Here is a 57,671-nt window from a genome sequence, read left to right on the forward strand (position 1 = left end):
ACCACCATGTTTCGTCTTACCGCAGCGATACCCTTGGCGAGGCTTGCGGCGAAATTGATCGGCTCGCTGCGCTTGTGAAAGCCGCTATGGCTTCCGCCACCGCCGCCGCCGCCACCTCCACCGTGATCCTCCGGCTCCTTTCCGCCGCCACCGCCGCCGGGGACTGGTCGGCGCTCGTTTTCGCGGATCGGCCCGCCATTATTCTCAATGGTTTTGACAAAAGGCAGATCGGGGGCGTTTTTCAGCTCCGCATTGTCGATCTTGGCTTTTTGTTCCGGCACGACGGGGCTTTCCTGCGGTGCGCTCCGCAGTTGCGGCGGCTGGGTGGCGTTCGCAGAGGCTGAAGCGTCTTTTGCCGCCTGTTCCATGCCGGACAATTGGCGCAGGTTCTCAACGGCTTCGTTGATCGCGGAAATGCAGGCGTCCGTCAGTTTGCTGTCTTCTGCCTCCTGATCCAGTGGCAAGTCGAGCGAGCGTCCGTCGGCAATGATTTTTCTTGAAATATGATCCATTTATATCGGTCCCCTCGATGATCTTGCGGTATCGGCGGTTTTGCTGGCAGCATTGCCGCCGGCAAAATCTACGCGGTGACCGCTTGCATGACGTCGGATGAATGAGCGTTCGACCACGACATGTCGTGACCGGCATTGATGACGCCATTGGATTCGTTTTCGATGGTTGCGGGGTCGTCGTGCAGAAAAGCGATGACCTCATTGGCCAGTTGGCCTGGCTGTGCGGGCTGTGACGTATCGTTTTCGATGATGCCGCCTTGTATCAGTATCGCATCGGAATAAACGCCGCCGGCGACATAGGTGGTGGTGCCGAAACTGTCGTAGTCGATGATCTGGGCCAGATTGATCACGGCGTTGCTGCCGGTATCGATATGAACGGTGGCACCGTCGTTGTTTTCGAGAACCTTGGACGCAGCCTGGGTCACGTCATCGGAATCGCCGAGTACGCTGACCTGTTTGATGATGCTGACGTCATAAAGGTTGCCGGTGATGTAGAGAACGTTCAATCCCTGATAGCCGGCAAAGTTAGCGTCATGGGCCAGCGCATCCGGCATGTTCGGGTCGCGCTCGTTGATCGCGTTCACCGTCTGGTGCATGTAATCGGGCATCGTCTCGAACCGGTCGTTGCCGCCGACATTGTGAATGGTGGCGTCATTCCAGAGCAGGTTGTTACCGGATTGAACGGTGGCACCATCTGGCGCATTGGAATTGGCGCGTACCCAGTCATTGTCGTAAAGTACGGCGATCTGACTGATGAGGTTCATGTCCAGCACACTGCCGCCGACGATGATCAGGTCATACTGCATGCCGATGCCGAGGAAATTGGCGATATTGAGGGCGGCATTCCCCCCCGTCAGCAGGCTGACACTCGCGCCCGATGTGGTGACCGTCATCGTATCGTTGTCGCTGACGAACTGGTACTGCTCGATCCAGTGGACGAAGGAGACATCCCCCTCCAGCACGCTGACACGCCAGGCTGTGGGAAATATAGGCGGCTCACCCGTCTCGTGGCTGTCCGCTGCGGTATTTTCCGCACCCGGAAAGACGCTGCGCTGGAAGCTGGCGATGTTGTAGGCGGCTGTCTCGGCCTGACTGTCAGAGCGGGTGAAGACAGACGAGATCTCGTCCCGATCGCTATAGATATAGGATTGGGTGATGGCGTCGATCTGGTGATAGTCGCCCATGACCGCCGTCACGGAGGTCATGACGCCGGTGTTGACCAGCGTGGCGATGTTGGCGACCACATTGGCGCCTGCAGCCACATCGAGGCTGTTGCCGGCGGGGCTGTCTTCGTGCAGCGAAACATCGCTTTTTTCCAGCTCTTCCGGCGGCTTGGCAATACCGCGATCCGGCATGAAATCATCGAGCATCGGCTTGTCATAGGCAACCGCGCCATTGATATAGAGGCCGTTTATATCGTTGCCCGCGAGAACAAAATCCTGATCCGCACCGGTGCCGAGTGAAGTCACATCGTTTTCACGGGCATGATCGATATAGTCGTGCACGGTTTTGGCCAGCGCCTGCAATCCCTCGTAGCTATCCGTTCGCTGGAAGACCGAAAAGGGTGTGAAGACGGACGCTTCAGTGTAGAATTCGACGGTGCGTTCGGTCACGAAACTCGTGTCGCGGGCCACATTCGGGCCATCCGTCATGTTCAGATAGTCGTCATCCTGAAGAATATTGACCTGCGCAACATGCGCGGCAATGGAGCCGGGGCCGGTATGAACCACCAGTTCCCGCTCGTTTTCGAAGGAAAGACGACCTGGAAAACGGAAATTAGCGGCGGAAATATCGACGGGTATGGCATTCGCAAACTGCTGCATGTCGTATTCGACAGGGCGCACGAAATTTGAGCGGATATAGTCGAAATCGTAATAGCCGGCGCGGTATTTGACGTCGGGATCGTAATCCTGAAGCGGAACGTCGTAGTTTTTGTCGAGAAGCTTTGCGGCTTCATCGTCCGGCAGGCGGTCCGGATTGGAATGCGCCGGGCCTTCGCTATAGTTCGTTCTCAGGCGCGCTTCCTCGATCACCGTGTCGAACAGGCCGATGAAATGCGCGATCATGTCTGAAATTCTGTCGATCGGCATTGGAGTCCCTCCCTGATCATCGCGGCAGGACCCTGAAGTGGCGGGCACGCATCTCAGAGGTGGTGCTTCACGTCGCCAAGCCCGGTCTTTTAACCGCGAACTGCACCGGCGGGTGCCGGTGCAGCTCTTTTCGTAGAGAGGTGATTATCAGGAGTGATCTTCACCAACGTCCGAAACACTGGAGTTGCCGCCCGTGATCGTGACGTCAACAGCGTTGGAGAGCATGTTGGCGCCCTGTACGAGTTCCAGATGGAAGCCGGAGTTCGCAAGGATTGCCGATGCATCTGCCGTGCTGGCATTGGTGACATCGTCGCCGGCCTTGAGGTCCCAACCCTTGCCGTCCATACCTTCGGCACCATAGGCGTCACCGGCATTGGCGCTCAGGTGGTTTTCAGCGCCACCGTTCTGCATCTTGATGTCGTAGGCCTGATCCTGATCTGCCAGATGGTTGGCCTGCACCAGGCTGAAGCCGGTGTCATTGCCATCGCCATTCAGCGAGGAGTTGAGGATATTGTCGACGTCGAGAGTGAAGGAGAAGTCGTCGCCCAGGTTAAAGGTGAGATCTCCGCCTGCGATGCCGAGGTTGCCGACATCCTTGACGCCTGCGATGTTGCCGAAGTCGTCATCCGACTTGTAGTAACTGTCAGCGGAATTGAAGCTGTCGGTGGTCGTCGACACCTTGGTGGAGGTGTCGTTGTCGGAATAGGTGAAGGTCTTGTTGTCCGAATCCGTGACAGTCTTCACATTGGTGTCGTTGTCGCTGTACGACTTGCTGTCGTAGCTCCAGTCGTAATCGGACTTAATGTTGGTGTTGGTTTCCGTGCTCGTCTTGGTGGTCGTGTCGTTGTCGCTGTACGACTTGCTGTCATAGCTCCAGTCATAGTCGTTATCGCGATTGTCACCATTGCCGACAGCAACATCCACCTTCGCGTCGATATCGACATCCGTGTTGGTGCTGTTGTTGCTGTTGTCGTTGTTGCGGTTTTCGCCGTTTGCGGTGCCGACATTGCTGTCGTCTACCTTGGCGTCATTGGTCGAGGTATTGGCAAAACCCTCGGAAAGAGCGCCGATCTTGGTGATGTCGTCGCCAGCAGGCTGTGGATTGTAACCCATTTCGATTTCCTCCGAAAAAGCTCGGAGCAGCTTTCGAAATCCCTCTCATCTCAAATGGGATTTTATCGCGCTTGCTCCGGGTCGCATAGTGATTGATGTTTTGCAGATGCACTCGGTACGCATCATCTGCGGTTCGGTATCGGCCCGTGACCGGGCTCTCGTCGTTCAGCCCTTGTGCCCCACTCGGTAAAAAAGGCGCACAAATCCGTTCCTCGCTCCAATGGGGAGCGCGGTGGCTTCGTCTTTTTTTGCTTGCATGTTTCTTGAAAAGAGACCGGCGTTTTCAAACACACGTTAAAGCCGGCAAAGTCTTTTCATCGGTCGCCGTTGAGCGACGGTCAGACTGTGCCGCAGAAAATTTTGGCTTCCTAGATATCAATTCGGGTTAAACACATCGGTTCTTACTCCGAATATATATGTCGCCCCGGCCGTGATAGGAGTCTGTACGCCCGGTTGGAGGTGGAAAAAGTCCCGTTGGAGCAGGGCAGGCGGCCATTTCTGAAAACATGGTTTATTTCGGCGAGAAAGCGCCCGTATCCCGAAAAGAAACAGCTTCGGACTATGTTCGACGACCTGCTATGTAAAGGGATATCAACTAAAAGTTATGTTTTGCCGGATTGCAAAACCACAGGGAAAGCTTTTCCGATGTGTTTGTTTTCGCAGTGGTTCCGGGGTTAACGATTCTATCGGCTCGTAACCTATTTTGTATGTCAATTGTAAAAAATAACCCGTTTGGGCCATTTATTTACACAGCTTTTCGTATTAGCTTACGTTAATTAACGGGTGATTAATGATAGTTGACATGGCCTGAGGCGGGAAGCGCCCCTAAACTTTAAGGGGAGGCCTGGCGAACGACAGACTGCACAACCAAAAGAAAGTAATGCGTAAGCGCTTTAGGGAGGCGTCAATGTTCATGGGAACGTCAGATTATGCAGCCAAACAAAAAAATGCCGTTGCTCCTATAAATGGAACTTTATTGATCATAGCGGACCCGGATCTGTTTTCCGAGTGCCTCACGGAGGCGTTGGGCAAAAAGTTCCCCACGTTCGCGGTGGTGAGCATAAAGTCGTCGGCGGAGATCGACGATGATTACGGTAATAACGTTCGTCTCGTCTTGCCTTACCGGATGTCTGGAGAACGGCTTCACGCCGTTCTCTCGCAAGTCAGGGAAAAGCACCCCGATGCGCCGATTGCGCTTGTCGTAGAGACCATCGATAAATTCGAGGAGCCGCTGAAGCGGTTGGTGGGAATGCGCGTCATCGACGGCGTGCTGCCGCTTAATCTGCGGCTCGATGTCTTCATGGCCGCGGTCGATCTGCTTATGAAGGGGGGAGAGCATTTTCCCGCCGCTCTTCTCGGCAAACTCACGCCTTATTCGCCGCCCGTCAGCGGCAAGGGCCTTCAAAACAACGCGGTGATCGCCAACCGTGCCGACGCCCTTGCTGCGAGCAAGAGCGAAATGGCGGCGCTGACGACACGCGAGGTGCAGATCCTCGACCTTTTGTGCAAGGGCACGCAGAACAAGATCATTGCTGATCGGCTGCACCTGTCCGAGAACACGGTCAAGGTTCACGTTCGCAACATCTATAAGAAAATGAACGTGCGCAACCGCACGGAGGCGGCTTCACGCTTCTTCCATAAGGATGAAGACGCGACCTTCTCCGGCTGGAAGAACTGAGCGTCAGGCCGGCCTCGGCCGACCGGACGCCAGTTGCCTCCAGGATTTATGCCCGAGGCTCAAGGCCTCAGGAAACAGCGGGATTTCTGCCCGAATCCGCTCGGCGAGCAGATATAGGGAGAAGAACCGAAATAGGAATGTCGTGACACAGCAGGTGTATCCGAAGCATCGGCAACAAGCGTAACGGCGGCGTTGCCCGTTTTTTGATAACCGTAGGACGCCTTCGCCGGAGCAACCCGGCTCTTGATCGTTGTGGCATCGGCAGACGCGGTCTTGATAAGAACGGCGTCTTCGACAACGGAACATGAGGCCGTCGCGAAAGTGAATGTCGCAAGCGCTGCGGCAACAAGCGCGAAGCGACAATGGTGGGCTGCTTTGCCGCTATGGGAATAAGGCATGTCATTCATCGTGTGTGTCCCCTGAAATCGACTGTCTGTCGCATCTCGCCGGGCGGTTTTGTTCCCGGTGGACCGAGCCTTACAAAACCAGGATAGCCCCGACTGGTTGAGCGAAGCTTGCGCTCATGCTCGATAAGAAAGGCATAATGGAGGCATAGTTAAAAAGTATTAAAGCAAGGGGCTATTTTGAGTAATTTTGGGTAATCAATTGTAATATTTCGATAAAATGAAGTTGACCTGTTTTTTGCCGCGCCTATCATCAAAGTGGAAATTTATCGAATGTGAATATTAAAACCTCAGGAAGAAGAAAAAATCGAGGAATGATATTCGAATAGCATGAAATCGGGAGTTTAATTCAGCGTAGTTGAATCGGTTGTGCTGATTCAGCGTGGGGAGGTGTGTGTTATGCGTAATTTCGTTCCCAACGATCATGACAACGGTGTTACCATCTATTCAGAATGGAAACCTGGGCAACGCGTTCTTGTTAATGGTGGGGCTGGTTTCCTTGGATCCCATCTTTGCGAGCGTCTGCTGAGCAGCGGCCACGAGGTTATCTGTCTCGATGATCTTTCGACGGGCCGCACGGCGAATGTCGCCCATTTACGGGACAATAAGCGGTTTTTGCTGGTCGAGCACGACGTGCGCAAGCCCTATGACATCGATGTCTCGCTGATCTTCAACTTCGCCTCGCCGGCGTCGCCGCCCGATTACCAGCGCGACCCCGTCGGTACGCTTCTCACCAATGTGCTCGGCGCGGTCAATGTGCTGGAGGTGGCGCGCAGATGCGGTGCAACCGTCGTGCAGTCGTCGACATCGGAAGTCTATGGCGATCCCCATGTCAATCCGCAGCCGGAAACCTATTTCGGCAATGTAAATACAATCGGGCCGCGAGCTTGTTACGATGAGGGGAAACGCAGCGCCGAAACATTGTTTTTTGATTATCACCGCTGCTACGACGTCGATATCAAGGTGGGGCGCATCTTCAACACCTATGGGCCGCGCATGCGTCCCGATGATGGACGTGTGGTTTCGAACTTCATCGTCCAGGCGCTGAAGGGCGACGACATCACCATTTACGGCGATGGCAGCCAGACCCGCTCCTTCTGCTATGTCGACGACCTGATCGACGGTTTCCTGCGCTTCTCGGCCAAACCGAAAGATTGCACCGGGCCGATCAATCTCGGCAATCCCGCAGAAATTCCGGTGCGGCAGCTGGCCGATATCGTCATCCGCATGACGGGTTCGCGGTCGCGGATCATCCATCTGCCTGCCGCGATTGATGATCCGCAGCAGCGTCGCCCCGACATTTCGCGGGCAAACGAGCTGCTGAGATGGCAGCCGCGTGTACCGCTCGAAACCGGCCTGGAAAGAACCATCGCCTATTTCGATGCGCTGCTGGCCGGCAGGAAAGTGGCGGAGGCCGTATGATATGCCCCGCGCAATCCTCGTCACGGGCGGGGCCGGATTCATAGGCAGCCACATCTGCAAGGCACTGGCGCAATCCGGCTTCAAGCCCATCGCTTACGACAATCTCTCGACGGGTCACGCGGATTCCGTTCGCTGGGGGCCCTTTATCCAGGGTGACATTCTCGATGGTGCCCTGTTGAAAGCTACGCTTCGCGAATTCTCGCCGGCCTTCGTCATCCATTGTGCGGCCAACGCCTATGTCGGCGAATCCGTCGAGGATCCGCGCAAATATTATCGCAACAATGTCGGCGGCAGCCTTTCGCTGCTGGATGCCTGTCTCGACCAGAATATCGGGCTGGTGTTTTCCTCCAGCTGCGCCACCTATGGCGTGCCGCCGCAATTACCGATCCGCGAGGAAACGGCGCAAATGCCGGTCAATCCTTACGGGCGCACCAAGCTGATCTTCGAGATGGCGCTGGAGGATTATGCCGCCGCTTATGGCCTGCGTTTCGTGGCGCTGCGTTATTTCAATGCAGCGGGCGCCGATCCTGACGGCGAGCTTTACGAACGCCATGAACCGGAGACCCATCTTATCCCCCGGGCGCTGATGGCCGCCGCAGCACGGTTGCCCCAACTCGATGTTTTCGGCGCGGATTACGACACCGGCGACGGCACCTGCATTCGCGACTATATCCATGTGAGTGATCTCGCCGATGCTCATGTGGCCGCTGTCAATTATCTTGTCGATGGCGGCGAGACGCTGCGTGTCAATCTCGGCTCCGGTCACGGCACATCGGTTGGAGATATCATCAGGGCGATCCATCGGGTGACCGGGCAGGAAGTGCCGGTACATTTCGGCGCAAGGCGCGCCGGCGATCCGCCCGCGCTCTTTGCTGACATAAGACGCGCGGAAGAGACGCTGGGCTTCACCCCGAAGCGTTCGGATATCGACACCATCATCCGCACGGCCGGTCCCGGTTTCGGGCTGGAGGTGCGGTCATGAAGACGCGCTCGACGCCCTCCGTTCCATCGGCCCGCGCGATCTCGGCGACCGGCGACCTGCGCATGTTGCCTGTTTTCAGCGGCTGGAACCGTTTGGCCTATCGTCTTGGTATTGGCGGCTGGCTGGTGACACTCGCCTGGTTCTGGATCTGGTGGCTCGATCGTGATCGCGTCATCGACTGGCCCTATTACACGGTCGTCACGATAACGCTCGCGTGGATCACGATTCTGCCGTCCTATTTCATCTTCATTTTTTTGAATGCGAAGATAGTCGATCCGCATTCTCCGCTGCCGCAGGGCAGGGTGGCGATGGTGGTGACCAAGGCGCCGTCGGAACCATTTGCCGTGGTGGAAAAGACGCTGCTGGCCATGCTGGAGCAGAAGGGACTGGAATTCGACGTCTGGCTGGCCGATGAGGCCCCGGATGCACACACACTGAAATGGTGTGGGGCGCACGGCGTTTTCGTTTCGACCCGACAGGGCGTGGCGGACTATCACCGCAAGACCTGGCCGCGGCGCACACGCTGCAAGGAGGGCAATCTCGCCTATTTCTATGATCACTATGGTTACGAGCGTTATGATTTCGTCGCTCAGTTCGATGCCGATCATGTGCCCGAACCGGATTATCTGCGCGAGATCATGCGTCCGTTTGCCAATCCGGCAGTTGGATATGTCTCAGCCCCGAGTATTTGCGATGCCAATGCTGACCAGAGCTGGGCGGCGCGCGGCAGGCTCTATGCTGAAGCAAGCCTGCATGGTGCGCTGCAGCTCGGTTACAATAATGGCTGGGCGCCGCTTTGCATCGGCTCGCATTATGCCGTGCGCACGAAGGCCCTGCGCGAGGTCGGCGGCCTCGGGCCGGAGCTTGCCGAGGATCATTCCACCACGCTGCTGATGAATGCCGGGGGTTGGCGCGGCATCCACGCCGTCAACGCCATCGCCCACGGCGACGGGCCCGTGACCTTTGCCGATCTCATCGTGCAGGAATTCCAGTGGTCGCGCAGCCTGATGACCATTCTTCTGCAATATTCGCGGCAATACGTGCCGAAGCTAACCCCACGGCTGAAGTTCCAATTCCTGTTTTCGCAACTCTGGTATCCGTTGTTTTCCGGCTTTATGGCATTGATGTTTGTGCTTCCGGCCGTTGCGCTGGTGCGAGGCCATGTTCTGGTCAACGCGTCTTATCCAGCGTTCCTGACGCATTTCCTGCCGGTTTCGCTGATCATGATCGTGTTTGCCTTCTTCTGGCGGGCCACGGGCGCATTCCGCCCACACAATGCGAAGCTTTTCAGCTGGGAAGCCATGGTGTTCCTGTTCCTGCGCTGGCCCTGGTCGCTGATGGGTGTGCTGGCAGCGATACGGGACACGGTCCGTGGTGACTTCGTCGATTTCCGCATCACGCCCAAGGGCACGCAGGCAAAACCGCCGCTGCCGCTGCGGGTTGTCGCGCCATATATGGTCCTTGCGGCACTCAGCCTTCTTGCCATGGTTCTGGCACCGCGGGAAAACGGCGCGGAGGGGTTCTTCATCTTCGCCGCCATCAATGTGGCGATCTATGCGGGCCTGTCGGTGTTCCTGCTCATCCGCCATGCAATGGAAAACGGTTTGCCGAAGCTGCCGGCCCTGCGCGGTGGCGCAAGTGCCGCCGCCTGTTCCCTGCTGCTGGTGGCCGGGAGTGCTGCCGAACTTAGCTCCCATGCGATCGGTGGGCTGGAAGCCCTGTCGCACGGGCAGCCCTATGTCAGTTTTACCGAAACGCGGTTCACGGTCGCCGGTGCGGGCGTGGAAGGCGCAAGATCTGTACGGCTGAAACTACGCATCGCCCTGCCGGTATTGCGTGGACCGCAGGACATGCAGGCGGAACCTGTCGTTGCGCCGCCGCCGGCGGTGGCAACTGGAGAAATCATGCTGGCCGACAATAGGGTCGGACAATGAAGGAGGAGGCTGTGATGAAAACAACAATAAGCACATGCGGATTCTCCGCTTTCGTACTCTGTCTTGCGGTGGTCGCGCCAAGCGTCGTCCATGCTGCAGGCGGCACGAAGACGCCGAAGCCGCTCAGAACCAGCGAGGTCGTGGAGATGTATTTCGACAAGACCTGGAAATGGGATACGGGCGGCGGGCGCTTCATCGCCGACGGCCGTAAATTCATCGCTGCAACGGAAGAAAAGGGCAAGAAGTCCATCGGCGAAGGCCGCTGGACCGTCGATGCCAATGGCACATTGTGCATGCGCGCCACCTGGAAAGCTGAGGCGGGAAGCGGCAAGGCCGATACCTGCTTCGACCATGGCCGCATCGGCAATGTGCTCTACCAGCGCAAGCAGGGCGGGCAATGGTACGTGTTCCGGCACAACCCGCCACGTCCTGGCGATGAATTCCTCAAGCTCGTCCGCAAGGACGATGTCACGCCGCAGATCGCCGCCTACGACAAGGCGATGACGGCAACAAGGTAAGGAGTAAGGTGTCATGCAGATAACAAGACGAACACTTCTGTTCGCGAGTGGTGCCGCCGCAGCCTTTACCGCCGGAATGTATCCGGTGCTCAAGCTCGACGCCCAGGGGGTCGCCCCCATGACCTCGACGGGCATGAAGACCCTAGCAGACAAAAGACCGACATTGCATGCGGATGGCATTCGTTTCGGCGCCTACGATCCGCACGGCGATTTCACCGGACAGGCCGGGTTGGCGACGGAACATCTGTTCCTGCCCTGGGAAGACGTGGATCTCGACAGCCTGGCGCTTGCGGATGCCTATGCGCTGGAGCGCAAGCGCAACGTCATGATCACCGTCGAGCCATGGTCCTGGGACGTTAACTGGCGGCTTTCGTCCGACGAGTTGCGTCGCAAGGTGCTGAGCGGCGATTACGACAAGAACATGCAGGCGATCGTCGCACGCATGTCGGCGATGAAAAGCCCGCTGATCCTGCGCTGGGGACAGGAAATGGAAGACACGTCTGGCCGCTTCTCGTGGTCGGGCTGGAACCCTCGTGATTACATCACGGCCTATAAACGCGTGGTGGACATGACCCGAAAGGCAGTCCCCGGCGTCAAGGTAATGTGGTCACCCAAAGGTCTGGATGGCCTGCGGGCTTATTACCCCGGTGACAACTATGCGGATCTGGTCGGCCTCTCGGTCTTCGGTCTCGAGGATTACGACAAGATCGAATATGGCGGTCCGAAGACTTTCACGGATCTGCTGCGCAAGGGCTATGGACTTGTCGAAACCTTTAACAAACCGGTCTGGGTTGCCGAACTGGGTTATGAAGGCGGCGATTCCTATGTTCGTCCATGGATGAACGACGTGACGCTGAAACAGGCGGATTTTCCGAAGCTGGAAGAGGTCGTCTACTTCAATGACAAGGATGTGCATCCCTGGCCACACAATCTCGGCAAACCTGACTGGCGCGTCGTGCGCCCGGCCAAAGTTTGAGCGATATCCAGACTCGGCGGGCGGCCGATACCGCTCGCCCGGTGGGCGGGGCTTATTGCTCCGCAGCCAGCACCGACTCCGCCTCATAGATGGCGCAGACGATGTGATAGAAAGTACTTGCCGGCGCCGGCTCGTCGAGCATCGGCCTGTCGGCAGGCCATTTGTCGAACCAGAGGCCTTTGACCGGTGTGTCGAGGAATGGTTGCAGCGCGCCAATGGCGCGCAGGCCGGAGGCGAGGTAGCGCTGCCGTTCCTCGCCATCAGTGACGCTCGCCAGCCGCACCGCAGCCTTCAGCCATTCCGTTTGCGGCCACAGCCGCGCCAGCGCGTCATGCACCGAAAAATCGTCGTAGAGGCTCATGATCGCCACCTTGCGGCGCGGGCAGATGCCGTATTCTTCGCCGATCTCGAAGAGGCGTTTTGCCTTCCTGATCGCTTCATCATTCCCGCGCAGGCTGCCCCAGCGCACCAGAAGCCACGCCCATTCGAACTGGTGGCCCGGCTCCATGATGCGGCCTTTCTCGCCCTCATGGGGCGTCCAGTCATGGGCGAAGAACTCGCGCAGGCCGCCATTGCCACCATCGATGAAGCGGGTGAGCGCCAGACCGGCGATCTCGTCTGCTAATCCTCTCCACGGGCCATCCGGATCCTGCACTTCCCAGGCCAGCATCGCCTCGAACAGATGCATATGCGGATTGGAACAGAGCGGGGTGCGCGGCGGGTTCGCCTCCTCAAAGCCGGCGATGGGATGTCTGTAGTCGCGCTCGAGAATGGCGAGGATATCGAGGGCCCGGCCGCGCATCTCATCCCTGCGCTCGGGAAGGCTGGCTGCCGCCTGCGCCGCCGCGAAAAGCGCAAAGGCCTGATTGTAGAGATCGAAGGATGGATCGATCAGTTTTCCGGTTTGGTCGGCGAGGTTGCCGTATAGACCGTTTTCAAGCCGATAAACTTTCTCGAACCAGCTGAGGCCATGCAGCAGCGCGTCTTTCCATGGCCCCTGCCAGCCGTGCTGGCCAGCGGCGGCAAAACAATAGGCCTGGCGTGGCTGCACGCGGGCGCGGCGGTTGTCGGAAAAAACCGGCTTCGCATCCTGGCTGAGACGTTCGTAAAAACCGCCATCCGGATGCGCCGAGCCCGCCTTCCACCACACGGGCAGGGCGTTCTCGTCAAGCCATTTCCGTAATGTTCCGATCTCTTCAGCAAGCGTCTGCGAAATGCTCGGAAATTGCACTGTCATGCGATAACTCTCTGTTTTTACAGTTGAATTAAAAAATTTGCCAATAAAAATATGCGATAATAGACGCAAGTAGACCATGGGACATATTGCGCTGCAACCGTAAAATTATCAGCCTGGAGGGAAGCCAACCCCTGGGGGCGTCATTGGTTCCCCGCTTTATGGTGCAGAGACGGGTCGCAACTGTGATTCGCGATTCATAAAGTGTCAGAAATTACAACGCAAATTTGAGATTGCTTATTCGTAGTCCTCACGTATTTCGTAGAAATGGTCAGGTCATTAGTGATTCGGTCTCCTTTTAACCTGGGCGGTGTTGGGGAGATGAAGGGGCGCAAGGCAGTGAAATTTTCTGCCTATACTTCATTGCTGTTCTCCATTGCGGTTCTCTCGGGCTGCAATACTCCCGCGGGCGTTCGGTCGTTCGGGGGCGCGCAGATGGCGTCGCCTTCCGAGGCGTTGATTTTCCCGCCGCCCGGTGGCCCCGAAATCATCGCCGTGGTCAATCGCACCTATTCCAACGCCGTAGCACAGCAGGTCATTTTGCGTTCCGAGGCCGCGACGCCGGGGCAGAATTATCTCAAGGCGGAGTTTTTCGGCCCGCAGCAGGCGGGCGATACCGAGCGCGACGCTTTGACGTTCACGGGTTTCAGGGGGGGCTCCGTCGCCCGGGAAATCCGCGCCGAGTTTCCGGGTGAAAACATCGCCATGTCGGCAAATTACCTGCAGAACGGTTATGGTGCATTTTCCTATGCCGCCGGTAGCGGCCGTGGTGGTGATACCTGCCTATATGGTTGGCAGGATATACGCTCGCCGGAAGGCATGCGGCAGGATTTCCGTAATCTCGGACGCATAAAGGTGCGGTTGCGGCTTTGCCAGTCGGGCGCGAGCGTCGAGCGGCTGCTGGCGGTCATGTATAATTACACGATCACCGGTACTTACGCTTCGCCAAGCTGGAACCCCTATGGCACGCCGCAGGCGGTGGATCAGAATCTCGGGCGGCCCGGGCACCCAGTCTATCCCATGAAGACGGAGGATGTGCCGATGCGGCCAGGCGGCGACGTGACGGCCAGCGTGCCGCCCCGGCCGGCCCGCCGTGTGACGAACGCCGCGCCGGTGCAGCCGGAACCACAGCCGCTGCCACCTGTTGCTGCAGTCAATATCCCATCGCCGACATCAGCGGCTGCGCCCCTTCACCCGGCGCGACCTTCGGTGGCGACCAGACAGGTCGATGGCAGGCAGGTGAATAGCCGTGCAGTGGAAAACGGCCCGCAACCGTCGCAGGTTCCGCAGGTTTCCATTCCGTCGCCAGCCTGTCTGTCCGGTTCGGGGGCGGTGCAGGGATGCAGATGATCGGCGGAGCCCAAGGGGAAGGGAGCGCCGAGGCGCATATCGCAAAATTTCCGGGCCGAAATTCCGGATGGGGTAAAGAACGGAAAGTTTCTGGATGAACAAGGCCATTACAGTCATTGTCTGGTTGCTTGTGTCGCTTTGCGTTCTGGCCATCATCACGATGCCGGTCAGTCTGCAGACGCATCTGGTGGCGACCGCGATTTCCCTCATCCTTCTGGCGACGATCAAGGGCTTTAACGGGCAGGGGGCCTGGCGCCTGATCGCGCTCGGTTTCGGCACCGCCATCGTTCTGCGTTACGTCTACTGGCGCACCACGAGTACGTTGCCGCCCGTCAACCAGCTTGAGAACTTCATTCCCGGCTTTCTGCTTTACCTGGCGGAAATGTACAGTGTCTTGATGCTTGGTCTCAGCCTTGTCATCGTGTCGATGCCGCTGCCGTCACGCAAGACGCGGCCCGGTTTGCCCGACTATCGGCCGACGGTCGACGTCTTCGTGCCCAGCTATAATGAAGACGCGGAACTTCTCGCCAATACGCTGGCGGCGGCCAAGAATATGGATTATCCGGCGGACCGTTTCACCGTCTGGCTGCTGGATGACGGTGGCTCGGTGCAGAAGCGCAATGCCGCCAATATTGTTGAGGCACAGGCAGCGCAACGCCGCCACGAAGAGCTGAAGAAGCTCTGCGAAGACCTCGACGTTCGTTATCTGACACGCGAGCGCAACGTCCACGCCAAGGCCGGAAACCTCAATAACGGGCTTGCCCATTCGACTGGCGAGCTGGTGACCGTGTTCGACGCCGACCACGCACCTGCCCGCGACTTTTTGCTGGAGACGGTTGGCTATTTCCAGGAGGACCCGCGGCTCTTTCTGGTGCAGACGCCGCATTTCTTCGTCAATCCGGATCCGATCGAACGCAACCTGCGCACCTTCGAGACGATGCCAAGCGAAAACGAGATGTTCTACGGCATCATCCAGCGCGGTCTCGACAAATGGAATGGCGCGTTCTTCTGTGGGTCCGCCGCTGTGCTGCGGCGTGAGGCGCTGCTGGAGACGGACGGTTTCAGCGGTGTCAGCATCACGGAGGATTGCGAAACCGCACTGGCGCTGCATTCGCGCGGCTGGAACAGCATCTATGTCGACAAGCCGCTGATCGCCGGGTTGCAGCCAGCCACCTTCGCAAGCTTCATCGGCCAGCGCAGCCGCTGGGCACAGGGCATGATGCAGATCCTGATCTTTCGTCAGCCCCTGTTCAAGCGTGGTCTCTCGTTCACGCAGCGTCTCTGCTACATGTCGTCGACGCTGTTCTGGCTGTTTCCGTTCCCGCGGACCATCTTCCTGTTCGCGCCGCTGTTCTATCTGTTCTTCGACCTGCAGATTTTCGTGGCGTCGGGCGGAGAGTTTCTGGCCTATACGGCAGCCTATATGCTCGTGAACCTGATGATGCAGAACTATCTCTATGGTAGCTTCCGCTGGCCATGGATTTCGGAACTTTACGAATATGTGCAGACCGTCCACCTGCTGCCCGCCGTTGTTTCGGTGATCTTCAATCCGGGCAAGCCCACCTTCAAGGTGACGGCGAAGGATGAATCCATTGCCGAGGCAAGGCTTTCGGAAATCAGCCGGCCGTTCTTCGTCATTTTCGCGCTGCTATTGGTGGCGATGGCCTTTGCCGCATGGCGCATCTACAGCGAACCCTACAAGGCGGATGTAACGCTGGTCGTCGGCGGCTGGAACCTGCTCAATCTCATCTTCGCGGGCTGCGCGCTCGGTGTCGTTTCGGAGCGCGGTGACAAGTCGGCATCGCGACGCATCACTGTCAAGCGGCGTTGTGAAGTCCAGCTTCAGGGCAGCGACACCTGGGTTCCTGCTTCCATCGACAACGTGTCGGTGCACGGCCTGCTGATCAATATTTTCGACAGCGCTACAAATATCGAAAAAGGCGCGAGCGCCATCGTGAAGGTAAGGCCGCATAGCGAGGGCGTGCCGGAAACGATGCCTTTGAACGTGGTGCGAACGGTGAAAGGCGAAGGTTTCGTCTCAATCGGCTGCACTTTCTCGCCGCAGCGCGCCGTCGACCACCGCCTGATTGCCGACCTGATCTTCGCCAATTCCGAACAGTGGAGCGAATTCCAGCGCGTGCGCCGTAAGAACCCGGGGCTCATCCGTGGCACCGCAATCTTCCTGGCGATTGCGCTCTTCCAGACGCAGCGTGGCCTTTATTATCTCCTCCGCGCAGGTCGCCCAGCGCCCAAAAGCGCCAAACCTGTCGGAGCGGTGAAATGATCGGCCGCAAACCCATCCGGGATTCTCTGGCACTATTGATATGCGCGGTTGCCACGGGTGCTCTGGCGCAGTCCTCGCCGTTCGATATGACACCGGAGAGGCCATCGCAGACATCGCCGGCACCGGTGCCGCCCGCCATTCCTCCTGTCGCGCCGTCGCAGCCACCACCTGTCCAGCTGCCGACCCCGGTGCCAAGCAAGCCTTCCGCTTCGCCATCGCCACCCGCTGTGGCTCCTCCGCGCCAGGAAGGTGCAAGACCGGTTCCGGGACCGGCATCGTCGGTCAATTCAGACAGCCGGCGCCGATATATCCTGCCCTACGAAAAGCTCAGCCTTTCCGGAGAGATGGATCGCCGGCAATGGAGCATCTATCTGACGCCCGAACAGGTGAATGCCGCCGTCTCGCTCAATATCGGCTATCAAAATGCGATCGTTGTCGCGCCGGAAAGCTCGAATTTTCAGGTCAGCCTGAACAATGTCGCGCTGGATGCGGCGCGGATCGAAGCGCCTGACAGCGAAGGCAATGTTCTCCTGAAGATACCGCCCGGCGTCTTGCAGGTCGGCTCAAACGTGGTGGCGCTCGGTGTGCAGCAACGCCACAGAACCGATTGCACAATCCAGTCCACCTATGATCTGTGGACCGATGTGAACCCTGCGAACACCTATATCGGCTTTAGTGCGGATGTCGCCGGCAACTTTGCTAATATCGACGATATTCAGGCAACCGGGCCTGATGGCAAGGCGATGACGTCGATCGAGATCGTCGCGCCGACGCTTGGCAATCCGGCATTTGCGGATTCTCTCCTGCGTCTTTCACAGGCACTGGCGCTCAGAACCCAGATGCCGAACCAGACGATCCGTTTTGTGACCGCGCCTTCCATCGAGCGTAAGGCGGGCACGCTGACGGTTTTCGTCGGCACGGCCCGTGAGATTGCCGGTCTGGGTGGAGCGTTGCCGCCCGAGGCATCGGCGGGGGCCTTTGCCGGCTTTGGCACGGCTGCTCCGGGCAATTTCTCACCGCTTTTTGTCAGCGGCCCGACCCCGCAGGCGGTGCAGGCGGCAATCGAGACGCTTTTTTCCTCGATATCGCGCACGCCCGGCGCGCAGAGAACGACGTTTTCGACCCGTAGCTGGCATGCGCCGGATGTGCCGCTTGTCATGTCGGATCGCCGCATTGCGCTATCCGAACTTGGTCTACAGAGCACTGAATTTAGCGGCCGGCGTTTCCGCAACGAATTTTATGTCGGCATGCCCGCCGATTTTTATGCGTCGGCCTATGGTGAGGCGTCGCTTCTGCTTGATGCGGCCTATTCCTCGCAGGTCTTGCCCGGCAGCCATGTCGATATCTACGTCAATGACCAGATCGCCTCGACCGTGCCGATCTCGAACAATGGCGGCGGCATTTTCCGGCATCTGCCGATCAAGGTGACGATGCGTCATTTCAAGCCGGGTCCGAACAAGATTGCCATCGAGGCGGTGTTGATGACGGCGCAGGATCAGGCCTGCGCCCCCGGCGCACCCGCCAGCGCAACCCCGCGGTTTGCCCTGTTCGACACCTCGGAAATTCATGTTCCTGATTACGCCCAGATCGGCCGTAAGCCGGATCTTGCTGCGATGGCGGGGGCCGGCCAGCCTTACCGATCCGGTGGGCCGATTGCCTTGTCGCTTGATCGCTTCGACACCGACACCATGTCTGCGGCAGCAACGTTCATAAGTCGCCTTGCCAGCGTGGCCGGGCATCCGATTGATATCGAGACCGTGGCCTCGCCGCTGGTGATCGGTGACCGCGATGCGCTCTTTGTCGGAACGATCTCGCAATTTCCGCAGGCATTGATCAGCCAGTTCAATCTCGTTCCCTCCAGCCAGATATCCTGGAAAATGGGAGCCGGCGTGCAGGTTCCCGCCCAAAACAGCGACACCCTTTTCAATGACTGGCGGGAGCGGGTGGATGGCGGTATCTGGGAGGGGCAGGTGTCCTCTTTCGAGGAGTGGTTGAAGCGAAATTTCGATCTGAGCTCGGAGACGCTGCGCTTCCTGCCGGCAGCTGAACAGCCCTATGCGCCGCCCGGCAACGTTTCCTTCATGCTGGCCCAAGGCCTCAGCCCCTCCGGTGACGGGGTATGGACGCTTGCTACCGCGCCGACTTCGGCGGAACTTCGTGACGGCATGCAGGCGATGACGCAGGAAAACCGCTGGCGCGATGTCACCGGGCGTGTCGCCGCTTATGATGCCGTCGCTGAAAAGATCGAAACGGTGGACGTGGAGCGGCCGTATCTTTATGCTACCCGGGCATTTTCCCTCTCGAACTGGAGGCTGATAGCCGCCAACTGGCTCTCTTCCAACGTTCTTTCCTATTCGCTAGCATTTATTGGCTTCGTGTCGCTGCTCGGCCTCGCCACTTTCGTGATGCTGCGCCTGATGGGACGGCATAGATGAAAAACGGGATTTCGAAAATTGCCGGTATTGTCTGCCTATCGGTCATGATGCTGTTTGCGAGCCTCTCCGTCAGCCGTGCTGCTTCGATCCCGCCGGATGCATGGGCGGCCTATAAGGCTGCGTTTCTCGATCCCGGCGGCCGGATCATCGATACCGGCAACAGCAATATCAGCCACAGCGAGGGGCAGGGCTACGGCATGTGGCTCGCCGTGCTTGCCGACAACCTTTCGGACTTCGAGCTGATCTGGAGTTTCACGCGCACCGAATTGCTGGTGCGCGATGACGGGCTTTCCGCCTGGAAATGGGATCCGCGCACCAGACCGCATGTTACCGACATCAACAACGCCACGGATGGCGACATCCTGATCGCCTATGCGCTGGCGCTGGCGGCGGGGCAATGGAATCGGCAGGACTATGCCGAAGCATCCGCAGCCATAGCCTCCGTCATCCTCAAGAAAACAATGGTGCAACGCGGCGGACGCACGCTCCTTCTGCCGGCCGCCAGCGGTTTTGGCGAGAGCGATCGTGCCGATGGTCCGGTGGTCAATCCGTCCTATCTGATTTTCGAAGCCTTTCCGGTGCTCAATCTCGTCGCGCCGTCGCCGCTCTGGAAAGCGGTGGCAGATGATGGGGTGGCGCAGATCGGCGCCTTCGCGTTTAGTGACAGAAAACTGCCCGCCGACTGGGTATCGGTGAAGACGAAGCCCCAGCCGGCATCGGGATTTCCGCCGGAATTCGGATATAATGCGGTGCGCATACCGCTCTATCTTGCAAGGGCGAATATGGGCTCGCCTGAACTGCTTTCGCGCTTGAAGGACGGCATGACGCTGGAAAGCGGCGCTGCCGGGACCTTCGATCTGAAGAGCGGCGCAGTGAAGGACGTGCTGTCCGATGCCGGCTATCGTATCATACCGGCCCTGGCCGCCTGCATGGCCGGGGGTCCTGCCGTTTCCGCCGAACTTAAAAGCTTCCAGCCAACGCTTTATTATCCTTCCACATTGCATCTTCTGGCATTGTCGTTTCTGGCAAGGAATAACGGGGAATGCCGATGAACAAGCCGCTGTCGACCTCGGCTCTCATTCTGCTTCTGATTGCGCTTGCTGCCTTCCACTGGCGTGACAGCATTCTCGGGCGCGTGTCGGACGTGCACACGTCGGCGGTGGGCGACAACCGTGCGGCGCTGCGCATTTCACCGGCGGCCAATCCGGCGCAGATCAGTGCTTTCGTGAAAAACCGTGAGATGGCGCAGGTAGCAACACCCGCCACCACACCGCCAGTCACTGTTCCGGCGAGTGATCCGTTACCGGTAACGCAGATGGGTGGGCAGACGCCGCAAACGCAGACGGCACAGGCCCCGCGCACGCCCACGCCCGCATCGACCGATATGCCCGAAGTCGATCTCAGCGCGCTGCGCTATTTTGCGGCCCGGGGTGATACCCAACGCCTTCAGGCCGAAATTGCGCGTCTTCGCACGCTCTACCCCAACTGGACGCCGCCCGCCGACCCTCTCGCCATTCCCGAAAACGGCGATCCCAAGCTTGATGCGATGTGGCAGCTTTATACCGATGGCCGTTATGCCGAGGTGCGGAAGGCGATCGCCGATCGCCAGCAGGCTGAGCCCGGCTGGCAACCGCCCGATAATCTTATCGGCATGCTTTCACTTGCAGAAGCCCGCCAGCGGCTCGTCAATGCGTCCGACCTCAAACAATACTCGGCGGTGGTGGATACGGCTGCGAGCAATCCTGGCCTGCTGACCTGCGGCGAGGTCGATGTCCTGTGGCGGGTTGCCGATGCCTTCGCCAATACCGACCGGATGGGGCGGGCACGCGACGCTTATCTTTACGTCCTCAACAACTGTACGGCCGCCAGCGACAGGCTCGCGACGGTGCAGAAGGCATCTGCGCTTTTGCCGGCGGAGATGATGGGCGAATTGCTGGCCAAGGAAAAACCGGGTGCCGATGGTCAGCTGGAATTCGAGCCGGTCAAGAACGATCTTGCCCGACAGTTCGTGGCAAAGGCTGGAGAGAAGCCGAAAGAGGGCGAAAAAGAGAGCGTTACCGTTCCTTCCGCCTATCTGATGCGGCTTGAAAGGCTCGCGGAGACCGATAAGCTCGCAAGCGACGCCCTGCTGCTCGGCTGGTATAATATCCGCCAGAAGAACATGACGGAGGCGGAGAAGTGGTTCCGCAAGGCGCGTGAGGAAGAAGACAGCGCGTCGGCCTCGCAGGGTTTGGCGCTGGCGCTGATCGACCGTAACGAGCCGCGCGAGGCCGAAGACGTCATGTATAAATGGCGCAACGCCTCCGATGATGCGCTCGCGACCTATCTTGCCGCCACGGCCAATCTTCTGGCCTTGCAGCCGCCGGTCGTCCTGCCGCCGGACGTTTTGCAGCGGATTGCGGGGGAAACGATGACGCGTAAGGATGCGGCCACCGCCCAGCAATTCGGCTGGTATTCGCTTGCCTTCCGGCAGACGCCGCTCGCGTTGCAATGGTTCAGTACGGCCCTTGGCTGGAAGCCCGATGATGAGCCTTCAGCCTATGGCATGGCCGTCAGTTATCACGATCTGCGTAATCTGGCCGGTCTGCGTGGCATCCAGCAGCAATGGGCGAGCCGCTCTCAACGCATCGCCGATGTGGGGACAGCGCGGATGGTCGACCAGTCGAGGCAGATGGTTGCGCCCGTATCCACGCCGCCCATTGCCCAACAGGTGACGGCGCCCACACCGAGCTATGTGCCGCAAGGCGGTACGGCGGTGGTTTATGACCAGCCTGTCGTCCAGCAGCAGCCCGAACCTTCGCGCAAACAGGCGCGCCGGCCGGCCCCGGCGCAAAGGGACGCGAGCGCCGCCTCCCGTCCACGGTCCTGCGCGGCCTATCCCGATCCGCAGCGTCTGCCGCCGCAGCAGGCGCTTGATCTCGGCTGGTGCCTGATGCAAACGAACCGTCCGGCAGAGGCGTTGAAAGCCTTCGAATCCGCGATTGAAGGCGGCAAGTCGACGGTGAAAAGCGACGCGGCCTATGGCCAGAGTCTTGCCTATCTGCGCATGGGGCTGACGGATCATGCCGCCGTATCGGCGACGAAATCGCACATCGATCGCCCGCGCGCGACCGAATTGCAGGTCTCGATCCTGGCCGACAGGGCGGTTTCCGCCTTCCAGACCAAACGTTATGCAGAAACGCTGCTGCTGCTCGACCAGCGGGCGCGCCTGGCCGACGAGCGCACGGACCTTATGGTTCTGCGTGGCTATTCCTATCTCGCCATGCGCCGGTATGCCGATGCGGCCCAGATTTTTGAAAGCCTGACGGCCATCGGAAATCAGGATGGCATCAAGGGACTGGCGGCCGTGCGTGCAGCCAGGCCGAGCAACGGTCCGCAGGGTGGCGGCTGACGGCGGGCACAGGGCTCGTCGTCGCTATTTAGCATCTGTCAGATTGCGGATGATGCGCATGAAGATGCGCGCGCCGATACCGATCAACGCGTCCGGAAAGTCGTAATCGGGATTGTGCAGATTGGGGTAATCCCTGCCTGCGCCGAGAAAGAACATGGCTGACGACGAGACGGTGCGGAAACGTCCGAAATCCTCCGAGGCCCGCATGGGCAGACCTTCGGAGTCATACGGAATCTTCTCCTCGTCGAGTGCCTGCCTTATGTACGCGACCGCCTCTGGCGCATTTTCGCAATGCAGGAAAATATCGTCATAGGCGATGTCGAGTGTCAGTTGCTGCTCGTTTGCGACTTTCTTCGCCAGCTTTTCCGCGGCTGCACAAAGCCTTTCCATCCTGTCGTCGTTCAAGGTTCTGAGCGTTGCCCATATTTCCGCATCGGCTGCGGAAATACCGAAGGCGGCCTCGCCCATCACGGCATGGGTGATTGTCACCATCGAAAAATCGGGTTCCGGTGGGAAGCCGGAACCCAGTTCGGCCAAGGCGGGCATCAGCCTGGATATGGCCCGCATGGGCGAAACGCCGTGTTCCGGTGAAGAGGCATGCGCCGTCTTGCCCGAAAGACGGATCTTGATGCCTCGAGATGCGCAATTGACCGGCCCTTCCAGCACGCTGACGTGGCCGAGCGGCAGGCCGGGAAGGTTGTGCAGCGAAAAAGAATAGTCGGGTCTTATCTCGTCAAAGCGCGGGTCGGCGAGAACAGCGGCGGCACCGGCGCCCGTTTCCTCCGCGGGCTGATAGAGCAGGATGACGCGGCCGGATTGCGGCCTTTGCCTGGAGAGGCCGAGCGCCAGTGCCGTCAGGATGGTGGAATGTCCATCATGGCCGCAAAGGTGGCCTTTGCCATCGGTGCCGGAGCGATGATCGGCCATGCTCTTTTCTTGGATGGGCAGAGCATCGAGTTCCGAGCGGATCAGGATTGCCGGGCCGGTTTTACCGCTGTCATAGACCGCCGCCACGCCATTCCCGCCGAGATCGGCAAGAAGCCGGTCGGGTTTTGCCTGCGCGAGGAAAGTGCGTATGCGCCGAGCGGTTTCCTTTTCCTCGCCGGAAATTTCCGGATGGCGGTGCAGGTCATGGCGAAGCTCGATAAGATCGAGCATGTCCTTGTTGGTCAGAAACATCTAGTATCCTTGCAAGTCGGCGAGCGGGTTTTCCCGCCGCAACTTACAGGTCGATGCCGTCAATGCAAAACCTTTGGCGGTAGCCAGCGCTTGGCGGTCGTTTTTGGTTTGGCGGCGAGCGTGACGATATCTGGCGGCAGCGAAGACTTGACTTTTGCCTGTTCCAACCGCGCAAGGGCGGCGCGGGCTTTTTCGGCATATTCCAGATGTGCCGCATCGTCGGAGTGATAATGCTGCAGCCGTTCCAGGATTTCCGCCGCTTCCATCTGTCGTTCGGCGGCAATCAACGCCACCGCGCATTTGTACAGTGCTTCCCGGTGGAAGGGAGCGCGGTTGGTCACCTGGCGGAAGGCCTCTGATGCCTCGTGAAATTGCCGCTGCGCCAGTCGCGTCTCGCCGATGCGCAGCCACAGGACGACGGGTTCCTGGCCTACTGCCAGAAGGCTGAGAAAGGCGATTTCGGCCTCCCGGAATTCACCGCGGTCGAAGGCGAGATTGGCAAGCCCGAACTGCGCGCCGAGATGATCCGGGGCTGCGGAAAGAACCTGCCCGAAGGCAATGTTGGCCTCGGCCTTCTTGCCGGTCTTGTAGAGTTTCAGCGCCTGTTCGTAGACGAAGCGGATACTGCGCGGATTAAGCGTGCCGCCGAGATTGTCGCCCGAGCGGGTGCGAAAGAGCGTGCAGCTCAGCTTGTGTTCTTCGGGGCCGAAGAAATACTTATAGGGCTCGTTGCCGCGCAGGAAATCGTAGGTCCTGAAACCCTGTTCGATCGCCCTGCGGATACAATGCCCATGCAGCACGAGGCCGGGGGACGGTGTCTTCCAGTTCTCGTCGCGACCGGTAATGTAGAACAGGACCGATTTTTTTCGCCGGTCGATGATGTTGGCGAGCGCGCCGAGCGGCTGGTCGCCAAACCAGAGCACTGGCACTTCCAGGTCGCCGCGCAGCCAGACGTCCATCAGCATCTGCCGCGTGGCGCCGATCAGGAGTTCGGTACGCTCCTTGCCCTTATGCGGCGCCCAGCGAATGCGCCAGAAATCGAACAGGATGACCATGTCCCGCTTGATGGTGTCCCTTGTTGCGAAGGTAATGCGGTACTCGTCGCCGCCCTCCACCTTTCGCAGGAAGCGCCTGAGCTTCTGCCGCGTCTGGCTGCTCATATGGCTTTCAAGATAACCGTCGAAAGTCTGGGGCAGGGACACCACCGGGCAGATGCAATTGTTGATGTTGTAGGAGTTTGTCGGCATGTTGTCGCGGAACATGACGAGTGGTCCCTGAAGGGCGCGGATCATCGCATCGCGTCTTTCCGGCGGACCGGAGAGATAGTCGAGCTTCAGTTCGGTCCAATTCTGTTGTCGAATGTAGGAACAGAACCCCGCCACCGCGTGATTTTCATAGTCCGGCAGAGAAATGAAACCGGTGTAGTCCGCCGCCGCATTGCCGGCCATGACGATGCTGTCGTGAAAGCGACCGGTTTTCTTGTCCGGTTCGGTGACGATGCGGAGGGGAAAAAACGCCACATAGGGCGAGCCTTCCGGGCGTTCGCGGAGCGCAAGGATGAACCAGCGCCTGCGGCGCGGCATATAATCCCGAAGCCAGCCCCAGGAGAGAAAATGCCGGGCATGGGGATCGGCCATGAATACCGCGTCCCAGTTTTCACGGATCGCCTCAAAGCCAGCGTCGGTGTCGATGATGTCGATGCGCATTCTTGCCCCCTCCCAATACCGATCACACATTCGGGAGGCTTCATTTTATGGGTAAACGGTCGGCTTCAAATATTCCCTTCGGGTGAAAGCCGGGCATCAAATGGGATTAGCCCATGGGCCATTGGTCGATTACCGCACCGCGACAAAAAAGACCTTGTCAGCCGGTTGCAGCACTCTAACATGCGAGGCTGAATGCGTCCGGCTCAACGGATCGCATGGCACGGGAGTTCTCATATGGCTGTTCCTTTCATGCTTCTGACCGGCGCCAGCCGCGGGATAGGGCATGCCACCGTCAAGCTGTTTCAGGAAAAGGGCTGGAGGATTCTCACCGTTTCGAGACAGCCCTTTTCGGAGGAATGCCGGTGGCCATCTGCGCGCGAGAGCCATATCCAGGCCGATCTTGAGGATTTGTCGCGGATCGATGATCTGGCAGACGAGGTGCGCTCGCGCCTGCCGGAAGGCAAGCTTGCCGCCCTCGTCAACAATGCGGGGATTTCTCCCAAGGGTGAGGGCGGAAGCCGCCTGGGGGTGATGGAGACGACGGCGGACGTGTGGACGCGGGTGATGAATGTCAACCTTATCTCCACCGCGCTGCTTGCCCGTGCGCTGCTGCCGGAACTGGAGGTTGCCAGGGGCTCGATCGTCAACGTCACCTCCATCGTCGGATCGCGGGTTCATCCATTCGCGGGCGTTGCCTATGCTGCTTCCAAGGCGGCGCTTGCGGCGCTGACGCGGGAGCTCGCGCATGAGTTCGGACCGCGCGGCGTGCGCGCCAATGCCATCGCGCCGGGCGAAATCAACACCGCCATCCTGTCGCCCGGAACGGCCGAACTGGTGGATGCGCAGGTGCCGCTCGGCCGCCTCGGCAACACTGCCGAGGTGGCGCAGACCATCTATTTCCTCTGCTCGGAACAGTCGAGCTACATTAACGGCGCGGAAATTCACATCAATGGCGGCCAGCACGTCTGACGCCGCAGTCCATCAACCGAAACGGAGCCCTTATCGATGACCATCCTGCCCAATTCCGTCGAGGCACGCGATATCGCCTATCAGATGCACCCGAACGTCAACCTGCGCAAATTCGAAAAGACCGGCGGTCTGGTTATCGAAAGCGGCGAGGGCATCTATGTGACCGACAGCAGCGGCAAGCGCTATATCGAGGCGATGGCAGGGCTGTGGTCGGTAGCGCTCGGTTTCGGCGAAAAGCGGCTGGTGGATGCGGCAACGAAGCAGATGCAGAAGCTGCCCTATTACCACACCTTCTCCTACAAGACCCATGGCCCCTCCGTTGATCTCGCCGAACTGCTGATCGAGCTGGCACCTGTGCCGATGTCCAAGGTGCATTTCACTTCCTCCGGCTCCGAGGCCAACGATCTCGTTGCGAAAATGGTCTGGTATCGCTCGAATGCGTTGGGCAGACGAGACAAGAAGAAGATCATCGGCCGCATCAAGGGTTATCATGGCGTAACCATCGCTTCGGCCTCTATCACCGGCCTGCCGCGCAACCATGAAAGCTTCGACCTGCCGCTTGACCGCATGCTGCATACGGCCTGCCCTTCCTATACGCATTTCGGTAAGGACGGCGAAAGCGAAGCGGAGTTCACTGCGCGTATCCTCGGCGAACTGGAAGAGCTGATCCTGCGCGAAGGTCCCGAGACCATCGCCGCCTTCTGGGGTGAGCCGGTGATGGGCGCGGGTGGCGTTCTCCTGCCACCGGAAGGTTATTGGGAAGGCGTACAGACCATCTTGAAGAAATACGACATCCTGCTTGTCGTGGATGAGGTGATCTGCGGTTTTGGCCGCACCGGTAGGATGTTTGCCTGCGAGACCTATGACATCAAGCCAGACGTCCTTGTCGTCTCCAAACAGATTTCGTCGTCCTACATGCCACTTTCGGCGATCATCATGAACGACAATTTCTATCAGCCGATCGCCGATGAATCAGACCGTATCGGCTCCTTCGGCCATGGTTACACAGCCTCCGGCCATCCGGTCGCAACGGCTGTGGGCCTCGAAAACCTGAAGATCATTCAGGAGCGCGATCTGATCGGCAATGTCGCGCGTCTGGAAGGCAAGTTTCTCGATCATCTGAAGTCGCTTGCCGATCATCCGCTCATCCATTCATCGCGTGGCATAGGCCTTATCGGTGCGCTGGAGGTGAAGCCATGGAAGGGCATGAAACCGGGCGATACGACGCTGGCGCTTGCCGCGGCCATCGAAAGCGAAGGCGTCATCACCCGGCCTATCGGTGAATCCATTTGTTTCTGCCCGCCACTGATCATCACGGCCGAGCAACTGGATGAGCTGTTTGCCGGCGTCAAGCGCGGTCTCGATAACGCGCTGGCGGCAAGAGGCTGAGGGCTTGAGGATCGCATCGGCCGGCATCCGGCCGATGCTTCTATCCGCGATAGGCCACAAGCACCGCGCCGCAGGCAATCAGCACAACGCCGAGCCAATTGGGCAGCGACAGTCTTTCCCCCAGAAAAAGCACCGCAAAAACGGCGACGAAGACGACGCTCAGCTTGTCGATGGGCGCGACGCGGGCGGCATCGCCGATTTTCAGCGCCCGGAAATAACATATCCAAGACGCGCCGGTCGCCAGACCCGAAAGCACTAGGAATAACCAGGTTCGCCCCGAAATGGCGGAGGGCTGCTGCCAGTTCCCGGTAATGTAGACCATCATGCCCGCGGCGGCGAGAATGACGATGGTGCGGATGAAGGTGGCGAAATCGGAATTGACGTTTTCGATGCCGATCTTGGCGAAAATGGCGGTCAGCGCCGCAAAGGCTGCCGATAGCAGCGCCCAGAATTGCCAGGCCAGAAACAGGTTTTTCATGCGGCCACTCCGTTTATAGCCTGACACCTCGTCTGGCTTTATAGCATCGCCGGGCCAATAAAAACCGTTTTCGTCGAGGTGCGGAACGACGAAAGGCCGGCGCATCCACTGGATACGCCGGCCTTCGTGCGGGGCCTGTCCGGACGGACCGGAACAGGCAGGACCTTGGGAGGTCGTATTATTCTGCGGGCTGAACAGATGCCGGCAGGGAATCGACATCGGCGATGCCGGAGATTTCCTCCTTGCCGCTGAGGACGCGCGCGAGTTGCGCCTCATCCAGTTCACCTTCCCAGCGGGCGACAACGATGGTGGCAACCGCATTGCCGACGAAGTTGGTGAGCGCACGGCATTCAGACATGAAGCGGTCGATGCCGAGGATCAACGCCATGCCGGCGACCGGAACCGAAGGCACAACTGACAATGTGGCGGCAAGCGTGATGAAGCCTGCGCCGGTGATGCCGGCTGCGCCCTTGGAGGACAGCATTGCCACCAGCAACAGCAGGATCTGTTCACCGAAGGACAGGTGGATACCGGTCGCCTGTGCGATGAACAGGGCAGCCAGCGTCATATAGATGTTGGTGCCGTCAAGGTTGAAGGAGTAACCGGTCGGGATGACGAGACCGACGACGGAGCGCTTGCAGCCCGCCTTTTCCATCTTGCTCATCAGGCCGGGCAGGGCGGCTTCCGAAGAAGAGGTGCCGAGAACCAGCAGCAGCTCTTCCTTGATATAGCGGATCAGCGCGACGATGGAGAAGCCGTTGTAGCGGCAGACGGCGCCGAGAACCACAAACACGAACAGCGCTGACGTGACGTAGAAGGTGCCGATCAGCATGGCGAGGTTGGTGACCGACGAGATGCCGTATTTGCCGATAGTGAAAGCCATGGCGCCAAAAGCACCGATGGGAGCTGCCTTCATCAGGATCGCGACCAGCTTGAAGATCGGATACATCATGGCGTGCATGAAATCGGTGACGGGCTTGCCCTTTTCACCGACGATGCCGAGCGCGATGCCGAACAGGACCGAGAAGAACAGCACCTGCAGGATATCCCCGCTGGCGAAAGCGCCGACGATGGTGGTCGGAATGATGTTCATCAGGAAGCCGGTGATGGTCTGCTCATGGGCCTTGTCGGCGTAGGTCGCGACGGCCTTGGCATCCAGCGTCGCCGGATCGATGTTCATGCCGGCGCCCGGCTGCACGGTATTGGCAACGATGAGGCCAACGACGAGCGCGAGCGTGGAGAAGACCAGGAAGTAAATCATGGCCTTGCCGGCTACGCGGCCAACCTTCTTCATGTCGTTCATGCCGGCAATGCCGGTCGCGACGGTAAGGAAGATGACGGGAGCGATGATCATCTTGACGAGGCGGATGAAGCCGTCGCCGAGCGGCTTCAGCTCTTCGCCGAAAGCCGGATAGAAATGGCCGAGCGCGATACCGGCGATGATGGCCACCAGAACCTGAAAATACAGGTGCTTGTAAAATGGCATTTTGGCGTGGCCTGCGGCCACGGCTGTCGTATCGATCATGTTTTTTCCTCCTCGGCCTCACCCTGCCTTTATTGGCCTCCCGGGATCGCCGTGTCGTTGACGGCTTCGCGCCGATTGAGGAGTCATGTGCAATACGCATGCCAGACTTGATTATTTGCCGTAACTGGCTGATTTCAAAAGTAGTTTTTATTGAAGCTTCGCCAGCTCACGGCCGTTTGTGCGGAATTCCGGACAAAATCTCTTGAAGTTTGTGTGTAAAACCGCACAATCGTCTCATGACCTATCAGGATCAGGCACCTCACTCTCAGGCGAAACGGCGCGCGCAATGGCTGGCGTTGGCTGGCTTGTGGCTTCTGGTCAGCCTGGCCATGCTGCTGGTGGCCGATGAGTTCGCCCGACGCCAGGCGATACGCACCGCCGCCACCGAGGCCTCTACGGATGCTGAACTGAAGATCGCACTACTGAATGTCGCGCTGGAGCGGCCGCGCGCTATTCCGCTGGTGCTATCTGGGGATCCCGATCTTGCCGCCGCTCTTGATGGCGGCGGTGCACCTGCCCTTGATCGGCTGAACCGCAAGCTGGAAGGCCTGATCGAAGGCACGCAGTCCTCGGTGATCTACGTCACCGGGCCGACTGGGCTGACCATTGCCTCCAGCAATTGGCGCCAGGACGACAGCTTCGTTGGCTCCAACTACGCCTTCCGCGAATATTTTCAGGCGGCGATGAAGACGGGCATGTCCGAACATTATGCGCTTGGCAATGTCAGCCGCCGGCCGGGTCTTTATATTTCCCGCCGCATTGATGCCAGCGACGGGCGGCCGCTCGGCGTCGTGATCGCCAAGGTGGAATTTAACCGTCTGGAATCGGACTGGAACATCGGCGGCAAACCCGTTTATGTGGTCGACAGGAACGGTGTCGTGCTGATGACCAGCGTTCCGGAGTGGCGGTTCAAGACCGTTGCGCCCATCGACGAGGCGCGGCGGAAGATCATTGCCGAAAGCCTGCAATTCGGCAATGAGACACTGGCGACCCTGCCATTTCGGGCGGCCCGGTCGTCGGGGGACAGCGTGCCACTGATCCATGTCGATGGGCCGGGGCGGGAGCGTGGCGATTATCTGCAACTGGAAGTGCCAGTGCCGACGACGTCATGGACCCTGCATTATCTGCAGCCCGTCGCACCGGCACTGAATGCTGCGATCCGTGAGGGAAGGGTGGTGGCGCTGGCGACCCTGATGCCGCTGATGGCGCTTTCCGCGCTCTGGCTGTGGCGCAGACACAAGGCGCTTCAGGAAAAGGAAGAGGAACAGCGTGCCCGCGCTGAACTGGAATTGAAGGTGCAGGAGCGGACCCGCGACCTGACAAAAACGCGCGATCATCTGCAGGCCGAAATTACCCTGCATGAAAAGACCACCGGCGAATTACGCAATGTGCAGCACGAGTTGGTTCAGGCCAATCGCCTTTCCATTCTGGGCCAGGTGGCGGCGGGCGTGGCGCATGAAATCAACCAGCCGGTGGCGACCATCCGCGCTTTCGCCGATAATGCCCGCACGTTGCTAAAACGCGATCGTCTGGCCGAAGCCAATGAAAATCTGGAAGATATCGCCGCTCTCACCGAACGTATCGGCACCATCACCACCGACCTTAAGATACTGGCACGCAAGGGCCGCACGGCCGCCGAACCCGTGAGTGTCAGATTGGTCATCGAAGGTGCGGTCGTGCTGTTGCGCAGCCGTTTTTCCGGGCAGATGGATGCGCTGGATATCGCCCTGCCCGATCAGGAAATGAAGGTGCTCGGCAGCCGTATTAGGCTCGAACAAATCCTCATCAACCTCCTGCAAAACGCGCTGGAAGCCACGGAAACGATTGACACCGCACGTGTCGAGGTGCGGGTGCGGGAGGAGGGCGACATGGTTGTGATTTCGGTCAGCGACAATGGCACCGGCATTCCTGAGGCCATCCGCGCCCAGCTTTTTTCACCCTTCAACACATCAAAGGAAAGTGGCCTCGGTCTCGGCCTCGTGATCTCCAACGACATTGCCTCCGATTATGGCGGCCGCATCGAGGTGACGAGCGGCGAGGCGGGCACGGCTTTTTCCGTATATCTGAAGCGAGCATGACATGATGGCAGGTGGAACCATATTTCTGGTGGACGACGATTCCCAACTGCGCAAGGCGATGGTGCAGACGCTGGAACTCGACGGATTGCCGGTCACATCCTTTTCCCGGGCCGAACAGGCGCTTGCGGCCCTGAGCGAAGATTTTGACGGTGTCATCATCACCGATGTGCGCATGCCGGGCATGACAGGTCTGGAATTTTTCGACCATGTCCGCAAGATCGACGCCGATCTGCCTGTTATCCTCATCACCGGCCATGGCGATGTGCCGATGGCCGTCGATGCGCTTCACAACGGCGCCTATGATTTCATCGCCAAACCCTTTCCCGCCGAACGCATGGTGGAAAGCGCGCGCCGGGCGCTGGAAAAACGCCGTCTCGTGCTGGAAAACCGCGCGCTTCGCCGGGCTGCGGGACAGGCGGAGGACGATCTGCCGTTGATCGGCCAGACGCCAGCCATGGAGCGCCTGCGCACAACGCTGCGCCATATTGCCGATACGGATGTGGATGTGTTGGTGGCAGGCGAGACGGGCAGCGGCAAGGAAGTGGTGGCGACAGCGCTGCATCGCTGGAGCAAGAAGCGTTCAAAGAGCAATTTCGTGGCGCTGAATTGCGGCGCGCTGCCGGAAACGGTGATCGAAAGCGAGCTTTTTGGCCATGAGCCGGGGGCGTTTACCGGTGCACAGAAAAAGCGTGTCGGCCGTATCGAACATTCGAGCGGCGGCACGCTGTTTCTGGACGAGATCGAAAGCATGCCGCTTGCCGTTCAGGTGAAGATGCTGCGTGTGCTGGAAATGCGCGAGGTCTCACCGCTTGGATCTAACGAGGAAAGGCCAGTCGATATCCGCGTGGTGGCGGCGGCCAAGGTCGATCTCGGTGATCCGGCCGAGCGAGGCAGCTTCCGCGAGGATCTCTATTACCGGCTAAACGTGGTGACGTTGTCCATTCCGCCGCTGCGCGAACGCAAGGCGGACATTCCGCTGCTGTTTTCCCATTTCGTCACCAAGGCTGCTAACCGTTTCAACATGCCGGTACCGCAGATCAGCGCCGGCACGTCCCGCCGGCTTCAGGAGCATGATTGGCCGGGCAATGTTCGGGAACTCGGGCATTTCGCCGAAAGGGTGGTGCTGGGCCTGGAGGTCGAACCTGCGGCCACGTCCGCTTCGCAATCCGCTCTTCCCGTTTCCGGCACCCTGCCGGAGCGCATGGACGAGATCGAGGCCCATATCATCCGTGAAACGCTGGAGCAGTCGAACGGAGACGTGGCGGAAACCATCGCGACGCTCGGCATTGCCCGCAAGACATTCTACGACAAGCTGCAGCGGCATGGCATCAACCGGGCGGATTATGTGAAGAGCGCTACGGTGTGAGGGTCGCTCATGGAAAAGCCGCGGACGGTTCCATCCGCGGCCTGACAATGACGGCAGTATCGATGTTGGCGGTCTTCCCGATCAGCCTGCGACGCAGAAATGGCGCTGACCATCGTTACCGACATAGGTGCCGGACCGGCTGTTGAAGCTGCGATAGCGCTGCGAGCAATAGTCGTACCAGGCATTTGTCCAAGGCTCGATGGTGCGGTAGGTCCGGCGCGGCTGGTAATAGCCGGGATTAGTGTCATAGACCGGCTGGGCGCGGTAAACCGGTGCCGGACGATAGACCGGAGCGGGGCGATAAACTGGCTGCGGTGCCGGCTGATAATAGCGGTAGTCCGGCTCTTCATACACATAGCTCGGCTCGTAACGACGGGGCGGGTCGATATAGACGCGCTCATCATCGACTGGGCCTGGCCGCGACATTGCGGAGCCGACGGCGACACCGGCGGCGAGACCGAGGACGCCACCCAGAATGGCGGCATCGCGACGGTCGTGGCGGTCCCAGTCGCCGGCGGATGCGCTGCTGAGGGGAACGATCGTGGCGGCGGCGACAGCAATTGTCAGAACTGTTTTGGCTGCAAAGGACGACATGGTGTTTTTTCCATCCAAGTGGCAGGGCGCTGCCAGTTGCAAATTCGATGGTTAAGGAAATACAGCCCGGCTGCTGAACGGGCGCTGAATGAATTGTGGCGGACCGGCGGCGGCCCGCAATTCCTGTTTGCGCGCGGCGTACTTCGCGGTAGAACTCAAGAGCAAACAGGACGCACCGATGAGCCTTTCCCACATATCATTCAATCCCGACACCTCGCACGAAGACCGAGCACAGGCCATTCGCGATACGCTGCGTGACGCCATTGTAGACCGGCGGCTCGCACCGGGAACGAAATTGTCGGAAGCGGAAGTGGGAACCCTGTTCGAGGTAAGCCGCACGGTGGTGCGGGCAGCCCTACAGATGCTGGCCTACGAGGGTCTGGTCAAGGCTGAGCGCAATCGCGGCGCCTTCGTTTCCAATCCCACGCCGGATGAGGCGCGGCAGGTTTTTGCCTCGCGCCGGCTGATCGAACCGGGCGTGGTGGATGCGGCGATCGAAAAGATCACCCCTGCGGCAGCGAAGAAGCTGAGGGAGCATCTGGTTGAGGAAAGCCGCCACCAGCTTGAGCGTGGTCCAACCGCCAGACGCGCGGAGATCAAGGCGTCGGGCGATTTTCACCTGATGCTCGCCGCGCTTGCCGGCAATGCCATCCTTGAAAAATTCATGGATGAGCTGGTGGCGCGTTCCTCGCTGGTCATCGCGCTCTATGGCCGCTCGGGCGTCTCTAGCTGTGGTCACAACGATCATGCCGACCTACTGGATGCTCTGGAGGCAAAGGATGCGGCGAAAGCCCGTGCGTTGATGCTGCGGCATCTTGACCACATCGAAGCCGATCTCGATCTTCGAATGAAGGAAGGGTTGGCACTCAAGGACGCGCTGGCGCTTTGATGCCCACCCCTCTTGCGGATAGGGATGGGCAGCATGTTTCAGGGATCAGGCAGCGTAACGGCTGATAGCCAGATCGTGCGTGTCGATCTCCGGCTTGTTCCCGCTGATCATGTCGGCAAGCACCCGGGCCGAGCCACAGGACATTGTCCAGCCAAGCGTGCCATGGCCGGTGTTGAGATAAAGATTGCTGTAGCGGGTGGCGCCGATGACGGGCGTGCCATCCGGCGTCATCGGACGAAGGCCGCACCAGAACTTCGCCTGGCTCTGATCGCCCGCGCCGCCGAACAGATCTTCCACCGAATGGGCGAGCGTTTCCTGGCGTGCTGCCGGCAAATCCTTGCTGAAACCGGCTATTTCCGCCATGCCACCGGCGCGAATGCGCGAGCCGAGGCGGGTGATCGCCACCTTGAACGTCTCGTCCATGACCGTGGAGACCGGTGCGCGTTCTTCTTTCACGATCGGAACCGTGATGGAATAACCCTTTACCGGATAGACCGGCAAGGTCAGCCCAAGTTGACGCACGAATTGCGGCGAATAGCTGCCCAGCGCCGCCACGAAGATATCCGCCTCCATCAGGCCACGCGTCGTTTCCACGGCCTTGATGCGGCTCCCTTCGACAATGGGTCGCATGATGCCGGTGTCGTAAAGGAAGGTGACGCCCGCCTCTTCCGCCATGCGCGCAAGTTCCGTCGTAAATATGAAGCAGTCACCGGTCTCATCGCCGGGCAGTCGCAGGCCGCCGACGATCTTCTCCTTGGCGGGCGCAAGGCCGGGTTCGATGGCGGCGCAGCCGTCACGGTCGAGAATTTCGAACGGTACGCCGCCCGCCGTCAGAACGTCCACATCCTTGCCGATGGCGTCGAACTGCTTCTGGGTGCGGAATACTTCCAGCGTGCCCTGCATGCGCTGGTCATATTCGATGCCGGTCTCTTCACGCAGTGCCATCAGGCAGTCACGGCTGTACTCGGCAACGCGCACCATGCGGCTCTTGTTGATGGCATAACGCGCCGAGGTGCAGTTGCGCAGCATCTGGCTCATCCAGCGCCAGGCGGCCGGGTCGGCTGTCGGGCGGATAATCAGCGGCGCATGTTTCATGAACAGCCACTTCATTGCCTTCATCGGAATGCCGGGTGCCGCCCAGGGTGATGAATAACCGGGGGAGACCTCGCCCGCATTGGCAAAGCTGGTTTCGAGCGCTGCGGCCGGCTGGCGGTCGATCACCGTCACCTTGTGTCCGGCTTTGGCCAGATACCAGGCGGAGGTCACGCCGACGACGCCGGCTCCGAGGATAGTGACGTTCATGATCGTCTCACTTGTGATTGGCGGATGTTGAAGCGGTTGCCGGGCTCATGCCCGGCTGAATGTAACTGCGGCGGTAACGGTGACCGAGGCCGGTCAGTATCTCATAAGCAATCGTGCCGGCATCCGCGGCAATGTCTTCCAGCGTCTGCTCAGGCCCTATCATCTGCACGAGACTGCCCTGGGTCAATGTGCCTTCGGGCAGGGCGGATATGTCGAGAATGATGCTGTCCATCGAAACGCGCCCGGCAATCGGCAGACGAACGCCACCATACCAAGCCGCACCACGATTGCTGAGCGAACGCGGCAGGCCATCGGCGTAACCGGCGGCGATGGTCGCAAGGCGCGTCGAACCGCTCGTCGTGAAAGAGCCGCCGTAACCGACGAGCGACCCGGCGGGAACGGTGCGGGTCTGGATGACGGCGAGATCAAGACGGACGACCGGCTTCATCGGATTGGGGCCGGCAGCGGAAGGCGCGCCGCCATAAAGCGCGATGCCGGGGCGCAGCAGAGCGTTGTGATAGTCGCTGCCGAGAAAAATTCCGCCCGAATTGGAAAAGCACACCGGCGTTTCGGAAAAGGTGGCTGCGGCCCTACCCATCACGGCAAGCTGCGCGGCATTGGAAACATGGTCCGGTTCGTCGGCACAGGCCAGATGGCTCATGACGAAAGCGATCTCGATTCCATCGAGCATTTGCGGCTGTGCGATGAGGATTTCAAGCTCTGCTGGTGATAGCCCTAGGCGGCACATGCCGGTATCGATCTGCACGGCGGCGGCGAGTGTTCTGCCAAGCTTCCTGGCCTGGCCTGACCATTGGGCAATCTGCTCCAGCGAATTCAAAACCGGGGTGATGGCCATGGCGGCGCAGGAGGTCTCATTCCCGGGCTGGAGACCATTGAGGACAAAAATCCGTGCTTCTGCCGAAAGCCGAAGCCTGAGTGCCAGCGCTTCATCGATATGGGCGACGAAGAAATTGCGGCAACCCGCCTCGAACAGAGTCTGCGAGACGATATCAGCGCCGAGACCATAGGCATCGGCCTTGACCACCGCTGCCGTCTGCGATTTCGGCGCCATCGCCGCAAGGGTCAGATAATTATCGCGCAATGCGCCAAGATCGATGGTCAGATGGCCGCTTGCACCACTGGCTGCCTGCTGGCGGCTGATCTGCATGTCCATGGTCGTTCACCCTCATTTTTATCCTATGAGAGTATTGCAACGATTATCGAATTTCTTGGCGATTGTTCGAACAAAATGCGATAGAATAGGAAATCACGCAATTTTCGTTGATCAATTGGAATTTTCTATGTCGTCCCTTGATGCGACCGACCGTCATATCATCCGCCTGCTTCGGCTGAACGCCCGCATAAGCAACGCAAAGCTTGCCGCAGAGGTCGGGCTTTCGCCGTCCGCGTGCTTGCGTCGCGTCGATATTCTCGAGCGCGAAGGCATTATCAGGGGTTATACGGCGCTGACCAGCGGCCTTGCCGGCGGCGAGGTGATTTCGGTCATCGTGCAGATCACGCTCGACCGGCAGACGGAGGATTTTCTCAACCGTTTCGAAAATGCGGTGCGGCGGTATCCGGAAATCCGCGAATGTTATCTGATGACCGGCGGTTCGGATTATTTCCTGCGTTGCGAGGCGGAGAGTGCGGGGGATTTCGAGCGGATTCACAAGGAAATTCTGTCGAAACTACCGGGGGTTTCGCGGATTCATTCTAGTTTTGCGATCAGGAATGTGTTGGCGACGCCGAAGGCGCGGTGAAGGGCGGTGAATACGCGGCCACCCCCCTCTGTCCTGCCGGACATCTCCGCCTCAAGGGGGGAGATCGGGTACGGCGGCCACTCGTTTCCACCCAACCATTTCACTACTGGATACGAGGCTCACTGAATACGGTTAACAAGCCGCTTGTCTATCTCCCCCCTTGAGGGGGAGATGTCCGGCAGGACAGAGGGGGGTAAACCCCACACTCCACGTATCGATGTCACCCCCACCACCGATAAAAATGATGCACCGGCCCCCGCCCATGTCCAACGACAAGCCCCCGCCCGGCATCAAGCGCCCCATTCAAATAGTCCTTCGCCAGCCCCACGGCCTCCTGCAATTCACGCCCCATCGCAAGATGCGCTGTAATCGCCGCCGCCAGCGTGCAGCCAGTGCCGTGGTCGTTTTTCGTCTCCACCCTCGGCGCAGAAAGCGCCTGCATGGTGTCATCTGCAAAGAGATAATCCGTGCTCTCAGGCCCATCGCCATGCCCGCCCTTGATGAGCACGGCCTTCGCACCGGCCTTCAGGATCAGCTCGGCCTGACGGGTAATCTCCTGCTCCGTCCCGGCAATAGGGGTTCCGGTCAGCAATGCCGCTTCGGGCAGGTTCGGCGTGACGATGGTGGCGAGCGGAAGAAGCTCGCGCCGTAACGTCTCGATGGCATCCTTATGCAGCAGCCGGTCACCTGACGTTGCCACCATGACAGGGTCAAGCACCACCGGTTGAGATTGCCGCCGAAGCCGTTCCGCGATGGCGGCGATGGTTTCGATCCGCGAGACCATGCCGATCTTCACGGCATTGACAGCGAGATCGGAAAAAACCGCATCCATCTGCGCGACAATCGTGGCGACCGAAATATCCTCCACAGCGGTCACGCCCTGCGTGTTTTGGGCGGTGATGGCGGTGATGACGCTGGCGGCATAGGCGCCGAGTGCGGAGAAGGTCTTGATATCGGCCTGGATCCCCGCACCGCCACCGCTGTCAGAACCGGCAATCGTCAATGCAATTGAAGTCATGGCTGTCTCGCTTTCAGCGCCGCGTCTATTGCAGAGCGGAAGTCCTTGGTTGCGCGGGCGATATCGGCTGCGCGGAAAATGGCGGAAATGACTGCTACCCCATCCGCACCAGCGGTGACGACGGCAGGCACGCGAGCAAGATCGATACCGGCGATTGCGCCAACCGGCATATCCGGCCGCCACTCCTTCAGCAGGGCACGCAGCATCGTAAAACCGTCGATACCGACCGGTTTGTCCGGATTGACCTTGGAAACGGTCTCAAAGACGCCGCCTATGCAGGCATAGTCGGCGGGCATGGAAGCTGCCCGTTCGGCATCGACGCGGTTCTTGACAGTAAGACCGATAATTGCCCTTTCGCCGAGAATGCGCCTTGCGGTCTCCGCGTCCATGTCGTCGGCACCCAGATGCACCCCATCGGCCCCGGAGGCGAGCGCCACGTCCACCCGGTCATTGATAACAAGCGGCACGCCGGTGCCGCCGATCGCCACGCGAATGGCGCGGGCGTTTTCGATCATCTCTCGCGTCGAGCCGTGTTTGTCGCGATATTGCAGGATGGTTGCCCCGTTGAGTGCAGCCGCCAGAGCAAGTTCCGGCAACGCTGCGACGTCGGAAAGACTGGCATCGACCAGCGCGTTGAGGCGATAATCAACCTTGTTCATGCTCAATCCTCGCATGCTTCATGATATCTTCACTGGAAATCTCGGAAAGCGCATCCAGAAATGCCGGTTCGAATGTGCCAGGGCCTTTGGCCTGCTTCGCGGCGAGTTCGGCAGAAACGCCCGTCACTGCGAGGGCGGAAGCCGCTGCTGCCAGCGGGTCTTTTTCCACTGCCATAAAGGCGGCGATGACACCGCCCGAAAGGCAGCCCGTGCCCGTTACCTTCGCCATCCAGGGATGCCCGTTGACGATGCCGACGTTGCGGGTTGTGTCGCGAAGATGATCCACCGGCCCGGTCTCGATCCTCACCGTATTCGGCACGTCGCCGATCAGGCTCATTTCTGCGCGGTTGCCACGGACGATCGTCGGGGAAAGGGTGATGAGTTCGCGTGCAAATCCCAGCCGGGACGGCGAGTAATCGCAATGGACGGGATCAACGATCCACGGCTTTCCAGCTTGGTTGGCGATCTCGATGGCCAGTCGGATGACCTTGCGCCGTTCGGCATCCAGCGTGCCGAGATTGACGGTAAGTGCATCCGCCTTGGTAACGAAGCTCTCGATTTCTTCCATCGAGGTCGTCATCGAGGGAATGCCGCCGATGACGGTGATGCCGTCGGCGGTGAATTTCTGCACCACGGTGTTCATCAGGCAATGCACGCGCGGACGGGTCTGGCGCACACGCTCGAGAATCTCGGCGGCCTTTGCCGCTGTCGGAAAATCGCCGCTCATGGCTGTTGCAACTCCACGGCGATATCGTCCGCTGCGGGGGCCTGCTTGATCAACTGCATCTCCTGCATGAAGGCGCCGAAACGGGCGTAACGGGCGCGGTCGAGTGCTGCAGGGCGCTTGGCGAAACGTGGCAAGGTGTCGAAGAAGGCCTGTTTGTTCAGGGCATCGTCAAGGTTCGGATAGGCCTTGATGAAAAGCTGCCAGGCGTCCTGCGGATGGTTGGTAATAAAGATCGCGGCCTGCTCCACGGCGGAGAGGAAACGCGGCAGGCGGCTGTCCTTTACAAGATCGGTGGGGGTGACGAAGATCAGCTCGTCATAGGCCGGCACGCCATGTTCCTCGGGGAAAAAGGAACGGCCCTCGTGGCCTTCGAGTTTCATCTGCGTCAGCTCGAAATTGCGGAAACCACCCAGAGTGGCATCCACCTTGCCAGCGATCAGTGACGGCGAAAGCGAGAAATTGACGTTGACGAGTTCGACATCATCCTTCGTCAGGCCGTCCTTTTCCAGCATGCGCTTCAGCATCGCATCCTCGAAGCCGGAAACGGAAAAACCGACCTTTTTGCCCTTCAGGTCCTTCAGGCTCTTGATCGGCCCATCGGCGAGAACCGTGACGGTGTTGAGCGGGGTTTCAACCAGCGTTCCGAAACGGACGAGCGGCAGACCGGCTTCATGGTCGAGATAGAGGTTCGGCTGGTAATGCACACCGATATCGGCCTGCTTTGCCGAGACGAGGCGCGGCACGGCGGAGGGATCGGCAGGCGGCACCAGTTCCACTTCCAGCCCAGCCTCGGTGAACAGGCCGCGTTCCTTGGCTATCACCATCGGTGCATGATCAGGGTTCACGAACCACTCAAGCAACACGGTCAGCTTGTCGGCGGCCTCAGATTGCATGGGCGCAAGCACGCTTGCCGCTGCGATGGCGAGGGAAAGAAGAGTTCGTTTCATGGTGCCGAAAGTCTCCGTAAATATCTGAAAGGAATGTTGTGTTCTGTTTCTTTGGCCCAGGGGGCGAGATTGGCTGTCGCCCGGTCCACGATCAGCCTGAGCACCACGGCCATGACGGCCAGAATGGCCATGGCGGCGAACATGGTATCGGTCTGCATACGGGCATTGGACTGGATCATCACGAAACCAAGCCCGGCCGATGAGCCCACCCATTCGCCGATGACGGCGCCGAGGGGGGCGAGCGGCGCCGCCACCCTCAAGCCCGAAATCAGCGAGGGAAGCGCCAGCGGCACGCGCAGCCGGGTGAGGATCTGCCAATGGCTCGCTTGTGTCAGCGAGGCGGCGTCGAGAATGGCGCGGTCCGTGCGGTTCAGGCCATCGGTGAAAGCCGACGCGATGGGAAAGAAGATGATGATCGCCGTCATCACCACTTTCGAAGCCATGCCGAAGCCAAACCAGAGGACGAGGATGGGGGCGAGTACGAAGACCGGAAAGGCCTGCAACACCAGGACCATGGGCCAGACGAGGCGGCCGAAGCGCGGGGTGGCGGCAATCGTGAAGGCGACGAGGACACCGGCGCTAACGCCTGCCGCTAGCCCGAGCGCCATTTCGCCAAGCGTCACCGTGGCTTGACCGAACAGGAAGCCCGGCTGTCGCAGGAAGGCGGACGCAACATCAGCGGGCGACGGCAGGATGTAACGGGGCGGCGCAAACAGCCATGTCCCCGTCTGCCACAGAAGCAGCAGAAGACCGACACCGTTCAGCGCATGGGTGGCACGCATGAGCCGGGCCTCAGACGCAAACGCACCATGTGCGAAGGACGGAAGGTTTCAGCATCATCGGTCGTCTCCAGCTGTGGCAATCACGGAGATCAGGCAGAGCGGAGAAGAGAAAGGGCAGCGCCTCCAGGGCGCGACAGTTCCGTTCCTACGCCGGCATGACCCGGATCAGGTTCAAGGGTCCGGCTCAACGCCATCTCAGCACCGTGCGGTACTCCCCTCGGAAGAGCTTGTTTTGTAGGTCAAGTTTTAAAAATGTCAACGTCCCCGCCGAGGATGCTTTGTCAGACGTGATCGCGTTCAGCCGTCTTTCATCGGCCTATTAGTTATTAAGGAAATTAGATTTATCGAAAATTAGTTATCTCTCGAAACTGCCTTTCAATATTGGACGACTATTTTGACCCCCGGGGAAAAATTACGGGGACGACGTTGAAAACCTTCTGGCAGGATAAATCGGGAAATTTCGGCATTCTCAGCGCCCTGTTGATGGTGCCTCTTATTGGTGTCGCGGGCGTGGCTCTTGATGTGGCGCACGGCATGACCGTGAAATCGGACCTGCAGATGGCCGCCGATGCCGCGGCCCTCGCGGTGGTGTCCGACACCTCGGCGAGCGTTCACAAGGCAAAGGAAATGTCTGGTGATGGGGTCATCACGCTTGGTGGCGATGAGGCCTCCGCATTTTTTGAAGGCAATGAGAGAGCCAATCCCGACTACAAGCTGCTGTCCCTCGACGTATCGGTTGTCAAGCACGGCAATGCGATCGAATCGGAGGTCAACTTCAAGGCGTCCGTCGGCACGACGCTTTCACGGATACTTGGAGAGGATCTCGTCACCGTTGCGGGCAGGGCGACCGCCAAATATGAGACGGAAACATTCAGCGACTTCTATGTCCTTCTGGATAACACCCCGTCGATGGGCGTGGGCGCCACACCGGCCGATGTCGCAACGATGGTTGCGAATACCAGCGACAAATGCGCGTTCGCCTGTCACATCGTGAAAGACGGTGTGGTTGACACGAACAGTTATTATTACAAGGCTAAAAGCCTCGGGGTGACAACGCGCATCAACGTGGTCGCAAAGGCGACGGCAAGCCTCATGGACACGGCGAAGTCCATGCGCAAAAGCAGCAATCAATATCGTATGGCAGTCTATTCCTTCGGAGAGAAAGCCGAAGACACGAAGCTGCTTGAAGTCGTGCCGTTGACGTCGGATCTGGCGACAGCCAAGAAAAAAGCCGCTGAAGTCGACCTGATGTCGATCCCCAAACAGGGGTTCAACAACGACCAGCAGACCGATTTTGACCGGGCCCTGACCCAGATTGGCGACAAAATTGGCAATTCTGGAACGGGCGCAAGTTCGGCGAGCCCCGAGAAGATCGTCTTCTTCGTCACTGATGGCGTCGGCGATAGCTACAAGCCGTCTAGCTGCACTAAAAAAACGACGAGTGGCCGCTGCCAGGAGCCAATCGACGTGAAATATTGCACGAAGCTGAAGGAAAAGGGTTTTCGGATTGCAGTGCTCTACACAACCTATCTGCCGCTACCGACAAACGGTTGGTACAACACCTGGATCGCACCCTTCCAGTCGGAAATCGGCACACGCATGCAGCAATGCGCTTCTCCGGGCCTGTTCTTCGAGGTCAGCCCGTCGCAGGGTATCAGCGACGCGATGACCGCGCTTTTCAAGAAGGCCATCACATCACCGCGCTTGACGGGGTGATGGAAAGACGAACTTGGCTATCGTTCAGCGGATGTTGCGAACCTGTTCAAACAGCTGACGATGGCCGCTATCGGCACGATAAAAAACCGCAGGCTCGCCGAGCGGCGCTGCAACGGTGACCTCTTGCCCGCCGCGGTACTGCGTGCCACTCCACAGGTGCACCCATTCGCCATTGCCCGGCAAATAGAGCGAGCGTTGCGTTTCGCTCGCCTTCCAGACCGGTGCGACCAGCATATCCGCGCCATAGAGATAGCAGTCCTGAATGGCATAGGTTTGCGGCTCATTCTCGTAATGCAGGAAAAGCGGCCGCTGCACCGGCAGGCCCGTCTTTGCCGCCTCGGCGGAAAGCGATTTCAGATAGGGAGCGAGCGCGACATAGACTGTCGTCATGCGGGCGAAATGGGCGAGAACCTTTTCGTCCTGATCGATCTGCAGATTGTCGCGCGGGCGGTTGCCCTCATGGGTGCGCATGACCGGCGTGAAGGCGGCCATTTCCGTCCAGCGCATGATGAGCTCCGCGGTGCGGACATTGCCGAACAGGCTGGTGTAACCGCCGATGTCGGAATGATGATAGGCATTGCCCATGAGCCCGGAGGAGAGTGCGCCGCAAATGACGGTGACAAGTCCATCATGACGGGAGAAGTCGACGGACTGGTCGCCGCCCCAGATCAGCGGGCAATGGGCCTGCACGCCGGTGAAACCAGCCCGCATGAAGAACAGCGCTTCGCCAGTCTTGCCACGACTTTTGACGCCCTCCGCGTTAACCTCGGCCCAGAGCTTGGGCCAGGCATTGTGCATCAGCTTGGCGTCGACGCCGTTCGAAAGCTGGATGTTGATCGGCAGATATTCGCCGAAATCCGCCATCCAGCCGGACAGGCCGAAATCGAGCATGTTTTTGCCGATGATCTCTTCGGCAAACCAGTCGGCAGCGGCCTGATTGGTGAAATCGACCACGCCGCAATCGAACTCGCCGAAATCCACCAGCGCCGTTTTGCCCTCGGCGTCCGTGGCGAAATAACCAGCCGCTTCAGCAACCGGGAAGAGCGGGCCGTCGACGCAGAGATAGGGGTTCACGTAACCCAGAAAACGGATACCTTGGTCGGCTAACTCGGCGATCTTCTGGCGCAGATGCGGGTAGCGGGTCTCATTTGCCTGCCAGTCCCAGAAGAGGCGGGCGCCGAAGGATGTCTGCCGAAGCCCCACCCAGTCCTCGCACCAGAGGCCGGACACCTTCGTGCCGGCCGCGCGGATTTTCTCCAGCCGGGCAAAGGAGTTGACGCCATCCTTTAATCCGATGATCGCGCCGTTATAGATCCAATCAGGCAGTTGCGGCTGACGCCCGAACCGCAGCGACAAGGCGGAGATGATATCGGTGAAACTGTCACCGGCGAAAAATTCGATCTTTTCAGGGATGGCCCAGATTTCGATCTCGTGGAAATCACCATTGCGGAAATCGAAGACCGAATAGGCGCTCGTTTCTACATGCAGCGCGTATCTACGCGATGAAAGGTAGGTCGGCTGCGGATAGTTGGTGTTGTAATAATCACCGCCCGCCTTGCCGCTGACGTCAGACTTGAAGGTGATTTCGGTCGTCTTGTCGCGACCCACACCTGGCTCGGAGGTCCAGAGCGGGAAGCGCCTTCCGCGCATGTCGAAATAGGACATCTGCTCACCGCCGCCCCAGACATGCTCCTCCGTTTCCGCAAAGACGCGCAGCCAGAGACGGTTGATGGTCTCATCCAGCGCCGTCAGCAGGATGGCATTCCCTTCGAGTGTCAGGCGAAGGCGAGGGGTCTGTCCCGGTGCGGAGGAAAGCGTGACGCTGTCGCCGCTCACCTCGGCGTGGCGCAGGGCGGTTCGTTCGATGACGTAGTCTTCGATATCGAAATTGCCCCGATACATATCCATCCGTTCTTTGCCGAAACCTGCGAAGAATGCCGGCTCGTGGGGCGAATGGGAAAGGATGGTGCGGTTGCCGATCGCAAGCGTAAATCCATCGTGGGTCTTTTCGAAATGCATGACTTAACCTTTTAGCCCTTGAGACCACCAGCGGTGAGGCCAGAGACAACCCGTTCCTGGAAGATGACGATGAGGATCGCGACCGGCACGATGCCGACCACCAATGCTGCCGAAATGACCGGCCAGGGGAAAGCGAACTCTCCCTGATAAAGCTGGATGCCAACGGGCAGGGTGCGCAGCGCAGGGTTGGAGTTGAAGGAGAGCGCCAGCAGGAATTCGTCCCAGGCATTCACGAAGGCGAGAATACCGGCGGTGAAAACACCAGGCGCGCAAAGCGGCACGACGACCTTGAACAGCGCGCCGATGCGGGTGCAGCCATCGATCATGGCCGCGTTTTCGAGATCACGCGGAATGCTTTCGAAGAAGGAGACCAGCATCAAGGTGCAGACCGGCAGCGACAGCACCGTGTAGGGCAGGATCAGCGCCGTCCAGCTGTTGAGCAGGTTCAAGGCACGCATGATTTCGAACAGTGGCACCAGCAGCGTCACCAGCGGAAAGGTGGAGACTGCGATGATGAGCGAGAGGATCAGCGCCCGGTACTTGAGGTTCAGCCGCGCCAGCGCATAAGCCGCCAGCACCGAAATCAGGATGGTCAGTGCGGTGGAAAGCAGCGCCACCATGAAGCTGTTGAACAGGAAGAGGTGCAGCGGCTGATCGGAGAAGGCCTGCATGTAATTGGCGAGCGTCGGGGCGTGCGGAAACCAGGTGATCGGTTTGACCGTCAGCTCCGCCTCGGTTTTCAGCGATGTAAAGAGGATCCAGATCGCAGGAAAAAGGCCGTTCACCAGAAGAATGGAGGCCGCGATGAAGCGGAGCGGTTTGCCGGAAAAGAAGGAGGACAGACCGGAGGAGGTAGCAACGGTGCTCATGGCTCAGTCCTTCGTCCTGATAATGCGGAGATAAACGGCGGTGACGCACATGGAAAGTGCAAACATCATGACCGCGAGCGCCGAACCATAACCGAGATCGAGGAAGGAAACGGTGTTCTGGTGGATGTACATGGCAAGCGTCGTGGTGGATGTGCCGGGGCCGCCGCCGGTCATCATGTAAGGAATATCAAAGGTCTGCAGCGCGGTGATGGTGCGGAAGATGAGGGCGACGACAATCGAGGGCTTCAGAAGCGGCAGGGTGATTTCGAAAAACTGCCTGATCTTGCCGGCGCCATCCACATCCGCTGCCTCGTAGAGCGAGCGCGGGATCGTCTGCAGGCCGGCGAGGATCATCAACGCCATGAAGGAAGAGGTCTTCCAGATGATCGTCAGGCAGATGGCAGCAAATGCCCAGTTCGGCGAGTTGAACCAGATGATGCCTTCGAAACCCAGCCGGTTGAGCACATCATTGACGACCCCGTATTCGTAATGAAAGAACCAAGCAAAGATGAGACCTGCAAAGGAGAGCGGCAGCGCCCAGGGAATGAGTAGGGAAAGCCGCATTGGCCACTGCATCGAGAAAGGCAGGTTTGCGAGCAATGCGAGGCCAAGGCCCATGAAAAGCGCACCGGGCACGGTGATCAGCGTTATCAGTACCGTATTCCAGGTCGTTTCCCAGAAAATCGGATCATCGAACATCGCCGCGTAGTTTTCAAAGCCGATGAATTCCGCCGGCAGGCCCGAGGTCAGCGACAGGCTGAAGAAGCTCGTATAGACGAGCCGCGCCACCGGATAAACGATGATAAGTGAAAGCAGGATCGCCGCCGGCGCGAGAAGCAGCACGGCCAGCGGCCGGTCGCCGAGATCGAGCCACCGCGTCCAGCGCGGCTGCGGTTTCTCGTCCACCCGAACCATGGTTCTTTCCGGCATTGTCACACCTGCCACTCCCGCAACTGGATTCACGTCATCGTCTCCCGATCGGACAGGTTTCATCCGGCCCGTTTATCGCGCCCTTCAGGCGGTTTTATTCCTGTCAGTCGAAGAGGCCGGAAAGGGCATGGCACGCATACCGCCTTCCGGCCTTGAAGTTTAGCGCAGAACGCGCCGCAGACGGCTTTCCATCTGCTTTGCACCGTCTTCCGGCGTCATGACGCCGGCAAGCACGCCATTGACCGTGGTGCGGATCGTCTCGCTGACCTCGTTGTAACGCGGCGTCACGGGACGGGCCTTGGCGGTTTCGACGACGGGCAGGGCATCCGCGAACCACGGGATTGCGTTGGTCACATCCGCATCCTTGTAGAGCGCGGCATAGGTGGGCAGGAGCGCGGCGTTGATGGCCATGAACTTCGACACATCCTGACCGGAGAGATATTCCACCAGCTTCTTGGCTTCATCCTGCTGCTTGGAATAGGCGGAAACGCCGAATTCCCAGCCGCCGAGGCAGGTCGTCTGCTCGCCGCCCTTGACGGCCGGCAGGCGGGCGACGCCGACCTTGTCGTTCACTTGCGATTCCTTGCCCTGGAAATGGGTCCAGGCGTAGGACCAGTTGACGGCAAAGAGAACCTTGCCGGCCTGGAATTCCTTGCGGGTGTCGTCGGTCGCGACTTCCGAAATGTTCTTCTTGGAAATGCCTTCGTCGACAAAGCTCTTCCAGAGCTTCAGCGAATCCACGGCTGCTTTGTTGTCGAAGTTCAGCTTGCCATTTTCAACCAGCGACTTGCCCTCACTCCAATAGGGCAGGAGGAAGGTGCAGACAGCGCCTTCGATCGCCTTGCCCTGGAAGGACAGCCCCTGAAGCTCGGGATTCTTTTCGCCTTCCATGACTTTCTTGGACGCTTCCTTCAGCTCATCCCAGGTGGTCGGCGGCTTGATGCCGTATTTATCCAGCAGGTCCTTGCGGTAATAGAGGAACATGGAGTCGGCGAAGGCTGGCAACGCCACGATCTTGCCGTCCACGGTATTGGCTTCGGCATAGGTCGGCAGATAGGCCGACATGTCCTTGCCGGAAAAATCACTTGTCCAGCCGGCTGTGGCGAATTGCGCCGGGCGGATGACGTCGAGCATCAGCACATCAAGGCTCGAATCCTTGGCCGACATCACGGTGTTGAGGTATTGCGCCTGCATTTCCGAGGTGTTGCCACCGGTCTCGATGACAACCTTCACGCCCGGGGTCTTCGCCTCATATTGGTCCAGCGCCTTGCGCCAGATATCCGGCTGATGCTGGCTGGAAACGAAGACTTTCAGTTCGGCGTCGGCAAATGCCTGTCCCGAAAAAGCAAGCATCGTTGCGCAGAGCGCTGCGCCTATGAGCGCTTTGCCTCGAATAGAGTTGAATGCCATGTGTTCCTCCCTTTTATTAAAACCTTGGCCTGAGCTTATTTGCCGGCAATCAATGGATTGAGCGTTCAGTCGTCGCGTCGAAAAGATGGACTTTGGATGGATCGACGCCGATCCGCAGTTCCTCGCTCGGCGTTGGCCGAAGCTGCGGCGGCATGCGTGCGGTCAGCGCCGCATCACCAAGGCTGAAATGGACGAGCGTGTCCGAGCCCAGCGGCTCCACCACCTGCACCTTCACGGCAAGCTGGCTGCAGAAGCCTTCGGCGGGGCCAAAATGTTCCGGGCGGATGCCAACGATGACGTCGCGTCCCTCAAGCGCCGTTTCGCGCGATGGCCGGATGGCCGCCATCGGCAAGGAATTCCCGTCGGAAAATGTCAGCCGGTCGCCATTGACCCTGGCGCGGGCAAAATTCATCGCGGGCGCACCGACGAAACCACCGACGAAGACGCTTTCCGGCCGGTTATAAACCTCATCCGGCGTGCCGACCTGTTCGATATCGCCTCCGCGCAGGATGACGATGCGGTCCGCCAGCGTCATGGCCTCAACCTGGTCATGGGTGACATAGATGATGGTGGTGCCCAGCTGCTGGTGCAGGCGCTTGATTTCCGTGCGCACCTGTCCGCGCAGTTTAGCGTCGAGGTTGGAAAGGGGCTCATCGAACAGGAAGACTTGCGGGCGGCGAACGATGGCGCGCCCCATGGCCACACGCTGACGCTGGCCGCCGGAAAGCTGTCCGGGCCGACGATCAAGCAGGTGTTCGATGCCCAGCATCTTTGCCGCCTCATCGATACTGGCATTGGCCTGCGAAGCGCTCACGCCGCGCACCTTCAGGCTGAAACCCATGTTTTCGCGCACGGTCTTGTGCGGATAAAGTGCATAGTCCTGAAACACCATGGCGATGTCACGCTCGCGCGGCGGCAGCTTGTTGACAACACGGTCGCCGATCTTCACCTCGCCGCCTGTGATGCTTTCCAAGCCCGCGACCATGCGCAGTGTCGTGGATTTGCCGCAGCCGGAAGGGCCGACGAACACGACGAATTCGCCGTCGTTGATTTCAAGGTCGATGCCCTTGACGATGCGAAGCGCACCGTAACTCTTGTCCAGCTTGCGCAGGCTGACCGAAGCCATATTTCCTCCTCACGACCGGCACGTCCAGAATTTGAGTGGACGCAATCGCCGGTACCAATCTTCAAGTTCCCCGTATCGCATCTTCGAAAATCACTCCCGATTGTCCGGCGATATCGTGGGATGGCGAAACGCCTGTCTCCCTGAGGTCGTGATATTACCTTTCATAAAAAGGAAATCAATAGTGTATCAATTTTATTTCTGACAGAAATCAAAAACTATTAAGTCGTTGATTCAAAGAAATATAACCGCAAAAGCGCCCGCGCGGCAGGCCGCAACGTTCTTGCCTGCCGTCAAATTCCTTCATCCGCGTGGATCACGCGAAATTTGCGCAATCTCAACGTATGCGAGAAACGTAGCGGGCGATGGTATGGTCAAACCACGTCCATGAAACTTCGGCGACGGCGCCATCCTGTGCCTGGCTGAGGCGCAGCACCCGCGGCACGGATGCGCCGGCTTTCTGGCCGAAAACCTCGGGCGCCCATCCGGGCACGTCACCGAGATCAATCCGATCCTCCGCCTTCGATATCCAGAGGTTCAGGCGAGTTCGGTAATAGAGATAGAGGGATTCCGACATGTTCTCGATGGCGATGGTGTCAACGTAAGAGCCATCAAGCCAAATTTCCTCGATGGCCGCTGGCTTGCCCGCAATGCGCCGCAGGCGGCGAATTCTGTGTCCTTCGGCCGATGTGCCGAAGGCGGGCAGGTCGGCGGGCTTGGCAAGGCGCGTAACATCCAGAACCTCCGCCGTCGGCAGGCCGCCGCCTTCGATCAGTTCAAGCCGGAAAAAGGCGTAGACGCTTTGCGGATCGCTGACGGCGCGGATGTAATTGCCGGAGCCCTGCACCCGCTCCAAAAGGCCGCGCTCCTGCAATTCGGCGAGCGCCTTGCGTAGCGTACCGACAGCGATGCCGAGATCGGCAGCCATATCGCGCTCCGGCGCAAGCTTCTCCCCGTCGATCAACCGCCCTGCCGCCACCTCACGCACCAGCATTTCGGCGATCTGCATATACATGGGCAGGCTGCCACCAGTGTGTTTCATCTACCGTTTCCTCCCCCGAAACAAAAATTGATACATCATTGATTTACATATTTCTTGATGTTATGCAAGAAAAACGAGAGCGGCCCTGAGGAGGAATTGCATGACCGTCGTACCCATCACATCCGCTGATCTCGATGCTGCCGAGGTCTCCTGGTTTTCCGCTTTGTGTTCCGATGATTACGCCTATCTCGGCGTGCCGGATGGAAGCCTGCGTTCCAGCTTCGAACATTGCTCGGATATCGTCAAAAAGGCTGAGGAGCTTGGTTTCCGTAACATTCTCTGCCCTTCGTCCTATCAGGTCGGACAGGATACGCTGAGTTTTGTCGCCGGCTGCGCGCCGATCAGTGACCGCATCAATTTCCTTGCGGCTATCCGCTGTGGCGAAATGCAGCCGATCATGCTGGCGCGTACGGTTGCCACGCTCGATCACATGCTGAAGGGCCGTCTGACGCTCAACGTCATCAGTTCGGACTTCCCGGGCGAAGTCGCCGACAGCGCCTTCCGATACAAGCGCAGCCACGAGGTCGTCGAGATTTTGCGTCAGGCCTGGACGCGTGACACCATCGACCACGACGGCGAGATCTACCGGTTCAAGGGCGTGTCGACTGAACCGGCAAGACCCTACCAACAGAATGGCGGCCCGCTGCTTTATTTCGGCGGTTACTCTCCCGATGCGCTGGAGCTTTGCGGCGCACAGTGTGACGTCTATCTGATGTGGCCGGAGACCAAAGACCAGCTGGCAGACCGCATGCGCGCCGCCAACGAGCGGGCCGCAGCCCATGGCCGCACGCTGGATTACGGCCTGCGCGTCCATATGGTGGTGCGCGATACCGAACAGGAAGCCCGCGAATATGCCGAACATCTGGTCTCCAAGCTCGATGATGAATATGGCCAGCTGATCCGCAACCGCGCCCATGACAGTGGTTCGCTTGGCGTGTCGCATCAGGCGCGGGCCCGAGAACTCGCCGACAAGTTCGGTTATGTCGAACCGAATCTGTGGACCGGCATCGGCCGGGCGCGCTCCGGCTGCGGTGCAGCACTTGTCGGCTCAACGGATCAGGTTCTGTCGGCGCTGGAGGATTACCAGAAGATGGGTATCCGCGCCTTCATCCTGTCCGGTTATCCGCATCTTGACGAGGCTGAACATTTCGGCACCAAGGTTCTGCCGCAGATGAAAACCTGCTCCCTGCCGCATGCCTATGGCCGGGTGCCTTCTGAAACGCCAGCCACGCCGCTCGGCAACGGGGAACGCCACTGATGGAACGTATCGCTCTTTCTGACAAACTCGAACTCAGCCGCATCGTTTACGGCATGTGGCGCATCGGAGACGACGCAGACACTTCGCCGGCGCATGTGCAGGCGAAGATCGAGGCCTGCCTCGCGCAGGGCATCACAACCATGGATCAGGCCGATATATACGGCGGATATACTGCTGAAGCCATTCTTGGCGCCGGATTGAAAGCCGCGCCAGGACTGCGCGACAGAATAGAAATCGTCACCAAATGCGGCATCGTCGCACCGGCCGGCCGCCACGCCGCCGCCCGTGTCAAGCATTACGATACGACTGCGGGCCACATCAACGCTTCGGTTGAGGCGTCGCTGCGCGACATGGGAACCGATCACGTCGACCTGCTGCTTATTCATCGGCCTGATCCGCTGATCGATGCCGAAGAAACCGGCAAGGCACTTGATGCTTTGGTGGCGTCGGGCAAGGTCAAGGCGGTTGGCGTCTCCAATTTCCGCCCCTGGGATTTTTCGCTGCTGCAATCGGCCATGAGCAACCGGCTGGTGACGAACCAGATCGAAATGAGCCTTCTTGCCGCCGATTCCTTCACAAATGGCGATCTCGCCTACCTGCAGGAAAAGCGCATTTCGCCGATGGCCTGGTCGCCGCTCGGTGGCGGGTCGCTCTTCTCCGGTGCGCATGGCGGCACCATGGCTGCCCTGCAGCGCATCGGCAAGGAACAGGGCGTCGATGCGACGGCGGTCGCGATTGCCTGGCTGCTGCGCCATCCGGCAAAGATCGTGCCGGTGCTCGGCACCAACAATATCGAGCGTATCAGAACCGCGGGCGATGCGCTTCGCGTGACGATGGACCGTCAGACATGGTTCGAACTCTACACCCTTGCGATTGGAAAAGAGGTGGCGTGATGACAGTTGCAGAGGCAATAAAGATGCCCAATGAGCATGTATTCGTTCCCGGCGGCGAAAATAGCCGCAGCTTTCGCAATGCGCTCGGCGCTTTTACCACCGGTGTCACGGTGGTGACGGCAACGACGCCGGAAGGCCCGATTGGCATGACGGTCAACAGCTTTGCGTCGGTTTCTCTCGATCCGCCGTTGGTATTGTGGTCGCCGGCGAAAAGCTCGTCACGCCATCCGGCTTTCAGTGAGGCGACCCATTTCGCCATCCATGTGCTGAGCGCCGATCAGGATGTGCTGAGCGCTCGTTTCACCCGCAACGGCCGCGCTTTCGATGATCTGGACTGGGAGGTCAACGACGAGGGCGTGCCGGTCATTCCGGGTACGCTCGCCCGTTTCGAATGCCGTCGCGCTGCCGCACACGACGCGGGTGACCATACGATCATCGTTGGTGAGGTGCTGCGCGCGGCCCATCGCGATGGCGATCCGCTGTGCTTTTCGGGTGGGGCGTTCGGTCGGTTCTCAAGGCAGTAACCGAACTCTCGGAACCTTCCCGTTTGGTTTCCCTCGGGATTGAGGTTTTCTTCTCTATATCGTTCGCCGGTTTAACGGAGCACGCTTGTCGGGCTCCGTTTTCGATTATTCTCGCACAAAATTGCAATTTATACTGCTCTAACTCGAAATGAGCTTTAAAACGGGCATGGTTAACTTGATTCGAATTTGATTCACCTGCCAGGTGGATCCGAACTCCGGGCAGGCGAGGGAGATCACATGTCCGCTAGTTTCTGCCACGGTCCTGAACGGGAAGAGTCCCCTGAAGCGGGAATCCGCGGAGCGTGGCTGAGGCAGACCGGCTTTGGCATTAGCGGCGTTTTTTTCTTGATGTTCTCGGTTGCCGCCGTACGGGACGCTGCGGCTGAAACACTACTCTGGACAGGTTCGGATGGGGGCGACTGGTTTACAGGCGCCGACTGGGGACCTTCGCGTCGTGTGCCGGGTGCCGGCGACGATGTGATGATCAATAGCTTCGGTCCGGCAATCGCCATCGGTACCATCGCCGAAGCTCACCAGCTGTCGGTTGGCGTCAATGTCGGCGGCGCCGGCACGCTGGTGGTGGAAGGTGGCCTACGGACGAATTCGTTCGATCTTGGTATCGCCGGCGGATCGTCCGGGACCGCAACATTTTCCGGGGCGAACTGGGTGAATGACGGCGCTGTCTTTGTCGGTGGCATGGGTACAGGCGATCTTCATCTGTTGCACGGCACAACGGCGTCTTCAAATGACATCGCTATTGGCGGAGTCGGGGTAGGAAACGGCTCGCTCACGCTCGACAATTCGTCGAGCCTCATAAGCTCTGGAACCGTTTCAGTGGGCAACAGTGGTAGCGTGTTGCCTTCTGGTGGAAACGGTAATCTGAACGTGCTTGCCGCGAGCACCCTGGAGAGCAATGAAGGCGTTCTGGCCAAGGACTTGGGCGCGACAGGAACCGCTCTCATTTCAGGCAAAGATAGCCGCTGGAACATCTCGAACGGCATGGTGGTCGGCAACGCTGGCGTCGGTACGCTCACCATCACCGGTGGTGGTGCTGTCATCAGCCAGACGACGACGATAATCGCCAATCTGGATTCGGCGGGCGGAAGCGCTGTCACGGTAAGCCGGCTAGGCTCTTCGCTGCAAACCGACGGGGCGCTCGTCGTCGGCGATGGTGGAAATGCAAGGCTCCTGGTCGAAGCGGCGGCAACGGTTACCAGTGGTGAGGCGATTATCGGCCGCCATTCGGCAAGTGAGGCGACGGTGACGGGTGACGGATCGGCGTGGACGACCGGCGATTTGCAGGTCGGCGGTGACATCTCGGATCCGGGCGGCGCGGCTGGCAACGGAACGCTCAACGTGACGGCAGGCGGCTCCGTAGATAGCACCGCTGCGCACCTTGGCGTCGTTGCAGGCTCAACCGGCTCCGCGATCGTGGACGGACAGGGGTCGGTCTGGACCGTCGACCGCAACAGTCTCGAGGTTGGGGTGAGTGGGACGGGCTCGCTGGCGGTGACTGGCGGTGGCCTTGTCGATGCAGCGAATATAATTATCGGAGCAGGAACCGGCGGCGATGGCTCGGTCAGGGTTTCGGGGGCTGGCAGCACATTAAAAAGCCGCTCCGATCTTAATGTCGGCCTTTACGGCAACGGTTCCATGACCGTAGAAGCTGGTGGCGCCGTCAAAAGTCGAAACGGTTATGTTGCCACATACAACGGGTCCACTTCCGCCGTGACGGTAACAGGCGCCGGGTCTAGCTGGGCGATGACCGGCACGTTTTTTGTCGGATACGCAGGCGGAGCCAGTGGAGATGTGACGGTCAGCAACGGCGGCGGTATCACGGCAACTGGCGTCACGCTTGGGGATATCGCCGGCGCTTCCGGAACGATGACGATCACGGGTGCCGGTTCAAACGTCACAGCTTATGTCGACAATGGCACGTCAAATTCCGGCTCTGTCAATGTCGGTTTTCAAGGTTCCGGAAGTTTGAATGTTGTAAATGGCGGATCGCTTGATGCCTATAGTCTTTATATCGGCAATGTGTCGGGATCGAGCGGCGCCGTTCTGGTCAGCGGTGTCGGGTCAAATGTCTCCGTCGATGGCCTTATGGTTATCGGCAGTGCCGGAAACGGTTCCGCGGAAATAACGGGTGGCGCCTCGCTCGCGGCCCCCACCATTCTCATCGCCACGGCAGCAGGTTCAACGGGCGTGTTGAGCATTGGTGCAGGTGCCGGCCAAACGGCGCGGTCGGCCGGTGCGGTCGAGGCGCGTGCGATAACGTTCGGCGCCGGGAACGGCAGTCTTGTTTTTAATCATTCCGAGACCGGCTACACGCTGTCCGCCGATATTTCAGGTGCGGGCAGGGTGATTGCAGAGGCTGGCGTCACCACGCTTTCGGGGAATAACAGTTACTCCGGCGGAACCACCATTTCGGCCGGCACGCTGAAAGGCACGTCGAAAAGTTTCGGCTCCGGCGGCATCGATAATAATGCTGACCTTGTCGTTGACGGCGGGGGTGCGCTTTCCAATGCCATCAGCGGTACTGGCAGCTTCGAAAAGACTGGTTACGGTAATCTGGTCTTGACCGGAAACAGCACCTATACCGGCGCGACCGCGGTATCCTCTGGAAAGCTCAGCGTCAACGGTTCGCTTGCAAGCAGCGTCTCGGTCGGCAGCGGTGCGACGCTCGGTGGCACCGGTACCATTGGTGGCCTGACCGTCAATTCGGGTGGCACGCTTGCGCCCGGCAATTCCATCGGCACGCTGACGTCCACGGGCAATGCGACATTTGCGAGCGGCTCCACCTATGCGGTGGAGATCGATGCGGATGGCAGTTCAGACAGGCTTGCGGTCACCGGTACCGTTACCATCGCAAACGAGGTCAGCCTTGTCGTCACGCCGCTTGCCAGCCATTCGGCCTATAGCCTTGGCACGCGATACACGATCCTGACCGCGACGGGCGGAGTTACCGGCACATTTTCGGATGTTGAAGAAAATTTCGCCTATCTGAGCGCGAAGGTCTCACAGAGTGCCGATGACGCTGCCACCTATCTTTCTTTCCTTAGGACATCGCCCAACGTCGGATTACTGGCCACTGCGACATCGACCGCCAATGCGCGGGCAGCGGCCAATGCCGTCGAGGCACTCGGAGAAACCTCGCCCCTATACGATGCGGCGGTGTTTTTGCAGCAGGGCGAAACACAATTGGCTTTCTCGCAGCTTGCCGGAGAAATCCACCCCTCGCTCGCCATGGCATTGATCAGTCGCAGCGGGCAAAGTCGGGATGTCATTCTCAACCGGTTGCGCAGCGCTTTCGAGGGTGTCGACGCGCGCCCAATCCTCCCGGTCGCTTATGCCGAAGGCGGTCAGAATCCCTTTGTAGTTGACGAAGGCGCGCTTAGCGTCTGGTCTAACGGTTTCGGTTCCCGCGGGCGTATCGATGGTGACGGCAACGGTTCATCTGTCGACATGACCGGTGGCGGCATCCTGTTCGGCGTTGATGGAGAAGTTGGTGACAGCTGGCGCGCTGGGGTTGCTGCCGGCTATGGCCATGACGGCATCAAGCAGTCCGCGCTTGTCGCATCGGCAGATGTGGACAGCTATTATCTGGCCGCTTATGCTGGAACGATTATCGGCTCCGCTTCTCTGCGGCTGGGCGCAATCCATGCTTTTCAGGATACCGAAACCCGCCGGTCGATTTCTTTTTCGACGCTGGAGGAAAGCCTTTCCGCACGTTACGGCGGCTCTACCTCGCAGGCCTTTGCTGAAGCCGCCTGGCGTTTCGACTTCGATATCACCCATATCGAGCCTTATGCTAACATTGCTTATGTGAATACACGCACTGATTCCTTCCAGGAAAAGGGTGGCATCGCCGCTGTTTCCGCCGGCTCTGCCCGTTACGACCAGTTTTACACGACGCTCGGTGCGCGGATTAGCCGGGATATCGCGCTGGAAGGCATGCTCGGCCGCGCGATGTTCGATCTGGCGTGGCGCCACAATTACGGCGATACCGCCGTGGGAAGCAGCCTGTACTATGAGGGCGGCGGTGCGTATTCGGTGACGAGCACCTCCAACTCCCGCGATACGGCGTTATTGAACTTGGGGCTGAGCTACGATCTTACGCCATCGGCCACTTTGACATTCCGTTATGGTGCGGTTTTCGGGGCAGGTGTGCTGGATCAATCCGCTGCCGCCCAACT

45 protein-coding genes and 1 riboswitch (2 of these 46 cut by a window edge) are annotated in these 57,671 nt (G+C 59.3%); of the genes, 22 read left to right on the top strand and 23 right to left on the bottom strand.

Annotated elements, in window-relative coordinates; translation table 11 throughout:
* From ACFVTJ_RS12380 to ACFVTJ_RS12390, 3 genes are all read right to left on the bottom strand, one after another.
* Positions 1-512, bottom strand: partial view of a type I secretion system permease/ATPase gene (locus ACFVTJ_RS12380; protein WP_386907728.1) — the 5' end (the start) only. It extends 1,648 nt beyond the left edge of the window; only the first 512 of its 2,160 coding nucleotides appear in the window; it begins with the start codon at positions 510-512; the stop codon falls past the left edge of the window.
* Positions 513-580: 68 nt separating this feature from the next.
* A complete protein-coding gene (locus ACFVTJ_RS12385; RefSeq protein WP_386907730.1) occupies positions 581-2,602 on the bottom strand; it encodes a hypothetical protein in 2,022 nt (673 codons plus the stop codon).
* Between the two features lie 147 nt (positions 2,603-2,749).
* Complete coding sequence (locus tag ACFVTJ_RS12390) at positions 2,750-3,715, bottom strand: fibrinogen-binding protein (protein WP_386907731.1); 966 nt, start codon at positions 3,713-3,715, stop codon at positions 2,750-2,752.
* 907 nt (positions 3,716-4,622) lie between these two features.
* On the opposite strand from ACFVTJ_RS12390, the gene ACFVTJ_RS12395 reads away from it, so the two are divergent.
* Positions 4,623-5,393: a helix-turn-helix transcriptional regulator gene (locus ACFVTJ_RS12395; RefSeq protein ID WP_386907733.1), complete on the top strand. Its 771-nt coding sequence runs from the start codon at positions 4,623-4,625 to the stop codon at positions 5,391-5,393.
* 59 nt (positions 5,394-5,452) lie between these two features.
* On the opposite strand, the gene ACFVTJ_RS12400 is transcribed toward ACFVTJ_RS12395, so the two are convergent.
* Positions 5,453-5,800: a hypothetical protein gene (locus tag ACFVTJ_RS12400; RefSeq protein ID WP_386907735.1), complete on the bottom strand. Its 348-nt coding sequence runs from the start codon at positions 5,798-5,800 to the stop codon at positions 5,453-5,455.
* A gap of 396 nt (positions 5,801-6,196) precedes the next feature.
* Between ACFVTJ_RS12400 and ACFVTJ_RS12405 the strand changes: the two genes are divergently transcribed.
* From ACFVTJ_RS12405 to ACFVTJ_RS12425, 5 genes are read left to right on the top strand one after another with little or no spacing between them, the layout of a single operon-like run.
* The gene (locus ACFVTJ_RS12405; protein ID WP_386907737.1) at positions 6,197-7,219 is read left to right on the top strand and encodes a UDP-glucuronic acid decarboxylase family protein; all 1,023 of its coding nucleotides are present in this window, start codon (positions 6,197-6,199) and stop codon (positions 7,217-7,219) included.
* 1 nt (position 7,220) lies between these two features.
* Complete coding sequence (gene galE, locus ACFVTJ_RS12410; RefSeq protein WP_386907739.1) at positions 7,221-8,201, top strand: UDP-glucose 4-epimerase GalE; 981 nt, start codon at positions 7,221-7,223, stop codon at positions 8,199-8,201.
* A complete protein-coding gene (locus ACFVTJ_RS12415; RefSeq protein WP_386907741.1) occupies positions 8,198-10,135 on the top strand; it encodes a glycosyltransferase family 2 protein in 1,938 nt (645 codons plus the stop codon). The genes galE and ACFVTJ_RS12415 overlap by 4 nt, the downstream gene beginning before the upstream one ends.
* A gap of 14 nt (positions 10,136-10,149) precedes the next feature.
* Entirely contained in the window at positions 10,150-10,653 is a 504-nt protein-coding gene (locus ACFVTJ_RS12420) for a DUF995 domain-containing protein (protein ID WP_004438628.1), read from the top strand.
* A 13-nt stretch (positions 10,654-10,666) separates the two neighbouring features.
* Positions 10,667-11,629, top strand: a complete 963-nt coding sequence (locus ACFVTJ_RS12425) for a glycoside hydrolase family 26 protein (protein WP_386907743.1) — start codon at positions 10,667-10,669, stop codon at positions 11,627-11,629.
* A gap of 52 nt (positions 11,630-11,681) precedes the next feature.
* On the opposite strand, the gene ACFVTJ_RS12430 is transcribed toward ACFVTJ_RS12425, so the two are convergent.
* Positions 11,682-12,866, bottom strand: coding sequence for an AGE family epimerase/isomerase (locus ACFVTJ_RS12430; protein WP_386907744.1), 1,185 nt, complete (start codon positions 12,864-12,866; stop codon positions 11,682-11,684).
* A gap of 432 nt (positions 12,867-13,298) precedes the next feature.
* Here ACFVTJ_RS12430 and bcsN point away from each other — a divergent pair, with 432 nt between their 5' ends.
* From bcsN to ACFVTJ_RS12455, 5 genes are all read left to right on the top strand, one after another.
* On the top strand, positions 13,299-14,213 hold the full coding sequence (gene bcsN / locus ACFVTJ_RS12435) for a cellulose biosynthesis protein BcsN (RefSeq protein WP_386907745.1): 915 nt from the start codon (positions 13,299-13,301) through the stop codon (positions 14,211-14,213).
* Between the two features lie 94 nt (positions 14,214-14,307).
* A complete protein-coding gene (gene bcsA / locus ACFVTJ_RS12440; protein ID WP_386907747.1) occupies positions 14,308-16,497 on the top strand; it encodes a UDP-forming cellulose synthase catalytic subunit in 2,190 nt (729 codons plus the stop codon).
* Positions 16,494-18,932: a cellulose biosynthesis cyclic di-GMP-binding regulatory protein BcsB gene (locus ACFVTJ_RS12445; RefSeq protein WP_386907749.1), complete on the top strand. Its 2,439-nt coding sequence runs from the start codon at positions 16,494-16,496 to the stop codon at positions 18,930-18,932. The genes bcsA and ACFVTJ_RS12445 overlap by 4 nt, the downstream gene beginning before the upstream one ends.
* A complete protein-coding gene (locus ACFVTJ_RS12450) occupies positions 18,929-19,984 on the top strand; it encodes a glycosyl hydrolase family 8 (protein ID WP_386907751.1) in 1,056 nt (351 codons plus the stop codon). The genes ACFVTJ_RS12445 and ACFVTJ_RS12450 overlap by 4 nt, the downstream gene beginning before the upstream one ends.
* Positions 19,975-22,323, top strand: a complete 2,349-nt coding sequence (locus tag ACFVTJ_RS12455; RefSeq protein ID WP_386907753.1) for a cellulose synthase — start codon at positions 19,975-19,977, stop codon at positions 22,321-22,323. Before ACFVTJ_RS12450 ends, ACFVTJ_RS12455 begins: the two co-directional genes overlap by 10 nt.
* Positions 22,324-22,347: 24 nt before the next feature.
* On the opposite strand, the gene ACFVTJ_RS12460 is transcribed toward ACFVTJ_RS12455, so the two are convergent.
* Together ACFVTJ_RS12460 and ACFVTJ_RS12465 are read right to left on the bottom strand one after the other, a co-directional pair.
* Positions 22,348-23,502, bottom strand: coding sequence for an amidohydrolase (locus ACFVTJ_RS12460; protein WP_386907755.1), 1,155 nt, complete (start codon positions 23,500-23,502; stop codon positions 22,348-22,350).
* 59 nt (positions 23,503-23,561) lie between these two features.
* Positions 23,562-25,208 carry a GNAT family N-acetyltransferase gene (locus tag ACFVTJ_RS12465; protein WP_386907756.1) on the bottom strand — a complete coding sequence of 549 codons (1,647 nt, stop codon included), beginning with the start codon at positions 25,206-25,208 and terminating at the stop codon, positions 23,562-23,564.
* Between the two features lie 234 nt (positions 25,209-25,442).
* Here ACFVTJ_RS12465 and ACFVTJ_RS12470 point away from each other — a divergent pair, with 234 nt between their 5' ends.
* Together ACFVTJ_RS12470 and ACFVTJ_RS12475 are read left to right on the top strand one after the other, a co-directional pair.
* Positions 25,443-26,177, top strand: coding sequence for an SDR family NAD(P)-dependent oxidoreductase (locus tag ACFVTJ_RS12470; protein WP_386907758.1), 735 nt, complete (start codon positions 25,443-25,445; stop codon positions 26,175-26,177).
* Between the two features lie 36 nt (positions 26,178-26,213).
* A complete protein-coding gene (locus tag ACFVTJ_RS12475) occupies positions 26,214-27,566 on the top strand; it encodes an aspartate aminotransferase family protein (RefSeq protein ID WP_386907759.1) in 1,353 nt (450 codons plus the stop codon).
* A gap of 40 nt (positions 27,567-27,606) precedes the next feature.
* Here the strand turns inward: ACFVTJ_RS12475 and ACFVTJ_RS12480 are convergent, their stop codons facing one another.
* Positions 27,607-28,044 (bottom strand): EamA family transporter, encoded by a 438-nt coding sequence (locus ACFVTJ_RS12480; protein WP_386907761.1) that lies wholly within the window; start codon positions 28,042-28,044, stop codon positions 27,607-27,609.
* A gap of 178 nt (positions 28,045-28,222) precedes the next feature.
* A complete protein-coding gene (locus tag ACFVTJ_RS12485) occupies positions 28,223-29,569 on the bottom strand; it encodes a dicarboxylate/amino acid:cation symporter (protein WP_386907763.1) in 1,347 nt (448 codons plus the stop codon).
* 236 nt (positions 29,570-29,805) lie between these two features.
* Between ACFVTJ_RS12485 and ACFVTJ_RS12490 the strand changes: the two genes are divergently transcribed.
* Both ACFVTJ_RS12490 and ACFVTJ_RS12495 read left to right on the top strand, forming a co-directional pair.
* Positions 29,806-31,647 carry an ATP-binding protein gene (locus tag ACFVTJ_RS12490; RefSeq protein WP_386907765.1) on the top strand — a complete coding sequence of 614 codons (1,842 nt, stop codon included), beginning with the start codon at positions 29,806-29,808 and terminating at the stop codon, positions 31,645-31,647.
* A gap of 1 nt (position 31,648) precedes the next feature.
* A complete protein-coding gene (locus ACFVTJ_RS12495; protein WP_386907767.1) occupies positions 31,649-33,013 on the top strand; it encodes a sigma-54-dependent transcriptional regulator in 1,365 nt (454 codons plus the stop codon).
* Between the two features lie 81 nt (positions 33,014-33,094).
* Here the strand turns inward: ACFVTJ_RS12495 and ACFVTJ_RS12500 are convergent, their stop codons facing one another.
* Positions 33,095-33,607, bottom strand: coding sequence for a BA14K family protein (locus ACFVTJ_RS12500; protein ID WP_386907769.1), 513 nt, complete (start codon positions 33,605-33,607; stop codon positions 33,095-33,097).
* A gap of 178 nt (positions 33,608-33,785) precedes the next feature.
* On the opposite strand from ACFVTJ_RS12500, the gene ACFVTJ_RS12505 reads away from it, so the two are divergent.
* A complete protein-coding gene (locus ACFVTJ_RS12505; RefSeq protein WP_386907771.1) occupies positions 33,786-34,496 on the top strand; it encodes a GntR family transcriptional regulator in 711 nt (236 codons plus the stop codon).
* Between the two features lie 45 nt (positions 34,497-34,541).
* Here ACFVTJ_RS12505 and ACFVTJ_RS12510 read toward each other — a convergent pair whose 3' ends face one another.
* The gene (locus tag ACFVTJ_RS12510; protein ID WP_386907773.1) at positions 34,542-35,798 is read right to left on the bottom strand and encodes a D-amino acid dehydrogenase; all 1,257 of its coding nucleotides are present in this window, start codon (positions 35,796-35,798) and stop codon (positions 34,542-34,544) included.
* Between the two features lie 7 nt (positions 35,799-35,805).
* Positions 35,806-36,972: an alanine racemase gene (alr, locus tag ACFVTJ_RS12515; RefSeq protein ID WP_386907775.1), complete on the bottom strand. Its 1,167-nt coding sequence runs from the start codon at positions 36,970-36,972 to the stop codon at positions 35,806-35,808.
* Positions 36,973-37,099: 127 nt separating this feature from the next.
* Between alr and ACFVTJ_RS12520 the strand changes: the two genes are divergently transcribed.
* Entirely contained in the window at positions 37,100-37,558 is a 459-nt protein-coding gene (locus tag ACFVTJ_RS12520; RefSeq protein ID WP_004438693.1) for an Lrp/AsnC family transcriptional regulator, read from the top strand.
* A 220-nt stretch (positions 37,559-37,778) separates the two neighbouring features.
* Here the strand turns inward: ACFVTJ_RS12520 and thiD are convergent, their stop codons facing one another.
* The 5 genes from thiD to ACFVTJ_RS12545 are packed head-to-tail and all read right to left on the bottom strand — an operon-like array spanning position 37,779 to position 41,691.
* Positions 37,779-38,576, bottom strand: a complete 798-nt coding sequence (thiD, locus tag ACFVTJ_RS12525; RefSeq protein ID WP_386907776.1) for a bifunctional hydroxymethylpyrimidine kinase/phosphomethylpyrimidine kinase — start codon at positions 38,574-38,576, stop codon at positions 37,779-37,781.
* A complete protein-coding gene (gene thiE, locus ACFVTJ_RS12530; RefSeq protein ID WP_386907778.1) occupies positions 38,573-39,235 on the bottom strand; it encodes a thiamine phosphate synthase in 663 nt (220 codons plus the stop codon). Before thiE ends, thiD begins: the two co-directional genes overlap by 4 nt.
* Positions 39,222-39,962: a hydroxyethylthiazole kinase gene (locus ACFVTJ_RS12535; protein ID WP_386907780.1), complete on the bottom strand. Its 741-nt coding sequence runs from the start codon at positions 39,960-39,962 to the stop codon at positions 39,222-39,224. The genes thiE and ACFVTJ_RS12535 overlap by 14 nt, the downstream gene beginning before the upstream one ends.
* Positions 39,959-40,909, bottom strand: a complete 951-nt coding sequence (locus tag ACFVTJ_RS12540; RefSeq protein WP_386907782.1) for an ABC transporter substrate-binding protein — start codon at positions 40,907-40,909, stop codon at positions 39,959-39,961. Before ACFVTJ_RS12540 ends, ACFVTJ_RS12535 begins: the two co-directional genes overlap by 4 nt.
* Positions 40,906-41,691 carry an ABC transporter permease gene (locus ACFVTJ_RS12545; RefSeq protein ID WP_386907784.1) on the bottom strand — a complete coding sequence of 262 codons (786 nt, stop codon included), beginning with the start codon at positions 41,689-41,691 and terminating at the stop codon, positions 40,906-40,908. Before ACFVTJ_RS12545 ends, ACFVTJ_RS12540 begins: the two co-directional genes overlap by 4 nt.
* Positions 41,692-41,816: 125 nt before the next feature.
* Positions 41,817-41,919, bottom strand: a riboswitch (TPP riboswitch).
* Between the two features lie 198 nt (positions 41,920-42,117).
* Between ACFVTJ_RS12545 and ACFVTJ_RS12550 the strand changes: the two genes are divergently transcribed.
* Complete coding sequence (locus ACFVTJ_RS12550; RefSeq protein WP_386907786.1) at positions 42,118-43,407, top strand: pilus assembly protein; 1,290 nt, start codon at positions 42,118-42,120, stop codon at positions 43,405-43,407.
* Positions 43,408-43,431: 24 nt separating this feature from the next.
* Here ACFVTJ_RS12550 and ACFVTJ_RS12555 read toward each other — a convergent pair whose 3' ends face one another.
* The 6 genes from ACFVTJ_RS12555 to ACFVTJ_RS12580 all read right to left on the bottom strand — a co-directional run bounded on the left by ACFVTJ_RS12555 (position 43,432) and on the right by ACFVTJ_RS12580 (position 50,800).
* Positions 43,432-45,426 (bottom strand): alpha-glucosidase, encoded by a 1,995-nt coding sequence (locus tag ACFVTJ_RS12555; protein ID WP_386907788.1) that lies wholly within the window; start codon positions 45,424-45,426, stop codon positions 43,432-43,434.
* 11 nt (positions 45,427-45,437) lie between these two features.
* Positions 45,438-46,295 carry a carbohydrate ABC transporter permease gene (locus ACFVTJ_RS12560; RefSeq protein WP_092771274.1) on the bottom strand — a complete coding sequence of 286 codons (858 nt, stop codon included), beginning with the start codon at positions 46,293-46,295 and terminating at the stop codon, positions 45,438-45,440.
* Positions 46,296-46,298: 3 nt separating this feature from the next.
* Entirely contained in the window at positions 46,299-47,210 is a 912-nt protein-coding gene (locus ACFVTJ_RS12565; RefSeq protein WP_386908036.1) for a carbohydrate ABC transporter permease, read from the bottom strand.
* A 174-nt stretch (positions 47,211-47,384) separates the two neighbouring features.
* Positions 47,385-48,635 carry an ABC transporter substrate-binding protein gene (locus tag ACFVTJ_RS12570; protein WP_386907790.1) on the bottom strand — a complete coding sequence of 417 codons (1,251 nt, stop codon included), beginning with the start codon at positions 48,633-48,635 and terminating at the stop codon, positions 47,385-47,387.
* Between the two features lie 49 nt (positions 48,636-48,684).
* Positions 48,685-49,761, bottom strand: a complete 1,077-nt coding sequence (locus ACFVTJ_RS12575) for an ABC transporter ATP-binding protein (RefSeq protein ID WP_386907792.1) — start codon at positions 49,759-49,761, stop codon at positions 48,685-48,687.
* Positions 49,762-50,095: 334 nt separating this feature from the next.
* The gene (locus ACFVTJ_RS12580) at positions 50,096-50,800 is read right to left on the bottom strand and encodes a GntR family transcriptional regulator (protein ID WP_386907794.1); all 705 of its coding nucleotides are present in this window, start codon (positions 50,798-50,800) and stop codon (positions 50,096-50,098) included.
* 100 nt (positions 50,801-50,900) lie between these two features.
* Between ACFVTJ_RS12580 and ACFVTJ_RS12585 the strand changes: the two genes are divergently transcribed.
* The 4 genes from ACFVTJ_RS12585 to ACFVTJ_RS12600 all read left to right on the top strand — a co-directional run.
* Positions 50,901-52,058 (top strand): LLM class flavin-dependent oxidoreductase, encoded by a 1,158-nt coding sequence (locus ACFVTJ_RS12585; protein ID WP_386907796.1) that lies wholly within the window; start codon positions 50,901-50,903, stop codon positions 52,056-52,058.
* Positions 52,058-52,951, top strand: a complete 894-nt coding sequence (locus ACFVTJ_RS12590; protein ID WP_386907797.1) for an aldo/keto reductase family oxidoreductase — start codon at positions 52,058-52,060, stop codon at positions 52,949-52,951. Before ACFVTJ_RS12585 ends, ACFVTJ_RS12590 begins: the two co-directional genes overlap by 1 nt.
* Positions 52,951-53,475 (top strand): flavin reductase family protein, encoded by a 525-nt coding sequence (locus ACFVTJ_RS12595; protein WP_386907799.1) that lies wholly within the window; start codon positions 52,951-52,953, stop codon positions 53,473-53,475. Before ACFVTJ_RS12590 ends, ACFVTJ_RS12595 begins: the two co-directional genes overlap by 1 nt.
* A 348-nt stretch (positions 53,476-53,823) precedes the next feature.
* Positions 53,824-57,671, top strand: partial view of an autotransporter domain-containing protein gene (locus tag ACFVTJ_RS12600; protein ID WP_386907801.1) — the 5' portion only. Its footprint extends 16 nt past the window's final position; only the first 3,848 of its 3,864 coding nucleotides appear in the window; it begins with the start codon at positions 53,824-53,826; its stop codon lies beyond the right edge, outside the window.

It is taken from the genome of Agrobacterium sp. NPDC058088 (assembly GCF_042885035.1).
In the GTDB taxonomy this organism is placed as follows: domain Bacteria; phylum Pseudomonadota; class Alphaproteobacteria; order Rhizobiales; family Rhizobiaceae; genus Agrobacterium.

What these genes read in the sequence shown, in the direction of transcription:
- ACFVTJ_RS12385 (WP_386907730.1), bottom strand. Translation starts at nt 2,602, where the DNA reads ATGCCGATCGACAGAATTTCAGACATGATCGCGCATTTCATCGGCCTG.
- ACFVTJ_RS12390 (WP_386907731.1), bottom strand. Translation starts at nt 3,715, where the DNA reads ATGGGTTACAATCCACAGCCTGCTGGCGACGACATCACCAAGATCGGC.
- ACFVTJ_RS12395 (WP_386907733.1), top strand. Translation starts at nt 4,623, where the DNA reads ATGTTCATGGGAACGTCAGATTATGCAGCCAAACAAAAAAATGCCGTT.
- ACFVTJ_RS12400 (WP_386907735.1), bottom strand. Translation starts at nt 5,800, where the DNA reads ATGAATGACATGCCTTATTCCCATAGCGGCAAAGCAGCCCACCATTGT.
- ACFVTJ_RS12405 (WP_386907737.1), top strand. Translation starts at nt 6,197, where the DNA reads ATGCGTAATTTCGTTCCCAACGATCATGACAACGGTGTTACCATCTAT.
- galE (WP_386907739.1), top strand. Translation starts at nt 7,221, where the DNA reads ATGCCCCGCGCAATCCTCGTCACGGGCGGGGCCGGATTCATAGGCAGC.
- ACFVTJ_RS12415 (WP_386907741.1), top strand. Translation starts at nt 8,198, where the DNA reads ATGAAGACGCGCTCGACGCCCTCCGTTCCATCGGCCCGCGCGATCTCG.
- ACFVTJ_RS12420 (WP_004438628.1), top strand. Translation starts at nt 10,150, where the DNA reads ATGAAAACAACAATAAGCACATGCGGATTCTCCGCTTTCGTACTCTGT.
- ACFVTJ_RS12425 (WP_386907743.1), top strand. Translation starts at nt 10,667, where the DNA reads ATGCAGATAACAAGACGAACACTTCTGTTCGCGAGTGGTGCCGCCGCA.
- ACFVTJ_RS12430 (WP_386907744.1), bottom strand. Translation starts at nt 12,866, where the DNA reads ATGACAGTGCAATTTCCGAGCATTTCGCAGACGCTTGCTGAAGAGATC.
- bcsN (WP_386907745.1), top strand. Translation starts at nt 13,299, where the DNA reads ATGGCGTCGCCTTCCGAGGCGTTGATTTTCCCGCCGCCCGGTGGCCCC.
- bcsA (WP_386907747.1), top strand. Translation starts at nt 14,308, where the DNA reads ATGAACAAGGCCATTACAGTCATTGTCTGGTTGCTTGTGTCGCTTTGC.
- ACFVTJ_RS12445 (WP_386907749.1), top strand. Translation starts at nt 16,494, where the DNA reads ATGATCGGCCGCAAACCCATCCGGGATTCTCTGGCACTATTGATATGC.
- ACFVTJ_RS12450 (WP_386907751.1), top strand. Translation starts at nt 18,929, where the DNA reads ATGAAAAACGGGATTTCGAAAATTGCCGGTATTGTCTGCCTATCGGTC.
- ACFVTJ_RS12455 (WP_386907753.1), top strand. Translation starts at nt 19,975, where the DNA reads ATGCCGATGAACAAGCCGCTGTCGACCTCGGCTCTCATTCTGCTTCTG.
- ACFVTJ_RS12460 (WP_386907755.1), bottom strand. Translation starts at nt 23,502, where the DNA reads ATGTTTCTGACCAACAAGGACATGCTCGATCTTATCGAGCTTCGCCAT.
- ACFVTJ_RS12465 (WP_386907756.1), bottom strand. Translation starts at nt 25,208, where the DNA reads ATGCGCATCGACATCATCGACACCGACGCTGGCTTTGAGGCGATCCGT.
- ACFVTJ_RS12470 (WP_386907758.1), top strand. Translation starts at nt 25,443, where the DNA reads ATGGCTGTTCCTTTCATGCTTCTGACCGGCGCCAGCCGCGGGATAGGG.
- ACFVTJ_RS12475 (WP_386907759.1), top strand. Translation starts at nt 26,214, where the DNA reads ATGACCATCCTGCCCAATTCCGTCGAGGCACGCGATATCGCCTATCAG.
- ACFVTJ_RS12480 (WP_386907761.1), bottom strand. Translation starts at nt 28,044, where the DNA reads ATGAAAAACCTGTTTCTGGCCTGGCAATTCTGGGCGCTGCTATCGGCA.
- ACFVTJ_RS12485 (WP_386907763.1), bottom strand. Translation starts at nt 29,569, where the DNA reads ATGATCGATACGACAGCCGTGGCCGCAGGCCACGCCAAAATGCCATTT.
- ACFVTJ_RS12490 (WP_386907765.1), top strand. Translation starts at nt 29,806, where the DNA reads ATGACCTATCAGGATCAGGCACCTCACTCTCAGGCGAAACGGCGCGCG.
- ACFVTJ_RS12495 (WP_386907767.1), top strand. Translation starts at nt 31,649, where the DNA reads ATGATGGCAGGTGGAACCATATTTCTGGTGGACGACGATTCCCAACTG.
- ACFVTJ_RS12500 (WP_386907769.1), bottom strand. Translation starts at nt 33,607, where the DNA reads ATGTCGTCCTTTGCAGCCAAAACAGTTCTGACAATTGCTGTCGCCGCC.
- ACFVTJ_RS12505 (WP_386907771.1), top strand. Translation starts at nt 33,786, where the DNA reads ATGAGCCTTTCCCACATATCATTCAATCCCGACACCTCGCACGAAGAC.
- ACFVTJ_RS12510 (WP_386907773.1), bottom strand. Translation starts at nt 35,798, where the DNA reads ATGAACGTCACTATCCTCGGAGCCGGCGTCGTCGGCGTGACCTCCGCC.
- alr (WP_386907775.1), bottom strand. Translation starts at nt 36,972, where the DNA reads ATGGACATGCAGATCAGCCGCCAGCAGGCAGCCAGTGGTGCAAGCGGC.
- ACFVTJ_RS12520 (WP_004438693.1), top strand. Translation starts at nt 37,100, where the DNA reads ATGTCGTCCCTTGATGCGACCGACCGTCATATCATCCGCCTGCTTCGG.
- thiD (WP_386907776.1), bottom strand. Translation starts at nt 38,576, where the DNA reads ATGACTTCAATTGCATTGACGATTGCCGGTTCTGACAGCGGTGGCGGT.
- thiE (WP_386907778.1), bottom strand. Translation starts at nt 39,235, where the DNA reads ATGAACAAGGTTGATTATCGCCTCAACGCGCTGGTCGATGCCAGTCTT.
- ACFVTJ_RS12535 (WP_386907780.1), bottom strand. Translation starts at nt 39,962, where the DNA reads ATGAGCGGCGATTTTCCGACAGCGGCAAAGGCCGCCGAGATTCTCGAG.
- ACFVTJ_RS12540 (WP_386907782.1), bottom strand. Translation starts at nt 40,909, where the DNA reads ATGAAACGAACTCTTCTTTCCCTCGCCATCGCAGCGGCAAGCGTGCTT.
- ACFVTJ_RS12545 (WP_386907784.1), bottom strand. Translation starts at nt 41,691, where the DNA reads ATGCGTGCCACCCATGCGCTGAACGGTGTCGGTCTTCTGCTGCTTCTG.
- ACFVTJ_RS12555 (WP_386907788.1), bottom strand. Translation starts at nt 45,426, where the DNA reads ATGCATTTCGAAAAGACCCACGATGGATTTACGCTTGCGATCGGCAAC.
- ACFVTJ_RS12560 (WP_092771274.1), bottom strand. Translation starts at nt 46,295, where the DNA reads ATGAGCACCGTTGCTACCTCCTCCGGTCTGTCCTCCTTCTTTTCCGGC.
- ACFVTJ_RS12565 (WP_386908036.1), bottom strand. Translation starts at nt 47,210, where the DNA reads ATGGTTCGGGTGGACGAGAAACCGCAGCCGCGCTGGACGCGGTGGCTC.
- ACFVTJ_RS12570 (WP_386907790.1), bottom strand. Translation starts at nt 48,635, where the DNA reads ATGGCATTCAACTCTATTCGAGGCAAAGCGCTCATAGGCGCAGCGCTC.
- ACFVTJ_RS12575 (WP_386907792.1), bottom strand. Translation starts at nt 49,761, where the DNA reads ATGGCTTCGGTCAGCCTGCGCAAGCTGGACAAGAGTTACGGTGCGCTT.
- ACFVTJ_RS12580 (WP_386907794.1), bottom strand. Translation starts at nt 50,800, where the DNA reads ATGAAACACACTGGTGGCAGCCTGCCCATGTATATGCAGATCGCCGAA.
- ACFVTJ_RS12585 (WP_386907796.1), top strand. Translation starts at nt 50,901, where the DNA reads ATGACCGTCGTACCCATCACATCCGCTGATCTCGATGCTGCCGAGGTC.
- ACFVTJ_RS12590 (WP_386907797.1), top strand. Translation starts at nt 52,058, where the DNA reads ATGGAACGTATCGCTCTTTCTGACAAACTCGAACTCAGCCGCATCGTT.
- ACFVTJ_RS12595 (WP_386907799.1), top strand. Translation starts at nt 52,951, where the DNA reads ATGACAGTTGCAGAGGCAATAAAGATGCCCAATGAGCATGTATTCGTT.